Source organism: Vibrio sp. Vb1980 (assembly GCF_033338615.1).
GTDB classification, from domain to species: domain Bacteria; phylum Pseudomonadota; class Gammaproteobacteria; order Enterobacterales; family Vibrionaceae; genus Vibrio; species Vibrio alginolyticus.
Genome location: NZ_JAWOSZ010000010.1, coordinates 1 through 57,671 on the forward strand (window position 1 = coordinate 1; position 57,671 = coordinate 57,671).

A 57,671-nucleotide genomic window follows, 5' to 3' on the forward strand; every position below is an offset into this window, starting at 1 on the left:
TACGGCCAAGAGCAAGAAATCAACATCAGCGCAAAAGCGGGTGACGATATCGAAGAGCTTGCGACTTACATTAACGGCCAAACTGACCTAGTGAAAGCCTCAGTAGACCAAGACGGTAAACTGCAAATCTTCGCTGGCAACAACAAAGTTGAGGGCGAGGTCGAGTTTTCAGGCGGTCTATCTGGTGAACTAGGCTTAGGCGAAGGCAAAAAAGTAACAGTAGATACTATCGACGTAACCTCAGTTGGTGGCGCACAAGAATCTGTTGCTATCATCGATGCGGCACTGAAATACGTAGACAGCCACCGCGCAGAGCTAGGTGCATTCCAGAACCGTTTCAACCACGCAATCAGCAACTTGGACAACATTAACGAGAACGTGAATGCGTCGAAGAGCCGTATCAAAGATACAGATTTCGCGAAAGAAACGACGGCAATGACCAAATCACAAATTCTATCGCAAGCGTCAAGCTCAATCCTTGCGCAAGCGAAACAAGCGCCTAACTCAGCGCTAAGTCTGCTAGGTTAATCAATTTAACAAAGCAAGAAACCAAAGCCAGGCTCATCCCTGGCTTTTTGCTTATTGGCTATAACGATTCAGATGTGTCCTGACAGTATGTTCGATAAGGCATTCATATCGATTAGATGATCTCTTTAAATTCCAATGTTTCTGCGATGGTGGCGCAGAGACACCTGAGTCAAGCAACTGCGCAAAATGTTGAGTCACAACGCAACCTAACTTCGGGGTTTCGAATCAACTCGGCGAGCGATGATGCGGCAGGTTTACAGATATCGAATACTCTCCATGTACAAACGAGAGGGCTTGATGTCGCCTTAAGAAATGCGCACGACGCTTTTTCTGTTGCTCAAACAGCGGAGGGAGCATTGCACGAAAGCAGTGACATATTGCAACGCTTACGCTCTCTGGGGCTTCAAGCAGCAAACGGCAGTTATGACTCAAGTGATCGGCAAAGTATTCAATATGAGGTCGTAGCGCTGCAAGATGAGCTTGATCGTGTCGCGATCACGACAACATTTGCGGATAAAAACCTGTTTGATGGATCTTACGGTTCACAAAGTTTCCATATTGGCGCGAACGCTAATTCAATCTCTTTGACGTTACGTAACATGCGTAGCCATATCCCAGAGATGGGAGGGCAGCATTATGTTGGTGATGCGGTCGATAAAGATTGGCGAGTCACTAAAGATAACCAAACCCTAAAAGTCGAATACCAAGACAGTAAAGGGCAAACCCAAACGGAATCCATTGGACTCAAATTGGGTGACCGTATAGAACAGGTCGCCACTTACATCAATGCTCAACAATCGATAGTGAATGCTTCAGTAACGGAAAACAACGAACTGCAATTCTTCGCTTCTACGATGAAGGCGCCAGAGGGTGTGGTTCTCGATGGGAGTTTAGCGGATGAGCTTGATGTGAGCGCTGGTCAATTAGTCACAATGGATGACATCGATATGTCGACGGCAGGTAAGGCGCAGCTTTCAATTGGGGTGATTGATGCAGCAATTAAGTATGTTGATTCGCACCGGAGTGAAATTGGCAGCTTTCAGAACCGTGTAAACGGCTCGATGGATAACTTAAATACTGTGAATCGGAGTGTTACAGAATCCAAGAGTCGAATAAGAGATACAGACTTCGCAAGAGAATCTACGGAAATGGTGCGTTCTCAAGTGCTCCAAGATGCGACAACTGCATTACTCGCTCAAGCGAAGCAAAGGCCGAGCTCAGCACTAGGCTTGCTCAGTTGAACGTGTTTCAGCGATGCACATCGCTCAGAAAAAAGTCAGATAATAAAAAACGCTGCCATTGGCAGCGTTTTTTTCGTGTTCGATTAAGTAAAAATTACTTAGTTACACGTAGAACTGGAGTTTCACCAACAGTTACAGAACCAGAAAGCTTGTTTAGCTCTTTGATTTCGTCCATGTTAGAGATAACAACTGGAGTTAGCGTTGACTTCGCTTTCTCTTCTAGAAGAGCTAGATCGAATTCAATTACAGTGTCGCCAGCTTTAACAGTTTGACCTTCTTCAGCGATACGCGTGAAGCCTTCGCCTTTTAGTTCAACTGTGTCGATACCGAAGTGAACGAAAAGCTCAACACCGTCGTCAGACTCGATAGAGAACGCATGGTTAGTTTCGAAGATCTTACCGATAGTACCGTTTACAGGAGCTACCATTTTGTTGCCTGCTGGCTTGATAGCAATACCGTCACCAACGATTTTCTCAGCGAAAACAACATCTGGCACGTCTTCGATGTTTACAATCTCACCAGAAAGTGGCGCGATGATTTCGATAGCACCAGCGTCAGCGCTGTCATCAGATACAAGCTTCTTAAGTTTGTCAAACAGACCCATTGTGTCATGCTCCTAAGGTTTGGTTTTATTCTGTCGAATTATAGTATACCAATATAGCTCATTAGACGACTTTTTTCGCCGTCTAATGGCCATTAAGTATTGAATTACTTGGTACTACCGATTACTGAGCTTTCTCAGCAATAAACTTTTCTACCACGGCTTCGATTTCTTCTGCTGTCGGTAGAGAAAGGGCTTCTTCAGCCATTGCTTTCACTTCTGCGAAGTTAGAGTTACGAACTACTTTCTTCACTTTAGGGATAGAGATACCGCTCATTGAGAACTCGTCCAGACCCATACCTAGAAGTAGAAGTGTTGCACGCTCGTCACCTGCAAGTTCACCACACATACCAGTCCATTTACCTTCTGCGTGAGAAGCGTCGATAACTTGCTTGATCACTGTAAGTACAGCTGGTGATAGTGGGTTGTATAGGTGAGAAATCATCTCGTTACCACGGTCAACCGCTAGCGTGTACTGAGTTAGGTCGTTTGTACCGATAGAGAAGAAAGACACTTCCTTCGCTAAGTGGTGTGCGATCGCAGCAGCAGCAGGAGTTTCAACCATAACACCGATTTCGATGTTTTCGTCGAACGCGTGGCCTTCAGCGCGTAGCTCTTCTTTGTACTCTTCGATCGCTTTCTTAAGCTCACGGATTTCTTCGACAGAGATGATCATTGGGAACATGATACGCAGTTTGCCGTGTGCAGAAGCACGTAGAATGCCACGTAGCTGATCACGAAGGATTTCACGACGATCTAGACTGATACGTACAGCGCGCCAGCCTAGGAATGGGTTCATCTCTTTTGGAAGATCCATGTATGGGAGATCTTTATCGCCGCCGATATCCATAGTACGGATGATCACCGCTTGACCGTCCATTGCTTCCGCAACTTCTTTGTACGCTTGGTACTGTTCTTCTTCAGTTGGTAGCGCAGTACGATCCATAAATAGGAATTCAGTACGGTACAGACCAACACCTTCACCGCCGTTACGAAGGATACCGTCACAGTCTTTCACTGTACCGATGTTACCGCAAACTTCTACACGGTGACCGTCAGTCGTTTCTGCGTGTAGGTCTTTCAGTTTCGCTAGCTCTTCTTTTTCAGCTAGGAATGCTGCTTTAACCGCTTTCGCTTCTTCTAGCTCAGCTTCTGATGGGTTAACAACAATCTTGTTGTTCATTGCGTCAAGAATCAGCATGTCGCCATTCTTAACTTTCTTCGTGATGTCGTTAGTACCAACGATAGCTGGAAGCTCAAGTGAGCGAGCCATGATTGAAGTGTGAGATGTACGACCGCCGATGTCACAAGCAAAACCAAGCACGTAGTCTAGGTTAATTTGTGCAGTTTCAGATGGCGTTAGGTCGTAAGCAACAAGAATTACTTCTTCGTTGATATCGCTAAGCGAAACAATGTTGATGCCTAGTGCGTTCTTAACAAAACGAGAACCGATATCGCGGATGTCAGTTGCACGCTCTTTTAAGTATTCGTCGTCTAGAGACTCAAGAGCACATGCTTGCTCTTCGATCACTGAGTGGATAGCGTGATCAGCAGTCATCTTGTCGTTTTTGATAAGTGCTAGGATTTCCTCTTCTAGCTCTTCGTCTTCAAGAAGCATGATGTGACCTTCAAAGATCGCTTCTTTTTCTTCGCCAAACGTTTCAAGCGCTTTTTGCTTGATAGTTTCTAGCTGAGCTGCAGATTTGTTACGAGCGTCAAAGAAACGCTGAACTTCAGCTTCTACTTGATCGTCAGAAATAGTGTTTGTGTTTAGGACAATTTCATCTTCTTGAAGTAGTAGTGCTTTACCGATTGCAATACCAGGAGATGCTAGGATGCCTGAAATCATAGCCTTACCTTAAGTTTGGTCAACTTTATAAAACGGGAGAATAATGGGTGCGCTAACGAATAGTTTTAGCTTAGTTTTGAGCCTATTTCCAACGAAGCCATTTTGCTTTCACAAAATGGCTTCTGGAGTAGGAGACCGGATTAGTGTAGTTGGTCCATTAGAGCAACTAGGTGGTCAACTGCTTGCTGAGCTTGTGGGCCTTCAGCAGAAATAGTAACTTGAGTACCTTTTACTAGGCCTAGTGTTTGTAGTTTGAACAGGCTCTTAGCGCTAGCGCTTTTACCGTTAGAAGTCACAGTGATGTCTGCGTCGAATGCTTTTGCTTCTTTAACAAACTGTGCAGCTGGACGAGTGTGAAGGCCGTTTTCTGCTGTGATTTCTACTTGCTTCTCGTACATGTGATATACCCCAATAAATGTATTTTTTTGTTAGTTTGTGACCAGATTTTAGCTTAACTGCTTTACATCTTGTGCGCTAGCACGGGAAGAGTTCAAAGCGCGTCAGTTCTGATACTAGTCAAAAGTTTGGTAACTACGCAACTGTTTGCGTGCGTAATCACTTTGAAACCTTTTTGTGTTCTGCTTCTTTATTTTGAAGCTAGAAATAAAACACCCTGATATTACCAAAGGTAGGGCAGGGATCAACAAAAAAGCCCCTAAACGGGGCTTTTTTAAACTAAAAATTGATTTGAACACATATTATTGTTGGTTCTCTTTTTCGGTAAAGATACCTGCAAAGAGTGCTGTACTTAGGTAACGCTCACCGGAACTTGGCAAGACAGTTACAATTGTTTTTCCTTCAAATTCAGGTAGTTCCGCAAGTCGGTTCGCTGCAACAACCGCTGCGCCAGATGAGATACCAGCTAGGATACCTTCCTCTTCCATTAGGCGACGAGCCATCTCAATCGCTTCTTCTGAGGTAACTTGCTCAACACGGTCAATAATGTCTAAATCGAGGTTACCAGGGATGAAACCAGCACCGATACCTTGAATTTTGTGTGGGGCAGGTTGGATTTCTTCGCCAGCAAGTGCTTGTGCAATAACCGGAGACTCTGCTGGCTCAACTGCAACAGAAGTGATGGCTTTGCCTTTTTCACCTTTGATGTAACGGCTTGTACCTGTGATAGTACCGCCCGTACCAACACCAGCAACGAATACGTCGATTTCACCGTCTGTCGCTTCCCAAATCTCAGGGCCCGTAGTCTTTTCGTGGATTTCTGGGTTCGCTGGGTTGTCAAATTGTTGAAGAAGTAGGTACTTCTCAGGGTTGCTTGCTACGATTTCTTCTGCTTTAGCAATCGCCCCTTTCATGCCTTTCGCCGCTTCAGTCAGCTCAAGGTTCGCGCCTAGTGCTTTTAGTAGCTTACGGCGTTCTAGGCTCATTGATTCAGGCATGGTCAATGTTAGCTTGTAACCGCGAGCAGCCGCTACGAATGCTAGAGCAACACCTGTGTTACCACTGGTAGGTTCTACAAGCTCTACACCTGGCTTAAGAAGGCCCGCTTTCTCTGCTTCCCAAATCATGTTTGCACCGATACGGCACTTAACACTGAAGCTAGGGTTACGCGCTTCAATTTTCGCGAGAACTTTGCCTTTACTTACTTTGTTTAGACGAACGAGAGGTGTATTACCAATAGTAAGAGAGTTATCTTCGTAGATTTTGCTCATAGTGATGTTCCTTCATTACACGTTGTGTGAATATGGATAGAAGAATATGCGGTATGAAAAAAAGGGAAAAGGATTAAAAAGTTATATCTTATTAGGTTGGCCCAGAACTTGATAAAAGAAAAGGGAAAAGCTGGCGCTGATCCCTTTCCTTAATCTCTAATCGACTATCGTTGGTGCTTAAACTCCGCGACCCACATAGCGGTTGCACCACATATTGCTACAGGCATGACAATGAGGTTCAAAATTGGGATCGTCGTAAATACAGACACCAATACCCCAAAGCCATAGGCCTTACCTTGCTTTTGTTTCAATTTGTAACGCATGTCGTTAAATGGGATTTTGTGGTTATCAAACGGGTAGTCACAATATTGAATCGCGAGCATCCAGGCGGTAAAGATAAACCATAAAAATGGGCCTACTGTTTGTCCAAGGGCAGGGATGAGCAATAACAGGAATAGGCCTATTGCTTTAGGTAAAATGTAAAGGAGCTTTCTCCACTCACGAGCTAAAACGCGAGGAACATCTTTCAGGACGGCAGTGAAACCATCATCATTTACTTTTTGTCCCGTTAAGTACTCTTCCACTTTTTCAGCCAAGAGGCCATTGAATGGCGCGGCGATAAAGTTCGCGAGCGTGCTGAAAAAATAGGAGAAGGTAGCGAGTATCGTTAGAGCGAGTAAAGGCCAAAGAATGTAAGTTAACCAGGATAAAAACTCAGGCAGCTGCCCAATCCAGCCTTCTATCCATATATTAAGGTTTGAAAATAGATAGAAGATGGCACCACCTACAAGCAAGATATTTGCAAGTAGAGGTAAGATGACAAAGCGCCTGATTTTAGGGGCTAGTGCCAATTGTATCCCGTATAGAAAATAACCGAACCCGGTTCTCTGCTGATTGTTTTTCTTCATGTCTATTTTGGCTTCGTGTAAATGAAAACTCATTGTACCTGTGAGGACTTTTCTTTCAAAGCCCTGACAAATGACGTCTTGTTAAGTGGAATCGTGGCAAGAATCACAACAAAAAACGGAACTTCTTGCATTAAGTTGTTCTAAATCTACATATAGTTTTGGTAAAGTAAACGTATCATTCAGATTTATTGCACTTGGGTTGCTGCTCAAGGAACTGCGAGTAGTAAAAACAAGTATATTGAGAGTAAATAATGCAGGAATTGCGATTCGTACTCATTGTTGTTGGCGCATTAGCCATCGCGGCATTACTGTTTCATGGTTTATGGAGCAGTAAAAAAGAAGGCAAAGCAAAGTTTGGTAACAAGCCACTTGGTAAGCTGGATGTTGACCAAGAAGACAAAAATGATCTTGTTGAGAAAGAACGAGACTTCGCTCCCGCTCCTGAAGATGACTTTGAGATCATTCGCAAAGATCGCAAAGAACCAGATTTTGGGATGGCGAGTTCTTTCGACAACAAGTTTGAATCTGACCCGTTATTCGGTGGTCCATCTGAAGTCAAACAGACGCAGCAGGAGCCGGATGACATCCCTTCATTTGTTGCAGAAAAAGATAAAGAAGAGGACGTTGAGCCTGTTGTTCAAGCAACAGTAGCTGAAGAGCCATTCCAGCCTGCTGTGGAAGAAGAAGTTATTCCCGCCGCGTTTGATATTACGGAGAAAGAACAGCAAGTCGAAACGGTTAGTGAGCCTGTCGTTGCAGAGCCTAAGGAAGAGCCAAAGCCAGAACCTGAAATGCAAGTGATTGTATTGAATGTGCACTGTGCTGGTGAAGAGCCATTTGTTGGTACTGCTTTATTTGAAAGTATGCAACAAAACGGTCTAATTTATGGCGAGATGGATATTTTCCATCGTCATGTCGACTTGTCCGGTAACGGCAAAGTGCTGTTTAGCGTCGCTAATATGATGCACCCTGGTACGTTTGAACATGCTGATCCTGCTGAGTTTACAACGAAGGGTATTTCATTCTTCATGACATTGCCTTGTTATGGCGAGGCTGAACAGAACTTCAACTTAATGCTCCGAACTGCGCAGCAAATTGCTGATGACTTAGGTGGTAACGTACTTGATGACCAGCGCAACTTAATGACGCCAGATCGTTTAGCATCTTATCGACGTCAAATAGTTGAGTTTAATGCCGCTAACGCATAATCTTAACAGCAAATAATAATAGGGCTCCGGATGGAGCCCTTTTTCTTGGATTTCCCAACCTCACCGATTGAAAATACACGGGGCTTTACTATGTCTGAATCAGTACTTCAGCGACTAGAAGAACTAAAAGAGTCGTTGCATTACCACGCTGTGCGTTACTACGTGGAAGATAACCCAGAGATCCCTGATGCCGAGTACGACCGTTTAATGCGAGAGTTACTGGATATTGAAGCTGAGAACCCTGACTTAATAACCGTAGACTCGCCAAGCCAACGTGTCGGTGGGCAACCTCTCTCTGCGTTTAGCCAAGTGACACATGAAGTACCGATGCTTTCGCTTGATAACGCGTTTGATGATAGTGAACTCGATAGTTTCCACAAGCGCGCACAAGAGCGCGTGGGCAGCCAGAGTGTGAAAGAATACTGTTGTGAGCCTAAATTGGATGGACTCGCCGTAAGTTTGTTATATGAGAATGGCGTTTTAGTTCAGGCGGCCACTCGAGGCGATGGTACTACGGGTGAAAACATCACAAAGAATGTGCGTACGATTAAAGCTATTCCTTTAAAACTCAGAGGTAATGACTGGCCAAATCGTCTTGAAGTTCGTGGTGAAGTCTTTATGCCGAAAGCTGGGTTTGAAAAGCTCAATGAATTAGCAAGGAAGAAAGGCGAGAAAATCTTTGTTAATCCACGTAACGCTGCGGCAGGTAGCTTACGACAATTGGATTCACGTATTACGGCTTCTCGTCCGCTTAGCTTCTATGCATACAGTGTAGGCGTGGTGCAAGGTGCAGAATTGGCAGCAAGTCATTACGAACGCTTTTTGCAAATCAAATCTTGGGGACTGCCAATGTGTCCGGAAACTAAGCGAGTTGAAAGCTTGGCGGATGTAAAAGCTTACTACCAAGATATATTGCAGCGTCGTGATGCCCTCCCTTATGAGATCGATGGTGTCGTTATTAAAATTGACGATATTGCCGTGCAAGAGCGTCTGGGTTTTGTTGCTCGCGCTCCACGTTGGGCGATTGCCTACAAATTTCCAGCTCAGGAAGAAATGACGACACTGAATGAAGTGGAGTTCCAAGTCGGTCGCACTGGTGCGATTACACCTGTTGCTAAACTAGAGCCTGTATTTGTTGGTGGGGTAACGGTAAGTAATGCGACGCTTCATAACGCAGATGAGATAGAACGTCTGCAAGTCAAGATTGGTGATCACGTTGTGATCCGCCGTGCTGGCGATGTTATTCCGCAAGTCGTTTCTGTCATCAAAGAGCGCCGACCAGAAACAGCTCGAGATATTGTTTTCCCAACTCAGTGTCCTGTTTGTGGTTCGCATGTTGAGCGGATCGAAGGAGAAGCGGTAACACGTTGTATGGGGGGCTTAGTTTGCCAAGCCCAACGCAAACAAGCGCTAAAACACTTTGTTTCTCGTAAAGCGTTAGACGTTGACGGTTTAGGCGATAAAGTGATCGAGCAGCTTGTTGATCGTGAGATGGTGAAAACTCCTGCTGACTTATTTAAGTTATCAGCGGGGATTTTAACCGTACTAGATCGCATGGGGCCAAAGTCTGCGCAGAATATTGTGAATGCGTTAGAAAAATCCAAAGAAACAACTTTACCTCGGTTTTTGTATTCACTGGGGATCCGTGAAGTTGGCGAGGCAACCGCAGCAAACTTAGCAATGCACTTTAAAACGTTGGGAGCGATCCAAAATGCTACCGAAGAGCAGTTGATTGAAGTGCAAGACATCGGTGCTGTGGTTGCTCAACATATTACGACTTTCTTTAGTGAAGAACAGAACCAAGCGGTGGTTAAAGATTTGCTTGAACAAGGAATTCATTGGCCAGAGATTAATACTACTGAGCAGGTGGGGGAATTACCATTAGAAGGTAAAACAGTAGTATTAACGGGAACACTTTCTCAACTGGGGCGTACAGAAGCCAAAGAAGCCCTCCAAGCACTGGGGGCTAAAGTGACGGGTAGTGTTTCTAAGAAAACCGATATTTTGTTTGCTGGTGAAAATGCAGGTTCGAAGCTCGCAAAGGCACAAGAACTGGGTATCGAAATTAAAACAGAACAAGACTTACTCGAATTGATGAATTAAGTCTTCTCAAAAAAGCTAAAAAATAACTAAAAGCCCCGTATGCTAAGCATGCGGGGCTTTTTCTTGTTCATAATTAAGTGTTTTTTTATTGAGTAATTGATGCCTTTGTTCTTTTCAGTGATCAAGATCGAACCTTGGGTTATTGGTTTTTTTGGCTTTTTTAGTCTGCGAGTGACTTCAAGTTGATACTTTCAGGCTAAATTTAAATGTTTGATTTTAAATGATATTTTGTTGATTTGTGTTGGTGTTGTTAAAAATAAGATCTGGATCAATAAGTTATATGGAACTTTGGAGTGGCTCATATTTTTTTAGAAAAAAAATAAGTTCCATTTGGATGTTTTTAGCTGCGAAGTTAGTCTTAATCACGTGGATACACGGTGTGTATGCAGGAACTAAAAAAAGCCAAATTAGAAATAATGAGGTTTGATCAGGAATTTACTTCTCTCCTTCGGCGGCCAACTAAAGGTGAGATAGAAAAATACAGCTATATCCATTTTTAGGAGTTTTTCCATGGACAAATTTTTTAAGGTTTCAGCGTTAACCGCAGCAATGTTTGGTGTTGTTGCTGTCGCTCCAGCTACAGCGTCTACTGAAAGTGCAGCAGGTGGCGAGTACGTAGAGAAAGTGAACGAATTTATGCAAGACTCAAGTCTGAATGCATTATTCATAGTTGATACTCGTTCACGAACTCGTACAACAGGTAAGCCCGGCGGTGAAAATGGTGACCGTTGGAGTCGTCTAAACTACTCTTCTTACAACGCAATTTTAGACTTCACTTCTGGCTACCACGATGGTTGGGTGGGCGCAGATGTTGCGGCTTACTACTCTGGCGATCTTTACAACGATAGTCTTTACAATTCAAACGAAGGCTACCTATGTAACGAAATCTCAACTTGTAACAACCTAGACTGGGGTGCAGGTGATGGTCAGCAGCTTAAAGTTTACAAAGCAGCGCTGAAATTCAAAGCAAACGAAAACTTTAATGCTCGTTTCGGTATGTTACAGGCTGGTGGTAACGGTACAATCGGTAACGTTTGGAGCTTTGTACCTGGTACTTACCGTGGTTTCGAACTAAACGCTAAACTTGGTGATTTCAACCTAAGCTACTTTGGCGCAGACCAATTTACAGCACCTTGGCTGCTTCACGAAGATGATTACGCACCAGCGCTTTGGTCTGACACTTCATGGAGCTACCTACACTCTCTAGGCCTAAACGGTAACCTAACTGACAGCTTGTTTATGCAACTTGGTTTGGGTCAAGCTACTGGCGTTCAATATGCAAATGGTGTTGACTGGGGTGCAGGTCAAGTAACTAGCTACCACAACGAAACTGACAACACTTCTTACAAGGCTTACTTGAAGTACACTGTTAGTGACCGTACAACTCTAGCATTTGATTTCTACGGTGTTGACGATGATGTGAAATACGATGGTCTAGGTTTCCACACTGGTCTATCTTTGAATCAATCTTTCGGCAAGCTAGCTTGGATGTCTGAGTTGCGCTACACAGACACAGATAACCGTGCGGACTTCGTTCCTCGTACTATTCATACATATGGTATGAACAATGGTACTTGGTCTCAGTGGTGGGACGCGCTGTCTGACTGGAACAAAGCGGGTGAGCTAGCATGGTACAACCGTCTATCTTACAACCAAGGTAACGGCTGGAACTACTACCTAGGCTTTGGTTACGGTACTGGCGCTGACTCTGCAGCAAGCGGAGCATCAGGTGACTGGGATTACGAAAGCGAATACGCAGTTAACGCAACAGTATCTTACTCACTACAAAGTGGCGCGCTTAAAGGTTCTACCATTCGTTTACACGGTACAATCCTAGAACGTGATGAGTACGCAGGTGCTGGCGATGCGGATGAAACAGACTTACGTCTACAAGTTCTTATCCCTTACAGCTTCCACTAATACTTAATTAGATAATAAAAGGAGCCGCTAGGCTCCTTTTCTATTTCACTTCTCGGCCGTCGTATATTTTGCAATATAACGGTGGCAACATATGTACATTACCGTTTGGCAACTCACACTTTATCTCTGGGCCTAACGTACGACCACCGGATGCACCATTAGCATGAGTGGTTAACGGAATTATGGCAAAAGATATTACTAATAGACCAGATAAAAATCTCATAATAATCACCTTAATATAAACTTTAAATATCTACGTGCTTGTATAAACCGTGACTACGCAGAAAGGCAAGGTTGAATAGGGCTATTATATCAAACTAAGCTCTTACTTCTTTACTATTCCCATTCCCCACCTCTAAATCGACACATTTCACTTGGAATATTCGTAACGTCGCCACTTGGCATCTTACATTCGACTATAGGTCCCAAATTAGTTGTACCGCCGTTTCCGTTGTTGTAGGCAAAGGAAGAAAAAGAAAAAATACCGCACAACATTAAAAAGAGAAGCTTATTCATAGTACATCCTCTTACTTACCAAATAAAAAGCACTCAACTTAAATGCTTATGCGTTAAGTATGTATCCGAGGATAAAAAGATCAAAAAATAATTCAATAAAGTTTTATTTTTTAAAATAAATTTAGATCGATAATTTACCTAGATATATTTCTATCTTATTGATTGTCGTGTGTTGAATAATTAAATAATAGGAAATGGTAGGTAGGGTATTAATAATATTACTAATACTTATTTTTTTCTCGATTTTAATTAAGGTAATGAAATGAAAGCAGTTGTTTAGATTAAAGTAATGGAGCATGATTTGCCCCATTACTTTGGCATAAATTAATTAGAATCAGGCTCAATGATTAAAATAATACCTTCAACATCGGTGATTCTTACGCGGGTACCGGCTGGAAGTGCTTGATCCGATTGTGCGGACCATGTGGTATCGGCTACCTTGATGCGATTGAGCCCGACGGAAAAGTCTTCTTCAAGGATAAGAGTACGCCCAATTAACTGCTTGTACTTTTGGTTCAGATCTCTTTCTTGGTCTTCTTGCTTGTCTTTAGACCATTGTCGTCGCCACCAAAGCCAGGTGGTGATTAAGCTGAAGCTTGCAAAGCAAAGCCATTGCAATTGCCAGCTCATTGGCAAAACGGTCATGAGTGCTCCAACGATAAGTGCAGACATCCCGAGCCAGAGAAAATACCCTGCGGTACCAAGTAGCTCAACTGCTAAAAGAGCAAAGCCAAACGCTAGCCAATGCCAGAAAGAGATACCTTCCAACAAACTAAAAAAGTCCATAAATTATTCTTTATCTTGCTGTTTAAACATTTCTGCTATCCCTGCAACCGAGCCCATTAGTCCGGTTGCTTCTAATGGAAGCATAATGATTTTACCATTTTCGGCTTGACCAATGCTCTTGATCGCTTCGGTATAACCCTGTGCAATGAAGTAATTGACGGCTTGCATGTCACCTTTTGCAATGGCTTCGGAAACCATGTAAGTCGCTTTTGCTTCTGCTTGCGCGGCACGCTCACGTGCTTCTGCATGGAGAATAGCAGACTGCTTTTCGCCTTCAGCTTTTAATATCTCTGATTGTTTATGACCTTCGGCCTTTAATATCTCAGCTTGGCGAACCCCTTCTGCTTCAAGAATTTCCGCACGCTTATTACGCTCGGCTTTCATTTGCGCATTCATTGCAGCGGTCAGATCGGCTGGTGGCTGGACATCTTTAATCTCAATTCGTGTGACTTTTACGCCCCAAGGGTTTGTTGCTTGGTCAACAATCGCCAACAGCTTAGAGTTGATCATGTCGCGTTGGCTCAGCATTTCGTCCAGTTCCATTGAACCTAAAACGGTACGAATGTTCGTAAGGGTCAAGTTTCTAATAGCGTGTTCTAAGTCGTTGACTTCATAAGCCGCTTTTGCAGCATCGATCACTTGAACAAATCCGACAGCGTCAATAACCACGTTAGCGTTATCTTTTGAAATGACCTCTTGCGCAGGAATATCGAGAACGCGCTCCATCATGTTTACTTTTTGACCAACTTTATCAACGAATGGAATGATCAAGTTTAAACCCGGCTTTAATGTGTGGGTGTAGCGTCCGAAGCGTTCAACTGTCCAGTTGTTTCCTTGCGGAACCGTTTTAATGGCTGAAGATAAGATAACGACAGCAAGAACGACGAAAATACCGATGGTGATCAGTGAATCAATTGGCATGAGTTATTCCCTTAAGTGCATAATATTCGATCCATTTTTACCTATTTATAGACAATAGACAATTGAAGTTCTGAGACCTTTGAGAGGTTATTGGTTTTTTATATGACAAAGGCCGGAAACACCGGCCTTTGTCATTGCATGGTTTTACTCTCGCTATTTTGCGGGGTATTCAATCCAACTTGAACCATCAAGAGAAACATAATATTTCCCTTGTACTTCAATCACAGTAGAGCCTGAGTTCTGCGCGACAACTCGTGTTTCTGGTAGGTTCTCTGTCAATATTGAAGGGCTAAACGTCTTACTTTGATAAATGTTTTTATCCAGGATATTCGAAACGAGCTGCGACAATGCCAGATAGCTAGATGGCTCGCTTACGTGTTCGGTGTCGCCCTGACGCTGAATTCCTTCTCCGAAGATTTTAATTCCTACCGGTGTATGAATGATTGTCGGTGCAGGAATTTCTCGCATACCCGAAATTTGCATGCGGTCTCCTCGCATTCCACCACCATGTTCTGGTACCAAAGCGACAACGATGTTGCGTTTTGAGGACTCTAAGGTTTTAAAGAACGCGTGGAGATCATCAAGCAAATTCTTAAGGCGCATTTTGTAGCTAGCAATAGATGTGCTTGAATTCGCATTGATGATCCTGTTGCCATCATGTAGTGAAATTGAGTTGTAGAGTGCCACGACTTTGTCGTCACTACTGTTAAGTCTTTGCTGCCACCAGTTATCCAATACTTGCTTATCGCGGAAGATCGAAGAGCCATCAAAAGATTTTTGGTAAGGAGTTAAGTCTTCTTGAGACATAAGAGCCGCTTGTAAGTCGCCGTCTTTTTTGATCAATTCAAGGAAGCTATCAAAGACACCATTGTGGTTCATCAGTAAATTTTCTGTGAAGCCTAGCTCTTTCAAACTTTCGAACAAGTAGCACTGCTTTGATGGTGCTGGCTGGAACAGTTGACTGTGTTCCTGTTGACCACAATTGGCTCGTAACAGACGAATGACCGCAGGCCCGCTGTATGACGTTGCAGAGCTAAAGTTGTCGAACATGATGTCAAATTCTTTGAATAGAGGATGATCGGCCAGTCCTGCAATTTCGATGTCATCCCACGCGACCGAGCAAATACTCAAGAACAACAAATCGAAAGGAGCATCCATTGCGCTGTTGGTATCGAATGCCACACGTCGAGAAGCTTCTTTAGAAAAGAAATCTGCAGTTAACGTGTTGAAACTGGCATCATTAATTTCCGTTATTTGAGGTTGTTTGCTAGCAGTAACCTCGGTTGTCGGCTGTTGTTGAGCTACTTCTGCAGCCACTGTTGTCTGAGGTTCAGTCGTCATAGGAATACTTATATAGACCATCGCAATAACCACAAAGACTGAAACTCTAACGAACTTGCTCAAAATAAAGTACGCACCACACAAAGCGAGCAATCCGAGTATTGCTTGGAATGATAAAAATCGTCCCAAAAGCTCGACCAGATAACTCAATTCAAACTGCATTAACTGTCCCGCTTGAGCCCAAAGACGGTCTAGAGGAGGTAGGTAAGAATCGTAATGCAAGAGCCACGCTGCGGCGACAAATACAACGATATGACGTACCGCATTTAGGCTTTTCATCGAGATAGGAAGCAGGATGAAGATCAACAGCGCAAAGTTTTCTATTGGATGGAAATCGATGATTCCTTGAAAATAGAGCGCTGTTTTTGCGATAAAGTAAATATTCCACCAGCCCAATCCTATAGTAGAGGGGGTAGAGTCATGAGAATGCGATATCATTACTTAAGCTTCTTAGTATTAGTGGCTGATGTATCTAGCTCAAAATAGCGCGAGCGTTTTAAGTGCTTGTGGTAAAAGCGTCGGGTAGCGTTTACTAGGTCACGGATAAAGTATCCTAGGAGTAGGCCAATACCTGAGCTGATAATCACGGTCAGTAAAAAATCGTTAATATTCATGAACGCTCCTTGAGCTCGATGGTTTTTTTCACAGCAAACAAAGGAGGAACATCAGTAATGGAGTTAGTGGCGGTATGGAATATTTTCCTCTCTGTCGCCAGAGCTGAAACGTCGTCGGATATGACGGCTTCATCTTGAACGATGAATTTTAACTCTGTTTCGATATCTAATTGAGTATCAAACGTGTGAGTTGAATGAAATAAGTCTCTCACTGGGAACTCAAATATATTGTTGAGTGCAATATCAATATCGCTATGTCGAATAGCACTGAACAAGACATATAGAGCTTTGTTGCAGGCTGTCACAACGTCGCCATCTCTTCGAATATGGCAAAGACGTAAACATTCCTCTGCCGTCATACCTGGTAATAAGTTCAGCTTGATAAGCGCAAAGTTCACATTTGAGTGTGTTGAGTGGGAAATGACGTCAATACAGTATTGGCTAAAGTCCTGGTTTTGTAAGTAGCCTTTGCTACCAAACTTAAGGTCATACTTTAAGAGCGCCTCTAAACTGTCAGGAATTGGGCGTGTAAGCATCTGGCCTTGAATTGCTTCAACCTGAGTCATAAAGCGCATTGGGGGGATTTGCGCGTGAGAAATGAAGTTTGCCCCCGAGCGAAGTAAGAACTTTTCATCTGCATATCTCAGACATTGTTGGGTCTCCCTGACAATAATCTTTAGCTGACGGCCATACGCGGACCTTAAACGGTAGCAATCTAACGCGATCTGTTGAACTTCGCTTTGGTTATCACAGCTGAAAACAATAGTTGAAGAGCGAGGGTTGTCTAGCATCGCTATGAGTCCTTGATTGCTCTCTGCCACACGCATCCCTTTTGGGGCTTTCACGCTTTCTCTGAAAGCTCTTCTGCTGACATAGATTCTATCGCTATCCGATTTGTCTTCTGGCATGACATGAGATTGATGCGTTTCGTAAGACGTTGCTTTTAGTGTTTTATCTTTAGTTTTAGTGAGAATGTATTCGTGTTGGGTAATTACACCGTGTTTATTGGACCAAAAATCCACAAGATAGCAGTAGCGAGCGTCATCTAATGATGTCATGGTCGCCAAACCTGCAATGTGTCTATTATGAGAAATAAGAATGGGCTTTAATAGTGAAGTCGTCAGATGCCCATATATACAAACACTAATAGTGATTTTTTTATTATTTGCCAGCTCATTTAAGCTTTGTAGAAAGACACTTATAAAATCATCATTAGTTGATGATAGTAGCGAGTCTGGAACAACTAATAGACATGTAGAAAACTTCTTTATGTTCGTTTGGTGAATGTCTTTAGCAAGATTTATAGCTTTGGGTGTTTTTTTTGTGAATTTATGACTAAGAAAAAAACACTGTTCAAGGTGGGTTTTAGATAAGTCATTGAATTTCATTAAGGCTTCATCATTCAATGTGGACAAAAAAGTTTCTTTGTCTGTAAAGCTTGTAAGTGAAGTGTTGTCATTTTCCGGTAGTGTACTGAACAAATAATCAATAAGCATCTGTTTATGAGTAAATAAGTTTACATAAACAGAGTTTATCTCTCGTTCGTTTTTAATAGCAGATGATTCAGAGAGTGATGACATAAAGAGCCTTAAATCAATAACTTAATGTGTTTTGTGAAGCTCACAATCCGTTGTATGCTAATCGTTACAATTTTGATTTTCTTAGTGACAAGAAAATGACGCTAAGATATTAAACGAAATTGATCAGAAATTAAAATAGTTATAGCATGTGCTTCACATGATGTTTATGAGTTTAAAATCAATAGTCTCTAAGTCTATGATTCTCATTTAAAATATTTAAATTTCTTATGTGTATTAAATGGATGGTAACAATTCATTATTGTAATCCTTTTTTCTGAAGTTAAATATTATTTAGGCCTTTGTTATTTATATGGGCTATAAATAAACTTATTCACATTCATCATCGTTCTATAAATATGAGACGCATAGGTCGATGCGTCAATTTTTTAACAATGGAATTTATACTGAAAATGATAGTGGCGGGATTGCTGTTATCTCAGTTTAAGCTCCGTTACATTGTGAAAAATTCTATGACTGAGTCTGCAAAAGATATTAATTCGATCTACTCTTCTTATAACTTAACTCAATACACGTATATTGAAACAACAGAAAACGAGTCTTACGTACAAGTTAAAAATAAGTGGCAAGTCTTCAAAGCCAACGGTGCTCGTAATGTTCTATCTTTGGTACGTAATACGCAGAAAAATTCAGAAACGGAAGCGATATGAAGCGCCTTCTATTTGTTAGTTTAAAAGGCGGCTGTGGCTCAACGACCGTCGCTGCGAATTTGGCACAAGCGTTAGTTAAGATAAATAAACAGGTACTGGCCATTGAGGTGGTGCCTAATAGTTTACTGCAAGCTCATCTTGGCTTGCCGAGGGAAGAGCAAGGAGGCTGGGCGAAACAACTTCTTTTAGATAAGCCTTGGACCCAGGCTGGTTATGAAAGCCCACAAGGTGCACTTTTTTTACCGTTTGGCCATCTGAATTCTGAGCAGTTAAAAGCGTTTTTTAATGAGCGTTCTCACTATCTATCAATGTTAGGTGAAACGACGTTGCAAGTGAGCGAAAACCGTGGTGAACAGTGGCTGCTTTTTCACGCCGACTTAGCAGAGCTTACTGATCCTGAAGTGCGATCTTTTGTCGACTCAATGGATATGATAGTGGTGGTGGTAACGGCAGACGCCTTGAGTTATCTCACTCTTCAATCTTGGCTACAACATGAAGAGCTATCGAGATTGCTTCGCTCTGATAAATTACGTTTTTTGGTGAATAAATATCAGCCAGAAACCGAAATTGGTCGTGATTCCATGTTGGTGCTGAAAAAGGAACTTAGCGAATCCTTGATTCCTGTTTCGATTCATCGAGATACGGCATTGCTTGAATGTGTGGCAAACCTGACGACCGTTCAACACTATTCGCCATCGAGCCAAGCCGCAAAAGATTTTCAGTCTTTTGCTTTTTGGTGTGTATCAGCGTTATCAAGCGCTCAGGACCAAAGCTAATTTATGCGAAGTCTTAATCTGATTTTCCAACGTTGGGTAGTGGACCAATTCAGACTGCAGAAGAACGCTTACGAGCAAGCCTGGAATTGTAAAACAAACTGGGTTGGTGAGTGTGCTTTGTCTTTTTGGTTTTCATTGAGTTTTGTATTTTTAAAGCCGGTTATTTCGGGTGTTCCCTCATGGAAACTGCCTTTGGTTTACTATCCAAACGTTAATTTTGCTGCGCCAAGATGGTTTGATCCTGTACGTTTTATTATCCAAAGCGTGTGGTTGCTTTGCTTCAGGCAAAACGTAAATACAGCATGGTCCAAAAAACCAGCAGCTTAGCGATGACTTTAGCCGAGCAAATTCGCAATGCGTTCTACTTGCCATTTGAATTGGTTGCAAAAGGCGTCCGCTGGTTAGAACAGACAGCGAACAACATCAAAGATCCACAAGTTCGAGAGCGTATTAAAGCAAGTAAGTCAGCGATGGCGTTGAACTACACCTTGTTGTTTTTCGTGGTGTTAATCGCTTTGCTTTGTTTTACGGTGCCATTTGGTTATCAGGCTCAGACTGTCTTTGTGCTGTTACTCTGGGCATTAGCGATGATGGTCCGTCGCATGCCGGGTCGTTTTCCTACCATGCTTTTGATCATCTTGTCGGTTACGGCCTCATGTCGATACTTGTGGTGGCGTTATTCGTCTACCCTGAACTGGGACGATCCTGTTGCTTTGTTTCTAGGGGGCGTTTTACTTCTAGCTGAGACGTATTCTTGGATTGTGCTGATGCTTGGCTATTTCCAAAATATCTGGCCATTGAATCGCAAACCAGTATCGATGCCACCGGATCAGTCAACTTGGCCAACCATTGACTTGATGATCCCTACTTACAACGAAGATCTCGATGTTGTGAAAGCGACGGTTTATGCCTCGTTAGGTGTCGATTGGCCGAAAGACAAACTTAACATCCACATTCTGGATGACGGCAAGCGTGATAGCTTCCGAGATTTCGCCAAAAGTGTAGGGGTGAACTACATCCGCCGCCCAACGAATGAACATGCGAAAGCCGGTAACATTAACTATGCGTTGAAGCAGACCAGCGGTGAGTTTGTTGCGATTTTTGACTGTGACCATATTCCTACACGAGCATTTTTTCAGCTCACAATGGGGATGTTCCTGAAAGATCCAAAGTTGGCGCTTATTCAGACGCCGCACCATTTTTTCTCACCGGATCCTTTTGAGCGTAACTTATCGAACTTTCGTAACGTGCCAAACGAAGGCAACTTGTTTTACGGCCTGATTCAAGATGGTAACGACTTGTGGGATGCGACTTTCTTCTGTGGCTCGTGCGCTATTTTACGTCGAGAGCCTTTAGAGGAAGTCGGTGGTATTGCAGTCGAAACCGTGACGGAAGATGCGCACACGTCTCTGCGCATGCACCGTTTAGGCTATCGTTCTGCATATCTTAAGCAGCCGATTTCTGCTGGTTTGGCGACAGAAACATTGTCTGCACATGTTGGGCAACGCATTCGTTGGGCTCGCGGGATGGCGCAGATATTTAGGGTAGATAATCCATTGACTGGAAAGGGGCTTAAGCTCTCTCAACGGCTTTGTTACGTCAATGCCATGCTGCACTTTCTATCTGGTATCCCGAGGATTGTATTCCTGATCGCACCCTTGGCTTATTTGTTGCTGCATTCCTACGTGATTTATGCACCAGCGCTGGCGATCATTTTGTACGTATTACCCCACATGATTCACGCCAGCATGACCAACTCTCGTATGCAGGGTGACTACCGTTATTCGTTTTGGGGTGAGGTATACGAAACCGTGCTTGCTTGGTATATCGCAAGGCCAACAACGGTGGCTTTGTTTGCGCCCCATAAAGGGACATTCAACGTAACGGCAAAAGGCGGTTTGGTTGAAAAGTCTCACTACGATTGGGTGATCTCTCGACCATATTTGGTTTTGGTTGCACTCAACATTTTGGGCTTCGCTGTAGGGATTTACCGAATGGGGTGGGGGCCTCAAAATGAAATCGGTACAGTTATCGTGAATCTCGTATGGACGATGTACAACCTGTTGATTTTAGGTGCTGCCGTTGCGGTTGCAGTAGAAGCTAAACAAGTGCGAAAAGATCACCGAGTAGAGGTGGCGATTCCTGTCGCGGTTAGGCTTAATTCTGGGCATTTAATACAAGCGCAGATGAAGGATTTCTCTTTGGGGGGCGTGCGCATAGAAATTGACGGGGTCGATGAACCAACCTGTGCTTACTTACTCGGTCAAACCTTAGAAGTGATCCTCAATCGAGGTGGCCAAGAATTCGTGTTCCCTATGACGGTTGCCTATGCTCATAAGGGGATATTTGGTTTACAACTCAACGAATTGTCTCATCAACAACGAATCCAATACGTCCAATGTACATTTGCACGTGCAGATACATGGGCGAAATGGCAACAAGGTTATCAATCAGATAAACCTCTATCGAGTATGCAGGCTGTACTGCAAGTCGGCTTTAATGGATACAAACGCTTGCTGCAACATTGTCCTAAGTTTGTTCAGGTCAGTGTGGATGCACTTTTATTTTGTATCGAATTTATTTGGTCACTAAGACCTCGTTATGTCCCAATCAGGACCTCAAGTCATGCTAAATAATAAAAAACTAACAGCGTTGACAACGGCTATCACTCTCATGTGTATGTCGTGCAGTCTCGCGGCACAAGAAGTAAGTCAGCAACAAGCAACGCCTTTGGCACAGCAAGATGCTGAAGATTCGACCGTGTTTAAGCGCGTCATCCCATTTAGTCAATTAGGTTACAGTGGTTCAATTGCTATCCAAGGTAGTGAGGCCAGTGCTTATATTGGTTTCGGTTCGCGACTCGATGAGGTGGTATCTAAAGCAACGTTGCACTTTGATATCACACCTTCGCCAGCGTTGCTCTCTTTGGTTTCTCACGTCAAAGTGTATTTGAACAACGAACTTATGGGAGTAGCGTCAATCATCGATGGCCAGCAAGGCAAAAAGTTGAGCTTATCTATGCCGCTGGACACTCGTTACTTTAGTAATTACAACCAAATTCGCTTTGAGTTAATAGGGAATACTCAGAAAGACTGTGCTAACCCCAATGACTCGAGCATTTGGGCTGAGATTAGCCAAAGTAGTCGAATTGAGATGCTTGCTCAAAAGACAGTGCTGGAAAGTGACTTGAGTTTGTTACCGGCTCCTTTTTTTGATGTCCGTGATTTCAGCCAGTTAAATCTGCCTGTCGTGATGGGTAGCAAATACGATTTAGATGATGTCAAGGCTGCCGGTGTCTTGAGCTCTTACTTTGGTGCTCTTGCGGGTTGGCGTGGTGCTCAATTCCCTTTTAGTGTCGACACGTTACCTAAGCGCAACGCCATTGTCTTTGTTACCAATGACAACAAACCTGAGTTTCTGAGAGATTTTCCAGACACGGATGGCCCTCGTCTTCAAGTCATCACTCATCCAACAGACCCGTACGTGAAGCTTCTTCTGGTGACAGGCCGTGACAGTAAGGATCTTAACATTGCGGTGCAAGGTTTGGCGTTGGGAAACCAACTTCTTACTGGACCAATCGCGAAGATTAATGAAGTCAAACAAATCAAACCACGAGTCCCGTACGATGCGCCAAACTGGGTGAGTACGGCTCGTCCTGTTGCATTGTCTGAGTTAGTCGAACAAAAAAGCATGCTGCAAGTGGAAGGCCGAACGCCTCCACCAATCAACGTAAGTTTGCGTTTACCACCCGATCTCTTTACTTGGCAAAGCCGTGGTATACCGATGGATCTTAACTATCGTTATTCACCGCCTGCTGCGGATCATTCCGGCTCTCGTCTGACTTTGAGTATTAATGACCAATTCATTGAGGCGTTCAACCTAACCACAAAAGGTCAAGGTGGAGAATCTAACCGTATACGTGTTCCTTTGTTAGATGATGGCATTCTAAGTGGTGATACGTTTGTTCGCATTCCGGCTTTTAAGGTGGGTAGTCAAAACCGAATCGAGTTTGAGTTTGGTTTTGCGTCGGTGACTGATGGGCAATGTCAGGTGACGCAGCCAAGTAAGCAATACGCGGTCATTGATGGTGACTCTACGGTTGATTTTAGTGGTTTCCCTCACTACATCGAAATGCCAAATATGCGCGCTTTTGCTACTTCTGGCTTCCCTTACACACGCATGGCCGATTTGTCAGAAACTGCGATTGTTGTTCCAGAGAGAGCTCCAAAAGAAGTGTTGCAGACCTTCTTAAACGTCATGGGCTCGTTAGGAAGTGATTCTGGGTACCCAGGTATTCAGGTGCTTTTGACAGATAAATGGAATGCTGAGCAACTAAAAAATAAAGACATCCTGACGATTGGTGTTGTGGATGCACTAGAACAAGCCGCTAATAACCCTGACCAAGTTAACTTAGTGGTTAAAGAAGGTCAGAGACAAATTCGCCTGCCAAGCAAAAATGAAAAGCAGCTCGGAATGAACTGGATGAGTCCAAGTGATGCTCGTCAAGTGGCCGCGGATTATGTTTCTGTTGAGGCAGAAGGCTCTTTTGCTGCTATTTATGGTGCAGAATCGCCATTTACGAAAAAACGCAGCGTCATTTCTATTATGGCGGCTCACCCGTCAGATTTTGCGTCGGTTGATCGCGCGTTGGCTGACTCCGGTAAAGTGGAGCACATGTTTGGCTCGGTAGTGACGTTGAGAAATAACGAAGTAGCAAGCTACAACGTGGGTTCGCACTACTATGTCGGTAAGCTTCCTGTGTGGCAGCTCGTTTGGTATCACTTCTCTAATCACCCAGTCATCGTTGCGTGCTTTGCCGCCTTGCTAGTGGTGATCGTAACCATTGTGCTTTGGCGCGTATTACGTCAAGTCGCGTCTAGACGTTTAGAAAAAACTGAGGAAGAGGAATAATGAAAAAACTCATCTCGTTCCTTATGTTGTTCGTGTCTCCTTACTTGTGGGCTAACACCTGCGAGTGGCCACAATGGGAAACATTTAAGTCGGTATACATGGAGCAAGGCCGAGTCGTTGATGGCAGTGACGAGCGTATGATTACAACCTCGGAAGGCCAATCTTACGCATTGTTCTTTGCCTTGGTTGCCAATGACCCTAAAACCTTCGATCAGGTTTTAAAATGGACTCAATCACATTTGGCTGGTGGGGATTTGACGGCAAGGCTTCCTGCTTGGTTGTGGGGAAGAAAAGAAAATGGTCAGTTCGGAGTCTTGGATTCTAACCCAGCGTCAGATTCTGATTTGTGGATAGCTTACTCCCTTGTTGAGGCGGGGAGATTATGGAATAACTACTACTATCAGACCCTTGGACATCTGATCGCGAGTCGTATTTTACGTGAAGAAACCGTCAACATAGCGGGAGTTGGAACGGTATTGTTGCCAGCTCCAACGGGCTTTGATGCCGACGGCCAGTACCGTGTGAATCCGAGTTATGTTCCGTTACAACTGATTGCTCGTATGCAGTCGCTGTACCCGCAATACAACTGGGACTCAATGTATAAGGCAAGTGTTCACATGCTAGAGAAAACGATGCCAGCTGGCTTTAGCCCAGACTGGGCAGTATTGAGAAATGGTCGTTATAGCTCAGATGTGGTTACAGGGCCGATGGGCAGTTACAACGCGATCCGCACTTATCTTTGGGCGGGTATGCTAAATGACCAAGTTTCAGAAAAAGCAGTATTAGTACAAAAAATGCAGCCGTTTGTCGCGGCAACCAAAGCCCTTGGTGCGCCAGCGAGAGAAGTAAATACTGAAACGGGTAAATATACCCAAGCAGGAAGCGCAGGTTTTTCTGCTGCGGCTCTTCCGTTACTCGCGGCTTCTGGTGAATCTGCGCTGTTGGAGACGCAGTTTCGTCGTGCTCAAAATGAACTTGTGGTGGACAAAAACGATCATTATTACGACAACGTATTAAGTCTATTTGGGCTTGGTTGGCATGAAGAACGTTACCGTTTTGGTGTGCAAGGTGAATTGCTTCCTGTATGGAGCGAGAGATGTCAGTAACAGGATACGTGTTATGGTGGATTCCACTGGTTGCTTTGGCGGCTGGTGGCGTCGGCACTGTGCATGCAGAAAGCTTTAGCTCAAAACCTCTGACAAAGTCGCAGCTCGCACAGGTCTACAAGCCTATCGAGCTGGTTCAATTTTCCACATCATTAGCACGAGTTGACTCGGTTGAGTGGTTAGTTGAGCAGCTAAAACTAGCAGATGCGATTGGCCGAGATGATATTGTCGAGAGTACTCTAGAGAGGCTGTTCGCGATTGAAGAAAGCAATCCAACGGGGCTTTTCTATCAAGCGAATATGTATCTGAAACGTAAGCAGCCAGAATTAGCAAAACCCGTATTTGAGCGCTTAATCAGGCAGGCGCCTCATTCGCCTCAAGCGAAAAACTTGTCATCGATTATGGCCATTCAGGGAGAGAAAAGAGCGGATTATCAGCGCGCCCAGTTGCTTGCAAAATCTGGTCGTTACGATGAAGCGATTCAAGCTTACAAAGCTCTTTTTCCAAATGGAATGCCATCACCAGCGTTACAACTTGAATTCCTACAGTTGCAAAGTAATTTGCCTGGCAGTTGGAGCTCGGTAAAACAGGGACTGGAACGTTTAAATGCAAATTATCCTAGTGTTCCGTCTTTTCAACTCGCGTTAGCCAACCACATTCGCAAAGAGAATCCTGCTGAACCATGGATTCTCGATACCTATAAAAAGTTAGCGCTTGCTCCTTCGGTTGGAACAAATGCGGCAACGTCGTGGTTGCGTGCATTGGATCAATTGCCTATTTCAGATCAAGTTGTTCAGCAATATGCCATCTTAGCTAGCTACTACCCGTCTGACATGGAGATACAAAGAGCGAATCAAAGCGCGAAAGATCGCTGGAAAAAGGAAAAGGAACTACGCAAAGACCCCACTTATCTCGCCAAGCTCAAAGGGTTAGCGTTGCTCGAGGAAGATAAAACCGACCAAGCAGAAGCTCAGCTGCGTTATGCGTTGACGACTCGTCCGCAAGATCCTGAATTGCTTGGTGCTATGGGTAAGGTTTATCTACGTAGAGGGCAGCAACAAAAAGCGCTCGGATACTTTAAACAGGCTCAGCACTTAGATCATAATCCTGACTCGGCCTCAAAATGGGCAGCGCTAATCGAGACTTCTCAATATTGGGCGTATCTTGATCAAGGTGATGCCTTGGTCGAAAAAGGCCAGTTTAAGCAAGCAGAAAGCGCTTATCAAAAAGCGATTCAAGTAGATAAATCCCAACCTTATGCTTATTCATCATTAGGCTCTTTGTATCTGGTACAAGAAAATTATGCCGCGGCAGAGAAGGTTTTCAAACAAGCTTTGCAACTGGATAGCAGCAATAGCTCTGCATTGCGTGGTCGCTTAGATGTTCGTATTCAGCAGCAAAATTGGTCTGGCGCGGAAGCGCTCGCGCGCAGTTACTCAGCCCCACAGCAGAAAGTGGTCGCTGAAAAAATAGCGAGCATCAAGTCGGAAGTTATTTTGACTCGTCTGCGGATCGCAATCGCTCAAAATGATCAGGCAACGATGAAAGCGTCCGTAGAGGAATTGATTGCGCTACAGCCAACCTCCCCATGGTTAAGGCTTGATATTGCTGACGTGGTTCATTCAATGGGCGACAAAGTACGCGCGGATACGCTGATGTCCGATTGGGCTACATCTAGTAATGACCCTGAAATGAAATTTGCTTACGCGCTTTATCTCGCGCAGGACTTCAACGTGAATGAGGCCATCGCTGAGCTAGAGAGTATCGCACAACATGACATGACAGACGCAATGCAGCGCAATTTAACCCGCTTGAAGCTTGATGCTCAGTTGAGAGACATTCAAACGCGTTACTTAGCTTCTCCCGAATCAGTAATGGCGACTTTACGTGCGCTAGAGTCGGATTATCAAGGTCAAATTCAACCGCTCGCTCGTCTAGTGAGTGCGTGGTTAGACATTGATGAAGTTAAGGAAGCTGAGAGGATTTTCCAAAACATTTCGCTTTCAGAAGATTGGTCAACCGATGACAAACTGGCTTACGGCAGCATGATGGTAAGCTTGAATCACTTTGAAGATTTTGATCGTTGGTACGCGGACTTAGCATTAAATTCCGCAACACAAGATTTAAGTGCTTCGGAAGCATTACAGCTTGATGAACTCAAAACCCTTCGACTGTTGAGTCAAGCGGATCTGATGCTGGTTAATCAACAGCCTAAGCTTGCGTTGGATTTGTATGAACAAGTTTCTTTAAAGCCTGAGCCATTTAAAACTCAAGCAGAAATTGGCATGTTGCAAGCTAGTGCTTTGACTGGATATGAAGCGACGTATCACGACATGCACCTCATTTTGAATAAAAAGCGCGATAGCTTAACTGCGGCACAGTTGATGACAGTGGCCGCGGTGTTTAATCAACAAGGCTATCGGAATGACGCTAATGCGCTAAATCAGTTGTTGGATGCGATGCCTGATGCTGATGCATTAGCGTTTCGCAATAGCATGTCTATAGCAATGATAAATCAACAGTGGGCTTTAGCTGAAACACGCGCCTATCAAGCCTTAAATCGTGACCGAATGGATAAAAATCGTGAACCTGAAGAGGCGAAAAAAGAACCCCTAAGCTTACGCGAGCTATATGATACTGCTGACGACTACTGGTTGACTCGTAACGTCAAATCGGACATCGATAAACTGCATGATCGGAGTGATGGGCATGTCATGATTGGCTGGGATTACAGTGCACGAGATGGCCGTAATACTTCGAATCAAGTGCCCATAGAAGCCCGAATCCCGATAGAGAGCTGGGATGGACACCTGTTGCTAAAAGCTGATTATGTTTCTATCGATTCAGGTCAGTTGGACTATTATGAAAAAACCACCGATTCTGACAGCACTTCGTTCCAAAATGACGCATCAGGTATGGCATTTGGAGTGGGCTGGCAGGCTGAAGATTGGTTGGTCGATATCGGCACGACACCAATTGGTTTCGACCATACCACATGGGTTGGTGGTGTGCGCATCAATGGGGGCCTGGGTGAGTTCGGTTGGACGGCAGAAGCTTCGCGTCGCCCAGAGACCAGTAGCACGCTTTCTTATGCTGGAATGTCTGTCCCTAGCGGCACGACTGACCCTCAAGGGACTAAATGGGGCGGAGTTGCTCGTACTGGTGTGAAGTTGAGCTCAAGTTGGGACATTGGTGGCCCTTACGGTTTTTGGAGTAGCTTGCAGTATCATGTTTTGACTGGTGAAAAGGTTGAAGACAACACTCGTTTAGGCGTGTTAGGTGGGGCGTACTACAAGTTGATTGCAACGGATGACCAGCGTTTAAGTATAGGTACGAACTTAATGTACCTTGATTACGACAAAAACCTGGGTGAGTACACGCTAGGTCACGGTGGCTACTACAGCCCGCAAAGTTACTTCTCGGTGTCTTTACCTATCAACTTTTATGGCCGGTACAACAGTTCTTGGTCATATCAATTGAGTGCATCCGTCTCTAACTCTTGGACTAAGGAAGACGCGCCATACTTATCGACAGTAGCGGAGTCAGACAAAGGTGGTGGTTTTGGTACGTCGTTGCAAGCGGCGGTGGAAAAGCGAGTCAGCAAACGTTGGTACCTTGGGGCGTTAGTCGATGTACAACGTTCTGAGTTTTATACACCAAACCATTTCATGCTTTATGCCAAGTACACCTTTAATGATCGTTGGCAACCAATAGAGTATCCGCCAGCAGCACCAACGCTGTATAGCGACTTCTAACAAAAAACAAAGGCCGGAAATCCCGGCCTTTGTTGTCTTATTCTTAGAAGAATGCGGCGCTTAGTACAAAATTGAGTAAAGCTGGCGACGATATTTGCTTGCTAATGCGTTACCTTGACCTAGCGCACTGAGAATATCCATAAAAGTCTTCTTCACTTCACCGTCTTGGGCGCCCAAGTCTTTTTTAAGAATATTCCACAGCAGTTCCAACGCTTCTTCATCCCGACCAACTTGGTTGTATTGTACCGCCAATTCACAAGCGAGTTCGAAGTTTGCCATGTCTGCTGCGTATGCTTGTTCTAGTCGCTGTAACTCAGGGCTATCTGCAGCCTGCAAATGCAGCTCGAGCTTGGCTATTAGGCTCTTGTAGTAGTTATCTTGATACTCGAGAGGGATAGCGTTCAGTAGTTCTTGGGCAATATCAAATTGTTTGGTTTCTAGCAAACAATCAGCCATCGCGAGTTTCACATCACCACGCTCTTGCAGCTCTGGCGGCAAAGTGTGGATGATGCTCAAAGCCTGAGCATGCTCACCTTGCTGAAGAAGTTCACTGACTTGTTTTAATAGTTGTTCATCTGGGCTTGGCAAATGCTTTTGTAGCATGGTAGCAATGGCATCAATTGGCTGGGGGCCTCCCAGACCATCGACGGCTTGACCATTTATAAACAGCGCGATAGTTGGCAATACTTGCACGCCAAATTGAGACGCTAAAGCGGGCTGATCTTCACAATTTAGTAGAGCAAGCGTAAATGCACCGTTGTACTGTTGAGCAAGAGATTGCAACTCAGGGAGTATCTGTGCGCTTTCTGGCTGAGCGTTGGCCCAAAAGTGGATCAAAACGGGCGTGTTCATTGAACCTTCAAGCGTTTCGCGAAAGTTCTGTTCTGTTATCTCAACGATAAATGGGGATTGCATCAGAGTATCCTTGCCTTGTGTCTTGTCGTTGATATTAGATATGGAGTTGATTTAGGTGAAATTCAAGCGACATTCACCATCAACAATGAATCATTCTATTTTGAGAAAACGTGAGGTAACAGAGTGAGGTTATTGCTGCTCAGGTGTTAGATAAAAAGAAAACGCTGCCGAAGCAGCGCAATTCTAATGCTATTTGTTAGTGCGGTATCAAAATAGGATGAACATGGTCAACACTACACCCACACTAAGCCAGTTAAGCTGATTTAATGTCATTGTTGCCTCGCAGTAGTATAAACATTGCTACAAAACGTAATGGGTGGCGATACCAAATCTAAGCAACTCAATCACTTTGGGCGAAAGAATCCCCGCTGAATTGCGTAGAAATTGATTCGTTTAGTTGAGGTTTTTTTAACCTACATGTTCATAATGACATCACATTGTTACGATGAAATTACATTTCGACAAAACTTTTTTATGCAGCCTGTCGCAAAATTTTATCAAGTGCACGGGTTGGTAATAGTCTTTTCAAGACTGCGAATAATTTAGTCGGTGTAGTAATTCGATAACGAATTTTCGGTGAAACGCTAGTTAATGCATGAAGAACTGGTGCGATGCAAGACTCTGCAGGTAAAACAAATCGATTATTAGACTTGTCGTTGTTGAGTCGCTCTCTTTGTCCTTCATAAGCATGACGATGGGGGCTAGATTCAATATCAACCCACTTCTCAAAGGCTCGTAATGCATTGTTTCTAAATTGAGTTTCGATCGGCCCTGGTTCTATCAATGCCACTTTGATATTCGTATCCGCAAGCTCTAGCCTGAGCGTATCTGTCCAGCCTTCTAAGGCAAATTTTGATGCATTATAGGCACCACGGTATTTCATTGCGGCAAAACCAAGAACAGAGCTGTTTTGTATGATGCGTCCTTCGCCTTGCTGGCGCATATGAGGAAGCACCTCTCTGACCAACTGGTGCCAACCAAAAAAGTTGGTCTGAAATTGATCTTGAAGAGCCTCGGTGGGTAAGTCTTCCAGTGCTCCGGGCTGACCATAGGCACCATTATTGAACACTGCGTAAAGCTTACCTTCTGCTAACTCTAGCGCTTGCTTCACGCCCGAAGAAATGCTTTCTGGGCTATTTAGGTCTAGATTGATGCAGGTTAGCCCTTCATTAATTAGGCGCTGGACATCTTGTTCTTTCCTACAAGATGCAATGACATTAAATCCCTTGTTTTGTAGGGCGTGAGCGCACACGTAACCGATGCCGGTTGAACAACCCGTAATAAGAATCGACTTTTTCATAATTTAATTTAAGACTCAGAAACCTTGATTAGAGCCATCATTCATCAGCTCCGGTCATGAAACAAGTGCTTGAGTGCTGGCTCTATTCTGGAGTAGCTAAATTTAAAGCCCAGTTCGGTGAGTTTTTTGGGTTTGGCTCTCATGCTATCAAACAATAAGCAGGAAGATTCTCCCATTAGGAGTTCCATCGCCCATTTAGGCGTGAACAAGATATGCGGACGTTTTAGCGTTTTAGCTAGTGTGCCGCTGAATATACGATTAGTCACAGGATGGGGGGCGCACATATTGAATGCACCGTGGGCATGTGGTGTTTCAAGCAAGTACATGATGGCGCGGACCATATCTAGGATGTGAATCCAAGGCATGTACTGATTACCGTTCCCGAGTGGGCCGCCTACGCCAAGCTTGTAAGGTAATAGCATTTTTGCCAACGCACCACCATTAAGGCCGAGTACCACGCCAGTTCTCAGTAGACAAACCCGTGTTTGTTCCGACTCTGCGCGCTTGGCTATTTGCTCCCACTTTGCACAAACCTCGTGAGGAAAGTCGTCGCTATTAACATGTAAGCACTCATCAAACGGATGGTCTTGTTGATCACCATAGTAGCCAACTGCCGAGCCACTAATAAAAACAGAAGGAGGTTCGGTACTAGCGTGGATCAGCTCAACAATTTGCTCGGTAATTTTCCAACGACTTTTGCAGATTTTTTCTTTTTGCTCGCTGGTCCACCTTTTATCCGCAATAGGCTCACCTGCAAGATTAATGACGGCATCAACGTGATTGAGATCGGCGAACGACTCGAGCGAGTCAAGGTATTCGATATTACCCAGATCAGCATGCTGTAGGCGTTGTTTTGCTCGCTCTGGAGAGCGTGTAAGTAGCATAACCTGGTGAGTTGATAGCAGCTTGAGCAACTCCGAGCCAATAAACCCAGTGCCACCTGTGAGTAATATCTTCATGTTATCTCTTTGAATGTACACGTATTAGAACATTATAGTCGTTTTGTGCTTAGCTTGATCATCTCAACACCATTATTTCTGGGATAGTGACAAGCTGGCAGAGATACTATTAACTTCACATATTAGAAAATATGTAACTAAATGTTATAGATGGCGCTAGTGCATTCACGGTAGAAGAGTGAAATCTATGCCAGACTAGAAGTTATCGCTCATTGGAATGGCGTAATCAGTTTGCACAATCAAGGAGGATAGGCATGGAAGCATTTGTTGCGCTTTTTCGAGCGCTCCTCAATAGTGCTCGTGATTTATTACCCATCATCATTGTTATCACTTTTTTCCAATTAGTCGTTTTGCAAGAGCCGCTGCCCAACCTGGTCTCCATTCTTTTTGGCTTGTTGCTTGTCGTTTTAGGATTAACCTTTTTTATCTTTGGCCTAGAACTTGGTCTTTTTCCTATCGGAGAGAGTATGGCTCAAGCCTTTGCAAAAAAAGGCAGCGTGTTTTGGTTATTAGTCTTTGCGTTTTGTCTAGGCTTTGGCACCACGATCGCCGAGCCTGCATTAACGGCCGTAGCAGAAGAAGCATCAGAAGTTGCGGCAGAAGGAGGGATGATCACAAACTCAGAGCAATCCATGCAGGATTATGGACAAGGGCTACGAGTAACGGTGGCACTTTCTGTGGGGATCGCTATCGTTATTGGCGTTCTGCGCATCTTAAAAGGGTGGCCAATTCATTACATGATCATCGGCGGCTACGTCGGCGTTGTAATACTGACGTGGTTTGCACCTGAAGCCATTATTGGCGTTGCTTACGATTCCGGAGGTGTAACCACGTCCACCATAACAGTACCTTTGGTCACTGCACTGGGTGTCGGTTTAGCGTCTTCTATTAAAGGGCGTAACCCTATGGTGGATGGCTTTGGTTTAATCGCTTTTGCCTCGCTGTTACCGATGATGTTTGTGATGGTTTACGGAATGGTCGTAACATGATTTCAATTGATCATTTCCTAGACACTTTGTTATCGACCGTTCGAGACGTCGTTCCCATCGCCAGCATTATTTTTGGTTTTCAGTTAGCGGTGTTAAGGCGTCCTGTTAGCAACCTTAAGAAAGTTTTGCTTGGGTTCGTTTATGTGATTTTCGGGTTAGCTCTTTTTTTACTTGGATTAGAAATGGCGTTGTTTCCACTTGGGGAGACGATGGCTGTGCAATTAACGGCGCCGGAGTTTTTACAAGAGTTCAAAGTATCGGTAGGGAAAGCCTTAATGTGGGTCGACTATTATTGGGTTTACACCTTCGCCTTTTTTATAGGCTTTAGTACCACGATTGCAGAGCCTTCTTTAATCGCTGTAGCGATAAAAGCAAACCAAGTCTCTGGAGGCAGTATCAGTATTAACGGCTTGCGCGTAGCCGTTGCGTTTGGGGTGGCAATTGGTATTGCATTAGGGAGTTACCGGATTGTCGTGGGCGATCCCATTCATTATTACATCATCGCGGGTTACATCGTCGTTGTGATTCAAACGTTTTACGCTCCTAAGCTTATTGTTCCACTCGCCTACGATTCTGGAGGCGTAACAACTTCTACCGTCACTGTCCCACTTGTAACTGCATTAGGGTTAGGGCTTGCTTCGACCGTCCCTGGAAGAAACCCAATGATTGATGGCTTTGGCTTGATCGCGTTTGCCAGTCTATTTCCTATGATCTCTGTGATGGGCTATGCGCAAATAACCCAGTGGCTGAATAAAAACGTCTCGGAGGAAGAAGAAAATGCGCTTTAAATTGATACTTGCGTTTGTTGAAGACAGCAAAACAGACAAGGTGTTGGACGCTGCACGCGATGCTGGTGCGACCGGTGCAACAGTGATTAACAATGCTCGCGGGCAAGGTTTAAATCAAAAGCGAACGTTTTTTGGTTTAACGCTAGAAGTGCAAAAAGATGTGCTGCTGTTTGTGGTCGAGGAACATCTATCTCGACACATATTAGAGACCATTAATGAGGTTGGTGAATTTGACAGAGAGTCGGGACAGGGGATTGCTGTTCAGATCGATATTGAAGATGCAGTCGGTGTCGCGCATCAAGTCGAGACATTGACCAAAGTAGTCGAGGATGAATTATGAGTGATCAAACGATAATTAGAGTTCGAGATGTTATGGCGGCAACGTATGTAATGGTTGATGGACTGATGACCGTATACGAAGGCATAACGCTAGCGAAAAAATACCAAGTCAAAGCGCTGGTGGTGAAAAAGCGAGATGATAATGATGAATATGGCATCGTGTTGATGAATGATATCGCCAAAAAGGTGCTGGCGAATAATCGTTCTCCTCAGCGCACAAATATTTATGAAATCATGACCAAGCCTGCTTTGTGTGTCGAACCAGATATGAACGTAAAATATTGTGCACGTTTGTTTGAGCGATTTGGCATAAGCAGAGCGCCGGTCATTGAAAGTGGCGAGGTCATTGGGATGGTGAGTTATAACAATATTGTCATCAACGGTATGGTGCGAGAAGAAGTGTAATAGGTTGATATAAATGAAAAATCAACGAATTTTTTCTCAAGTCAGCGACTGTTACAAAGAACTAAAATATTTAATATATGTTAGGTTGCATATGTGTTAATTCACCATTATTCTTTGCGCCCTAAGCCTAATGTCGAGGAATCTGTATCATGCCTTTAGTCTCTTGCCCCGTGTGTGAGAAACAAATCTCAAAACGCGCTCATGCATGTCCAGGATGCGGAGAGCCCGATCCGCTGCACCATCTAGCCAAATCAAAATTTATGTCGATGGTGTTTTGGATACTGGTGTTGGTTGGAACAGCGTATGCAGCATGGTTCTATGTTTTGCCTATGGTCATTGAATCATTGCGCTATCAGTAGTATTCAAACCGTCGTAGGTTGAGCTGCTAAAAAAATGCCGTAGAATGACCTCATACTTTTTGAGGAGACAATGTCGTGAAACTATTTTTTGCCTCAGACCTGCATGGCTCTTTGCCAGCAACTAAAGAAACCATTGAGCTATTTCTGGCCTCTGGTGCGCACCACCTGATTTTGCTAGGAGATACGCTAAACCATGGGCCGCGAAACCCTATTCCGGAAGGCTACAACCCTCCACAGGTAGCAGACTTATTGAACCAATACAGTGATCAAATTATTTCTGTACGTGGCAACTGTGATAGTGAAGTGGACCAAATGCTATTGAAGTTTCCAATGATGATGGATTACTCATGGGTGCTACTTGAATCTGGCAAGAGAATCTTTTTGACTCATGGTCACTTGTACAACTCTGAAAAACGGCCGCCACTGCGCGAAGGTGATATCATCGCCCACGGGCATACACATGTTCCCGTCGCAGAGATGCAAGATGGAGCCATTATATTCAACCCAGGCTCGATGACATTCCCACGTAATGGCTTACCGAGAAGCTTTGGTACTCTAGAAGACAATAAGCTAACGGTAAAAACGCCAGAAGGCGAAGTATTAGCACAAACCATGATTTAACGGTTTTACTAAGTAAAAAAATAGGGAGCGAATTGCTCCCTATTTTGTGTCTGAATGTCCTAAATCGCGTTCTGGGTCGATAATGTCTCTAACGCGCTGTTTTAGCACCTTGGCTTCAGGAAAGCCGCTGTCTTTTTTCCGTTCCCAAATTTGCTGGCCATTACAGAAAATTTCGAAGCGACCACCTGTGTCTGGGTGTAAGCTGATTGTTTCTATTTCTTCACTAAAAGTATGCAGTAATTCTTGCGATAGCCAAGTTGAACGCAACATCCAGTTGCACTGGCGGCAGTAATAAATATCAATGATTGCTTTATCCATGAAACTTTCCTTTTAATCTTTTTAAACCAGCAACTTGATGCCCACCGCAAACGTGAGAATTTCGAATGCAACTTTAATCACTCTGTTGCTGTATCGAGTCGCGGCCCATGCGCCTAAACTGCCGCCTAGAAAAGAGCTTAACAATAAAACAGGTAACCAAGCCCAGTGAATAGGCGCCCCTGCCTGTACGACGGCAATGCCTCCAATGCCATTCCAAAACAGGCCGACACAAATCATGGTGTAAGCAACGGCTTGTTTGTAGTCGTAACCAAACCAGCGCACCAAAAATAGTGTCACGAGCAAACCAGAACCTGCGGTAAGAGATCCGTTAATGATGCCGATAAACAGTAAGCCAATTCCACCAATAACCCAACCGATAGGATGACGGTTACGTATTACTTCAGCTTGGCCTAGCGATGTCTTAAATCGCGAGTAGATACCTAGCGCTAGGATCATCGTGCCGAGCATCTTTTCCGCGATACCATCAGGGATCTGTACAATTAAGTTAGCCCCTAAAATCACGCCAATACTACCGGACAAGATAAGGTAGAGCGCGATTTTCCATTTAATAGTGCCTGATCTTAAATGCGTGCTTGCTGCGCCTAAGCCTAAAGCAACCGAAGCCACCTTATGTGTGCCTAGCGCAACGGAGAACGGTAAGCCGAGAAAGATGAGTAAAGGGAATTGAAGCAAGCCTGCTCCGCCACCAGAAAGTGAAGCCATCGTGTTGGCGATTAGTGAACCGAAAAAGAGAGTAGTGGTATCTAGCCAATCCATAAGCAAAACAAAGGGGGCGTCTTGCCCCCTTATCATCCAATCAAAATTAGTTTTTAAACAGTACCGAAGAACCGTGGTTCAAGCTAGTGAGCAATAGTGTTTTTTCGTTCACGACGTCAATACGACGACTTTGCTCCGCATCTAGCTTAAAAATTTGAGTAATTAAACGTAGCTGTGCTTCGGAAAAGTCTTTTGATTGAGAAGATGAAATATCTTTAAACTCCGAAGGCGAGACCAACAAATAGTTGTCACTTACTTCCCAGCGGCCTTTTTCCGAGATATTTATCGTTGATTCTGCGGTTGAACCTTGAGCGAATAGTTTTATATTTGCTACGCGAATATAGTCACCATTAGGGAGATATTTCACGTTTGATTCAACATTAACTCGGCGTAGTGGGCCGACAGTATCGTCAGGCAAGCTGTCTGTAATGACTGTCACCATGGTCGACTGCCATTCGTTTGCTGTGAGGAGCTGTTCCACTTTTAGGTCACTTCCCCAATACAACCAACTACTGAAAAGAACGGATACGGCCAAAACCGCAGATGCTAATTTAATCTTCATATTGGCCTCCTTTATTTGCAGATGTCTGTTGGATCGTTTTGACCTGCGAAAATACGCAGTGTTACGTTCTCGTAAGAGTGGTTACTGTCATGAATGTAGTTCAGAATCAGCTGGTTATTTTGTCCGCCAGTGGCAATCACTTCCACTGGCAACGAGTCTTCTGCATGGTGCTTCACGTAGCGCTCAATGCATTGCTCTATTGAGGGCAACCAGTTGTTGATTTGAGGGTGATTTACAGGTGTCATCACCGGTACATTTTGATACTCACCAATCTGACGGAATTGGGATTCCGCTGGGTTCGTGAATAACAATACGCAAACAGGAAGCAGCAGAGATAAAAAGATAATGACACGCGGTAGCCAGTTAATCGTGTTAGATGCTGGCTTCGGCTGAGTTTTAGTCGGCTCTACTTGAGGCTCAAGATCAGCAGTAGTATCGGTCACTATCTCTGTTGGTGGTGTATCGCTCGCTTCTAACTCCACTGCTGGCGCTTCGTGTTCAGAAGCGCTTTCTTCAACGTCAGTGTTAGAGTCAGTAGAAAATGGGCTCAAGCGTTCCACTGAACAAATGAGTTGGTAGCCACGTTTAGGTACCGTTTTAACAAACTCTGGAGATTTTGTTGAATCCTTCAACATCTTACGCAGAGTAGAAATCGCTTGAGTCAGGCTTGAGTCATCCACCTCAAAACCTTGCTCACGCCAAACAAACTCGTGAAGCTCGTTACGGGTTAAAACTTCGTTTGGTCTCTCTGCCAACATCAGAAGTATACGGCTTTCGTTGCTTCCTAATCGTACAACGTCGTTGCCGTTTTGTTGGTCAGCGAGCGAATTACTATTTGGATCAAAGGTGAACCTTTGAGCAAGTAGAAATTTGGTGCCAATGTTAGTCATTTAGTTCTTCTTAGATGGATGATGTTGTAATTATGGTGATTTATGTCACAAAATTACCGGGGCGCTTGGAGTGCGCACGACATTTTAGATGCTTTTAGACGGGTAGGATAATTAAAATTTTCTAAAAAAACACCGTTTTTAGCAATATTGACCTTGAATTTACATTTGTCAGCCACATGTTAAATGACATCTCGGTAAGGTGATTTCAAGGGGAAAGTCACAAACTTGTCCCTATGAAAAAGCCAATTAGTTTAGATGTTATGGAGCACACATGAGCGAAACCGTATCTCAAAATAAAGAAACTCGTGGTTTTCAATCAGAAGTAAAACAACTACTGCATTTAATGATCCATTCTCTTTATTCAAATAAAGAGATCTTTTTGCGCGAGCTGATCTCTAACGCATCAGATGCATCAGACAAACTGCGCTTTCAGGCGTTATCTAACCCAGATCTATACGAAGGTAATGCAGATCTTTGCGTGAAACTGTCGTTTGATGAAAGCGCAAATACCTTAACCATTTCTGATAACGGTATCGGTATGAGCCGTGATGATGTGATTGAGCACTTAGGAACAATCGCAAAATCTGGAACAGCCGAATTTTTCTCAAAGCTATCTGAAGAGCAGAGCAAAGACTCTCAGCTTATTGGTCAGTTTGGTGTTGGTTTCTACTCGGCATTTATCGTTGCTGACGCCGTTACCGTGCGCACTCGCGCTGCGGGTCTAGCCGCTGATGAAGCGGTACAATGGCACTCAGCGGGTGAAGGTGAGTACACCATCGAAAACATTACCAAAGAGTCACGTGGTACCGACATCATTCTTCATATGCGTGAAGAGGGTAAAGAGTTTTTGAATGAGTGGCGTCTACGTGACGTTATCAGTAAGTACTCTGATCACATCGGCATTCCTGTTTCAATCCAAACTGTCGTTCGTGATGACGAAGGCAAGGAAACAGATGAGAAAAAGTGGGAGCAAATCAACAAAGCCCAAGCACTGTGGACGCGTAACAAATCTGATATTTCAGAAGAAGAGTATCAAGAGTTCTACAAGCACGTATCACATGACTTTGCCGATCCCTTGGTCTGGAGTCATAACCGTGTAGAAGGTAAAAACGACTACACGAGCTTACTATACATCCCATCGAAAGCACCTTGGGATATGATGAACCGCGACCACAAATCAGGCTTGAAACTGTACGTACAGCGCGTATTCATTATGGACGATGCAGAGCAATTTATGCCGTCATACTTACGCTTCGTACGTGGTTTAATAGACTCAAACGATTTACCGCTAAACGTATCGCGTGAGATCTTACAAGACAATAAAGTGACTCAGTCTCTACGTAATGCTTGTACTAAGCGCGTGCTAACGATGCTCGAGCGTATGGCCAAGAATGACGAAGAGAAATACCAATCATTCTGGAAAGAGTTTGGTCTTGTGATGAAAGAGGGCCCTGCGGAGGACTTTGCAAACAAAGAGAAAGTTGCAGGTTTATTGCGCTTTGCTTCAACTGAAGTGGACTCTTCTGAGCAAACTGTGGGCTTGGCGTCTTACGTTGAGCGCATGAAAGAAGGTCAAGATAAGATCTACTACTTGACGGCAGACAGCTATGCAGCTGCGAAAAACAGCCCTCACTTAGAACAGTTCAAAGCGAAAGGCATTGAAGTTATCTTGATGTACGACCGCATTGATGAGTGGCTGATGAACTACTTAACTGAGTTTGATGGTAAACAGTTCCAGTCAATCACTAAAGCTGGGCTTGATCTAAGTCAGTTTGAAGATGAAGCAGAAAAAGAGAAGCAAAAAGAAACCGAAGAAGAGTTCAAGTCGGTTGTAGAGCGCACGAAGTCTTACCTAGGCGATCGTGTGAAAGAAGTTCGTACGACCTTCAAACTCGCATCTACGCCTGCTGTTGTGGTAACGGACGATTACGAAATGGGCACTCAAATGGCGAAGCTTCTTGCGGCAGCTGGTCAAGCTGTGCCGGAAGTGAAATACATCTTTGAGCTAAACCCTGAGCACAAATTGGTTAAGCGTATGGCTGACGAAGCCGATGAAGAAGCGTTTGGTCGCTGGGTTGAAGTTCTGCTTGGTCAGGCAATGCTAGCGGAGCGAGGCTCTATTGAGGATCCAACAGAGTTCTTAGGAGCCGTTAATCAACTTTTGACTAAGGTGTAATAACCTCTGCAAATCAAAAAGCTCGCATTTCGCGAGCTTTTTGTTTGTTGTCGCAAAATTTTGCATCTCAAGTGCTGAGTTAATAATCAATAGGGCGTGAAAGAGGGTACTGTTAACATTCTTTAGTCTTAATACACTCTTTGCTCAGAGAACCTGTGATAGAATCTGCGACTTGAATGTGAGTAATAAGGCGTGTATTTTTGCTCGCCTATATACGTTATACCGAAACTTATCGTTGCAGGTGCTTCTCAGGTTTGATGTCTAAGAGGTCAGCTATTGTGAGCTTCGGTATAAATCTTAAATATTAAAGAGGATAAATCATGCGCATCATTCTTCTAGGTGCTCCAGGTGCAGGTAAAGGCACACAAGCAAACTTCATCATGGAAAAATACGGTATTCCACAAATCTCTACTGGTGATATGCTTCGTGCTGCTATCAAAGCAGGTACAGAGCTTGGTAAACAAGCTAAAGCTGTTATTGACGCTGGTCAGCTAGTTTCTGATGAAATCATCCTTGGTCTTATCAAAGAGCGTATCGCTCAAGAAGACTGTGCAAACGGTTTCCTACTAGATGGTTTCCCACGTACTATCCCTCAAGCTGACGGCCTAAAAGAAATGGGCGTAGACGTAGACTACGTTATCGAATTTGACGTTGCAGACGATGTGATTGTTGAGCGTATGGCTGGTCGTCGTGCTCACCTTCCTTCTGGTCGTACTTACCACGTGGTTTACAACCCGCCTAAAGTGGAAGGTAAAGATGATGTAACTGGTGAAGATCTTGTTGTTCGTGATGACGACAAAGAAGAAACAGTACGTGCTCGTCTAGGTGTTTACCACGAGCAAACTGCACCGCTAATCAACTACTACGGCAAAGAAGCTGAAGCAGGCAAGACTAAGTACCTTAAGTTTGATGGTACTAAGCAAGTAGCTGAAGTTAGTGCGGATATCGAGAAAGCACTATCTTAATTTGCTGAAGTCAAAAATTTAATATTTTGATATATTGAAAGCGGCCCAAGTGGTCGCTTTTTTTAGTTTACTCGTAAACATATATCTAATTAACTTCAGCTCGGCTATTCGTTACTTCGAGGTTACTTAAATATATGAACCAAGCCGTTTACCATGAATAGGATGTTATGAAAGAGAATAATAAACAGGGTGTACTCCTAGTTAACCTGGGAACTCCTGACGCACCAACCGCTCCTGCCGTAAAGCGCTTTTTAAGTCAGTTTCTTCATGATCACCGAGTGGTAGACATGACTCGATGGCTTTGGTGTCCACTATTGCACGGCGTTATCCTTCCTATCCGAGCTCCTAAAGTTGCCAAACTCTATCAATCAGTATGGATGGAAGAGGGCTCGCCGTTGATGGTGTACTCTAAACGCCAAACTGAAAAGTTAGCACAAAAGCTTGATATACCTGTAGAGCTTGGTATGACGTATGGTAACCCAAGTTTACAATCAGGCTTTGAAGCCCTATTGGCGCAAGGCGTTGATGAAGTCATTGTTTTACCTTTGTATCCGCAATACTCGGGCACAACAACGGCAGCGGTTTCTGACGGAATCACTAAAGCATTTAAAAACCTGCCTGTGATGCCGGGCTTTAGCTTTATTCGTGATTATTACAATCACCCGAAATATATTGAAGCGTTAGCGCATTCAGTTCGTGAACATTGGCAAAAGAATGGCCAGGGAGATTACCTGCTGTGTTCTTATCATGGTATTCCAAAACGCTATGCTGACAATGGTGATGTTTACCCACAGCATTGTGAAGAGACGACTCGCTTGCTTGGGGAAGCGTTAGGTTTAAGCGAACAACAAATTGGCATGACGTATCAGTCCCGATTTGGGAGAGAAGAGTGGCTTCAACCTTATACCGATAAGACCCTAGAAGCACTTCCTGCAAAGGGTGTGAAAAATATTAATGTTGTGACCCCTGCATTTTCGTCAGATTGTTTAGAGACGTTGGAAGAGATCTCGGAAGAGTGTAAAGAGATTTTCCTTGAAGCTGGTGGCGAAAACTTTACCTACATCCCTTGTTTGAACGATAGTGAACTTCATATCGAGATGATGGTTGAGTTAGTTCAATCTAAACTTTAGATACAAAAAAGGGTCGCAATAGCGACCCTTTCTACGTTTAGTTGAGCGATCAAGCAACTTGTACTTGCTGCTCTTCTACTTGCTCTGCCGTGCTGTGCGTATTTTCAGCGCCATGCATCCAGCGAACGAGTGTATTAGAGAATAGGAGCAAAATTACGCCACTTACGGTTGCGCTGACCGCAATACCACTAAAGATAGCCATAGCGCCTAACTCGCCTACGTGAGAACCCACATAGCCCGCAACATAGTTAGCAATCGCATTACAGCCAAACCATGCACCCATCATAAGTGAAGCTAAGCGAAGCGGTGCTAATTTAGTCACCAATGAAAGACCAATTGGAGATAAACACAGCTCGCCTAATGTGTGGAAGAAGAAAGCGCCGACCAACCATAACATCGATGTTTTTACTGTTGTATCTCCACCTTGTTCTAGCACTGCGCCAACCATACAAAGGAAACCAATCGCCAAGAAAAATAGTGCCATCGCAAATTTCACTGGCGAAGTAGGTTCACGTTTACCCAATTTTACCCAAAGGACAGCCAGAACTGGCGCTAGAGTAATAATGAAAAATGGGTTTAGTGATTGGAACCACGCAGCAGGAACTTCGAAACCACCAATCATGCGATCAGTATATTGTTGAGTGTAGATGTTCATCAGACCACCAGCTTGTTCAAAGCCTGCCCAGAAGACAATAGTGAATAAGCTCATGACCAGAATTACTTTTAGTCGATTCACTTCTTCTTTGGTGAGTGGCTGCTTCGTGGTGGCGTTTTTGTTGTTTAGATCTCGTTTCGCCGCTGGTTCGCGACCAATATCACCAAGCCATGATTGAGCCAGTACCATTTGCATCACTAGGCTAACCAGCATACCCACACCAGCGGCAACAAAGCCAGCTTTCCAACCGTAAGAGGTTGTCACAGAGCCAGAAACGACGCCGGCAAGTAATGCACCTAAGTTGATACCCATATAAAAGATAGTGAATGCGCCGTCACGACGGTTGTCACCTTCTTGATAAAGGTCGCCAACCATGGTTGAGATATTTGGCTTAAAGAGACCGTTACCAGTGATAAGTAGGCCAAGACCTAAATAGAAACTATGTAGCGAACCAATACCTAAAGCATCAGCAGGAAGTGCAAGAGTAAACTGGCCGATGGCCATTAACGCGCCACCAAGCAAAATTGAGCGACGTTGACCTAAATAGTTATCTGCTAGGTAACCACCGATAAGAGGCGTGATATACACAAGCCCTGTGTATATGCCGTATAGGTCTAATGCGTCTTTGGTTGACCAGCCAAGGCCGCCATTCATTGTTGTATCAGTAAGGTAAAGCACGAGAATGGCACGCATTGCGTAGTAAGAAAAGCGTTCCCACAGTTCTGTACCGAACAATAAGAACAGGCCACGTGGATGACCAAAATATTGATGTTGGTTTGACATAAGCTCTTCTAATAATAGTTATTACATTTTTTAACGACTTCTACGTATACAATGCAATTCAACGAGTGACAAATAATAAAATTTTGCCATTCAACTATTTTTGTTTGTTAAGTGGCTGTTTTTGATTAGATTTGCAGATTATATGATGGTGTATTGGTTGTGTCACAAACTTAATTTCCATTTTTGCCTATGGACTTCTTTATCGTAAGTTGCTGAAAAATGTCGTTAATGCGAGCGATGTATAATCATACTTTTATAGATAAACTGAATATCAATGACTCAACTTTGGCTTAATGCTAGGATAAAAACAAAATAGAATTGGCTAGTAAAAAGATGAAACGTTGGTATCTACTTTATTGTAAACGTGGGGAGCAGGTTAGGGCGAAACAACACCTTGAAAACCAAGGTGTAGAATGCTTTTATCCAACTGTAGAAGTTGAGAAGATTTTGCGCGGTAAAAGACAAAAAGTCGAGGAACCGCTGTTTCCTTGTTACGTATTCGCTTACTTTGATTATGAGCAAGGGCCAAACTTCACCTCAGTCCGCTCTACTCGAGGTGTTGTTGACTTTGTGCGTTTTGGTGCTCAACCGAAAGAAGTTCAAGGTGACTTGGTCTTCGAATTGATGCAGCTAGAAAAGTGTTGTAATGACAATACCGTTTCTGAATGCATGCCAAAACCAGGCGATCAAATTAGAGTTAAAAGCGGTCAATTTGCGGGCATAGATGCCATCTTCCAAGAACAAGATGGTGAGAAACGCTCAATTATGCTAGTTCAGATGATCACCAAGCGTGTGCCTGTCAGCATAGACAATAGTGATTTAGATTTAAAATAGCCTAATTCCATCAAACATAAAAAGAGGTGCAAAAGCACCTCTTTTTGATCGTATCTAATTTTTTGTCTGTTTTAAAAGGGTTGGACGAACCAACCCTTATCTTTATCGTAGAGAATTAGTATGAGTCGTTGTGAACGGTCTGTACTGCACGACCTGATGGGTCAACACAGTTTTGGAACGATTCATCCCATTCAATCGCCTTCGCTGAAGAACACGCTACTGAAGGGCCTCCTGGTACACACTCTGCTGCTGATGGAAGTGGGAATAACTCTTCAAAGATTTCACGGTACACGTAGCCTTCTTTTGTCGTTGGCGTGTTGTATGGGAATCGATATTGAGCTGTTTCCATCTGCTGGTCTGTCACTTTCTGTTCTGCTACTTCTTTCAGCGTATCGATCCAGCTGTAGCCAACGCCATCAGAGAACTGCTCTTTTTGACGCCATGCGATCGATTCTGGCAGGTAGTGCTCGAAGCACTCACGAAGGATGTGTTTCTCCATTTTACCGTTGCCACACATCTTGTCTGCTGGGTTCAAGCGCATTGCTACATCAATGAACTCTTTATCTAGGAAAGGTACGCGTCCTTCAACTCCCCATGCTGCCAGCGACTTGTTAGCACGAGCACAGTCGAACATGTTCAGAGCAAGCAGTTTACGCACAGTCTCCTCGTGGAACTCTTTCGCGTTTGGCGCTTTGTGGAAGTAAAGGTAGCCACCAAAGATTTCGTCAGCGCCCTCACCAGACAATACCATCTTGATACCCATCGCTTTGATCTTACGACCCATTAAGAACATAGGTGTTGATGCGCGGATAGTCGTCACGTCATACGTTTCAATGTGGTAAATCACGTCACGAATCGCGTCCAAACCTTCTTGAATCGTGTACGTCATTTCGTGGTGAACGGTACCAATTTGGTCGGCAACTTCGCGAGCTGCTTTCAGGTCAGGCGCGCCTTCTAGGCCAACAGCAAAAGAGTGCAGTTGAGGCCACCAAGCTTCAGACTTTTCATCATCTTCAATACGCATCGCTGCAAAGCGTTTTGCTACCGCAGATGTAATAGAAGAATCTAGACCACCTGAAAGAAGCACACCGTAAGGCACGTCAGTCATTAGTTGGCGTTTAACAGCCGCTTCTAGCGCTTCCGTCAATTCTTCTTTGCTAGTGCTGTTACCTTGTACTGCTGCGTACTCGTTCCAGTCACGAACATAGTAACGTGTTGGCTGAGTATCTTTAGAGCTGTAGTAGCTACCAGGAGGGAATTCACTTACTGTTTTACATACTGGAACAAGAGCCTTCATCTCTGATGCCACATAGTAGTTACCATGTTCATCGTGACCTTGATAAAGAGGGATAATACCAATATGGTCACGGCCGACTAAATACTCATCTTTTTCTTCGTCGTAGAGCACAAAAGCGAAAATACCGTTTAGTTCTTCAAGGAGATCTGCACCCATATCTTGGTAAAGTGCAAGAATGACTTCACAGTCTGAATCGGTTTGAAATTCGTACTTTCCTTCGTAACGAGCACGAATTTCTTTATGGTTGTAGATTTCACCATTGACGGCAAGGATGAGCTTCTTATCAGGGCTGTATAGCGGCTGTGCACCACTATTTAGACCAACAATCGCCAAGCGCTCGTGCGCTAAAATAGCACGCTCTGAAGAGTAAATCCCAGACCAGTCTGGGCCACGGTGACGAAGTTTTTTCGACATCTCTAATGCGATAGGGCGCAATGCGGCTGCATCGCTTTTAATGTCTAAAATGCCAAATACTGAACACATACTACATCCTTACTAAACTAAACAATTTCTAATCGGTATGGTTTAAATTTGCCATTACTAATAAAAAAAGCAACGTTTTGTGATTAAAAAAATGATAAAAGGCCTTGTTGTATGGAAAATATTTAACTCAACCGTTGTTTTGGTGAATGAGATCAAGGTTTGGTATAAAAACTATACAAAAAAGGCTTTCTATCAATAGAAAGCCTTTCAAAAAATATCAGTGCTGTTGCTTATTTAATTGGTGTGAATTTAGGCTGAAGTTGTTTACAGACGTGTCGAGCAAAACCGCTACCAGCTTCACTATATATATTGAATGCTGCGTCAACGCCATTTTCAAGTAAGCCTTGCAATTGATCTGGGTATTCGGCGATAGCGGCAATTTGCCCCTTATATTTTCTGCGTTTAAGCTGCTCAAGTGCTGTTTGGTTACCTTGATGATGTGGCATTGCAAGCAGAACCAGTTTTACATGACCTGTATCTAAAATTCGCTCCCAGAAATCCGGGTCGGTGGCATCACCAGAAATCACATTTCTTCCTTCTGAACGATGATGATGTGCAGCGTCTTCACGAATTTCTATACCCAATGAAATTTTGCCATAGCGTGAGCGTAGCTCATCATAAGCGCCCGTTCCAATACGCCCCATACCTAAGATCAATACTTGGGCATGACCTGGGTTGATGAGTTGGTCGCGTTGATTGAGCTTTTCTACCGCTGTCTCTTGCAGCCACTTACCTGAATGTTGATAAATTTTATGGCTAAGGCGGTTAAGTGGCGCGGAAATTACAAAGGATACCGACACCGCAACCGCAATCGCAGCAAGCATATCACTTGGCATCCAGCCCATTTTATAGGCCAACCCTGCAACAATAAGACCAAACTCACTGTAGTTAAATAGTGATAAAGAGGCGAGCAAAGAGGTACGTACTCGAAACTTAAAATGATTAATAGTGACGAAGTACAAGAGTCCTTTGATTGGTAGCAGTAAGATAAATAGCAGGGCGAGAACGACGCCATTCACGCTCAATGAGGCGGATAAACCAATGTTTAAAAAGAAGCAGACTAAAAAGAGCTCCTTCATATTGAATAATGACTTGGATAGTTCTGAGGCTTTTGGGTGACCTGCGAGTAGCATGCCTAAAATTAGCGCGCCCAAGTCTGGTTTCATCCCGACCAACTCGAATAGCCCAGCACCGACAACAAGCGCGAAGAAAATACCGAATAGCACCAGCATTTCGCCGTGGCCAACTTTATCGAGCAGCTTATAGAATAGGGGACGAAGGAAAGGCAGTGCGAACAAACCGATGGCATACCATTCTGGGACTTTTCCGGTTGAAGCAGTCAGGAATACTACGGCAAAAATATCTTGCATAACCAAGATACCGATCGCGAGTGTGCCGTAGGTCGCGTTCATTTCGCCTTTTTCTTGCAATGCTTTTACGGCAAAAACGGTACTAGAGAACGATAGTGCAAAAGCTAAAAGCAGGATTTGGCTGCCGTCCATACTGGCTAGCGAAGTCAAGCCCAGTAGTTTTAAGCCGGATAACGCTAGGGCAAAAAAAGCGGTAGAGAGTATGTTGTGGGCGGTTGCCCCTCCCCATATTTCTTTGGACAGCAGGGTTTTTACATCGAGTTTGAGTCCAATAGTAAACAGAAGAAGAGTAACACCAAGATCTGCGAGAGTGACAATAACGTCATTGCTTTGGTAACCAAATGCATGCAAGCCAAATCCAGCTAGTAGAAAACCAACGAGGGGAGGGAGGCTGCATTTAAGCGCAATAAAACCAGCTAAAAAAGCGGCTGTAATTAGAATAATTTCCATACTGTTGAGCTGTATTCCTGATATACAAAAACGGGCTGTGAAAACACAGCCCGAGATTGTAACTCAATTGGTTGTATAAACTTAGTCTTCCAGTAACTTTTGTAACAAAACTCCGTTTAGCATAGCGCGTTTAATCATCGCAAATGCGCCCATCGTTGGCTGCTTATCAATGTGAGAAGCCACGATAGGGAGGTCGTTATGGAAAGTTCTAAGAGATTGATTCTCTACGTTGCGTTGAATTGCAGGGAAAACAATATCTTGTGCTGCAGTAATATCGCCAGCAATTACAATTTTCTGTGGATTAAATAAGTTAACCGTAATCGCAATCGCTTTACCTAGCTGGTTGCCCACTCGCACTAAACTCTGTTTCGCAAGTTCATCACCATTCATTGCGTGCTGACATACCGCTTCAATTGTGATGTTTTCAAGGTCGGTTAAGCTTGATTCGTATCCTTGAGTAATCAGTTGCTTCACTCGTTGAATAATCGCTGGGTTTGCAGCTACGGTTTCTAAACAGCCAAAGTTTCCACATTGGCATTGCTCACCAAGCGGGTCAATTTGGATATGACCAATTTCACCGACGTTGCGGTTAAAACCAAGAAAAACCTGGCCGTTAACGATAATACCTGCGCCAGTACCGCGGTGGACGCTAACCAAAATAGAATCCTGGCAGTCTTGGCTTGCTCCAAAGTAGTGCTCAGCCAACGCCATGCCACGTACGTCGTTGCCAACAAAGCATGCTGTATTAAACTTCTCTCCAACAATTTCACCGAGAGCAAGATTATCGATATCGGTATTAGGCATGTATTCGACCACGCCAGTTGTTGGGTTAACAAGGCCCGGTAAAGTGATGCCGATAGCGATGAGTTGATCAATTTTGTCTTCGCAACGGTTTACGAAATCTTTTAATAAATCGATAAGTCCTGCGATTAAGTCTGCTTGGTTAGTGTAGTGCAGTTCATGCTGATCTTCTGCCAGCGCGGTACCACCTAAATCGTATAAACTGAACTGTACGTAATCTCGACCTAAGCGAACGGCAATCGAATGAAAAGGTTTGACTTCAGTAGTCAAAGAGATCGCACGACGACCACCAGTTGAAGCTTGTTGGGCGACCTCCTTAATAAGGCCGCGCTCTAAAAGTTGGCGGGTTATTTTGGTAACACTAGCAGGCGCGAGCTGACTCACGTCCGCGACTTGAATACGGGAGATAGGACCTTGCTGATCAATCAGCCTATATACCGCAGCGCTGTTAAGCTGTTTTACTAAATCTACATTACCAATCTGTCCGCCATTCATGCTTAATTTTGCTCGTATTGTCCGTTAACAACCGTCGCTTTTACTTTAAAGTCACGATCGAAAATAGTCAGGTTTGCAACCATCCCTTTTCGAACTCGGCCAAGGCGATCCTCAACACCAATTGCTGTTGCTGGGTATAACGTGGCCATTCGTAGAGCTTCGTCTAAAGCGATCCCCGCGTGCTCAACTGAATTCTGAACTGCTTCAATCATTGTCAAAGCTGAGCCGCCTAGCGTGCCATTTTCATCAACACACTTACCATCTCGGTAATATACTTTCTTACCGACAAAAATAAAGTGATCAATGTTAGCACCTGCTGGAGCTGTGGCATCCGTCACCAAAACAAGCTTTTCACCTTTGATTTTATGAGCAATTCGGATGTTTGCGTAGTCGACGTGAAAACCATCAGCAATAATGCCAGCATATACGTCAGGAGTATCGTAAATTGCACCAACAACTCCTGGTTCACGACCAACCATTGGTGTCATTGCATTAAAGAGGTGTGTAGCAAAAGTAATGCCTGCTTCAAAGCTTTTACGTGCTTCGGCGTAGGTTGCATTTGTGTGGCCAATTGAAACTACGATGCCAGCAGCCTTTAATCGCGCAATATGCTCTGGGTCGTTATGCTCAGGTGCTAGTGTTACTTTCGCTACGATATCGGCGTTTGTGCAGATAAGGTCGATCATGCTTTCGTCTGATGGGCGAATAAAATCTACGTTATGGATGCCTTTTTTCGCGACGTTAAGGTAAGGACCTTCGAGGTGTAAACCAAGCGATTGATTTTGATACTTGTTGTGGTACTCACGAGCTGCGGCAATTGCAGTTCGCATATCTTCATCAGATGACGTAATGAGTGTTGGCAGGAAGCTAGTACAGCCAGATTTGAGGTTTGCCTGGTGCATGATTTGCATGGTTTCAGGGGTAATTGCATCGTTTAGCATTACACCGCCACAACCGTTCAACTGCAGATCGATAAAGCCTGGACTTAGATTAGCGCCTGCAAGGTCTTTTAGTTCGATGCTTTGAGGTAGCTCAGAAACCGGCACAATAGATTGAATAAGATCGTTTTCGATGATGACCGCATGATCGGTAAGAACATCACTACCGGTATAAATTTTACAGTTACTTAGCGCGTACATAGTCAGCTAGTCCTTATAGATGAGAATTCAATTTCTATATCGTTATCTAAGTAGAGACTGCTTCAGTCATATGGGTACTTAGTTTGTATCACTGAATTAGATAACGAGTCACATACAGCAAGTCGCGTTTTATCGATGTTATTGTCATAGTAACTAACTGAAAAGTAATAATTGTATGGTTTTTTATGATTCTTTTTCAGAGCAAAGTTACAGTGATTTACCCGCCTAGATACCAAAATAACACTGATTCTGCCTTGCATAAAGTGCGAGAATATTATCTTTAAAACGCCATTTTTTCGTATAATAAAATAAGTTTTATGATCTCGCTAGCAAAAACCTTCCGAAAGGGCAAATTGTGGTGATTATGATCACAAACGGTGAGCTTTTAATTTGCGGAGCAAAATTAATATCATAAACTTAGGATGACTAAATTGGACGGCTGAAATAAGTCATTCAACATAACATCTAATCCTATAGGGGGAACTTAAGGTGAACATTCTCGGATACTTCCAGAAGGTGGGTAAGGCGCTTATGGTGCCGGTTGCCACACTTCCTGCAGCAGCAATACTCATGGGTATTGGCTACTGGATCGACCCAAATGGCTGGGGCGCAAACAGTGCACTTGCTGCATTTCTTATTAAAGCTGGTGCAGCGATCATTGACAACATGTCAGTATTGTTCGCTGTTGGTGTTGCTTACGGAATGTCTAAAGACAAAGATGGCGCCGCTGCACTTTCAGGCTTCGTGGGCTTCTTAGTTGTCACAACGCTTTTGGCCCCTGGTGCAGTATCACAAATTCAAGGCATTGACCCAAGTGAAGTACCTGCTGCATTTGGTAAAATCAATAACCAGTTCGTAGGTATCTTGGTTGGTATTGTTTCTGCTGAGTTGTACAACCGTTTTTCTCACGTAGAGCTGCACAAAGCACTGGCGTTTTTCTCTGGTAAGCGTCTTGTACCTATCCTAACGTCTTTTGCTGGTATCGTTATTGCGTTCATCCTGATGTACGTTTGGCCATCAGTTTACGGCGGTCTGGTCAGTTTTGGAGAAAGCATTCAAGGTATGGGTGAAGCAGGTGCAGGTGTTTATGCATTCTTCAACCGTCTTCTAATTCCTGTTGGTCTGCACCATGCACTAAACTCAGTGTTCTGGTTTGATGTTGCTGGTATTAATGACATTCCAAACTTCCTTGGCGGTGCGAAATCATTAGCTGAAGGCACGGCAACGGTAGGTGTTACAGGGATGTACCAAGCGGGCTTCTTCCCAATCATGATGTTTGGTTTACCAGGCGCTGCTCTAGCGATGTACCATACTGCGAAATCAAAGAATAAAGAGAAAGTGGCATCTATCATGATTGCGGCTGCGTTTGCTTCATTCTTTACAGGTGTAACAGAACCACTTGAATTTGCATTCATGTTCCTTGCTCCAGGACTGTACGTTCTTCACGCAGCGCTGACTGGTCTATCAGTTTATATCGCGGCATCAATGCAGTGGATTGCAGGTTTCGGTTTCTCTGCTGGTTTAGTCGACTTAGTATTGTCGACTCGTAACCCGCTAGCGGTAAACTGGTACATGCTCATTGTACAAGGTCTTGGTTTCTTTGCGGTTTACTACTTCGTGTTCCGTACCGTGATTGTTAAGTTTGGCCTTAAAACACCGGGACGTGAAGATGATGAAGAAGCTTCATCTAACGTGGCTGGATCAAGCAATTCTTCAGAGCTTGCTCGTCAGTACTTGAAAGCACTTGGCGGTCATGACAACCTAAGTTCTATCGATGCCTGTATTACTCGTTTGCGCCTTTCTGTGAAAGATATGAGCGTTATCAATGAGAAAACTCTGAAAGATCTTGGAGCTATGGGAGTTGTGAAGCTAGGTACAAACAACCTACAAGTTATCCTTGGTCCACTAGCAGAGATTGTTGCTGGTGAGATGAAGAATGTATCTAAAGATGAAGACTTAAGTGGTGTTCAGTTACCAGCTTAACTGTTTAATAGTGGTGCGATTGTTTGTTATTGGTATTGCAAACAATTGATACTACAACATCGCAAAAGGCCTCCGCAGGAGGCCTTTTTTCGTTTAGGCCCTTTGAATCTGCTTTGCTTTCACGCCAACTCAATAAATATTGTCGTTTTAGAGCGAGTTCTTGTTGTCTAATTGCTTAGAATTGTGGATCATTAGGAACAATGTACTCTGTGAAACCATACTTGGATACAGGGTTCCGTTTTCTCTGACAATACTAATATTTTTGAGGTGCTATAGATGAGTGAAGCTGATGCTCGTCCATCAAACTTTATTCGCCAGATCATTGATAAAGATCTAGCGGATGGTAAACACACTAGCGTGCATACTCGATTCCCGCCGGAGCCAAATGGCTACCTGCATATCGGTCATGCTAAGTCTATCTGTTTGAACTTCGGTATTGCTCAGGACTACCAGGGTCAATGTAATCTGCGTTTCGACGATACAAACCCTGAAAAAGAAGACATCGAATACGTTGAGTCTATCAAGAAAGATGTAAACTGGTTGGGCTTTGAGTGGAGTGGTGAAGTATGTTACTCATCAAACTACTTCGATAAGCTTTACGAATATGCAATTGAATTGATTAACAAAGGCTTAGCGTACGTAGATGAGCTAAGTCCAGAGCAAATTCGTGAATACCGCGGCACACTAAAGGCGCCAGGTAAACCAAGTCCATACCGTGACCGTTCTGTTGAAGAGAACTTGGCGTTGTTTGAAAAAATGCGCGCTGGTGAATTTGAAGAAGGTAAAGCGTGTCTTCGTGCTAAAATCGACATGGGTTCTTCATTCATGGTCATGCGCGATCCAGTTTTATACCGTGTGCGTTTTGCTACGCACCACCAAACTGGTGATAAGTGGTGCATTTACCCAATGTACGACTTTACGCACTGTATTTCTGATGCATTAGAAGGCATTACGCACTCTATTTGTACGCTTGAATTCATGGATAACCGTCGTCTGTACGATTGGGTTCTAGACAACATCACGATCGAAAGCCGTCCACATCAATACGAGTTCAGTCGTTTAAACCTTGAATACACAGTGATGTCTAAGCGTAAGCTTAACCAGCTAGTTACTGAAAAACTGGTTAATGGTTGGGATGATCCACGTATGCCGACTGTCTCAGGTCTGCGTCGTCGTGGCTTCACACCTGCATCTATTCGTGAGTTTTGTAAGCGTATTGGTGTAACGAAGCAAGAAAATATGATCGAGTTTAGTTCATTAGAATCTTGTATTCGTGATGACCTAAACGAGAACGCTCCGCGTGCAATGGCTGTACTGGATCCTGTTAAAGTTGTTATCGAAAACTTTGAAGCAGGCGCAGTAGAAAACTTGACAGTTGCCAACCACCCAAATAAACCTGAAATGGGCGTGCGTGAAGTGCCATTCACGCGTGAATTGTGGATTGAGCGTGAAGACTTCCGTGAAGAAGCGAACAAAAAGTACAAGCGTTTAGTGCTAGGTAAAGAAGTTCGTTTACGTGGTGCTTACGTGATCAAAGCTGAGCGCATTGAAAAAGATGCCGAAGGCAACATCACAACGATCTTCTGTTCTTACGATGCAGATACGCTAGGTAAAAACCCAGCAGATGGTCGTAAAGTGAAAGGCGTTATTCATTGGGTGTCAGCTGATAAAGCTCTTCCAGCGGAAATTCGTCTGTACGATCGTTTATTTACGGTGCCAAACCCAGGCGCAGCGGAAGATTTTGCTTCTACTATCAACCCTGAATCATTAGTTGTGATCAATGGCTTCGTCGAGCCTAGCCTAGCTTCTGCAGAAGCAGAAAAAGGTTACCAGTTTGAACGTATGGGTTACTTCTGTGCAGACTCTAAAGACTCTTCAGCAGATAATCTAGTATTCAACCGCACGGTTGGTCTACGTGATACCTGGGCAAAAATTGAGAATCAATAATCTCAATTAATGCTGAGAACGATGAAAAAATGCCAGCAAACGCTGGCATTTTTTATACCTAATCCCACAGAGTGCTATATAGATGTGCAAAACTGTGGAGAAAAAAGATGGGTGTTTAGTAGCTTTTGTTCTGTAACCAAAGTACTGACGTCTAAGGTACTGACTTCTAGAAACAAAAAACGCCAGCATGTGCTGACGTTTACTTTTTAAATTAACAAACCCTTATTTTTTCGGTTTGTGTGCATCTGGATTGTCTTTACAACCACCATCGCTACACTTGCCGTACAAGTATAAGCTGTGGTTTGTTAGTGTGACATTGTACTTAGCTGCAATCTCTTTTTGACGTTCTTCAATAAGATCGTCAGAAAATTCAATTACCTCACCACAGTCTAGGCACACTAGGTGGTCGTGGTGATGTTGAGTCGATAATTCGAAGACTGACTTTCCACCTTCAAAGTGGTGACGAGTTACAATACCAGCATCGTCGAACTGGTTTAGAACTCGGTAAACAGTTGCTAGGCCAATTTCTTCACCTAGATCAATCAACTTTTTGTACAAATCTTCAGCACTGATGTGCTGGCAGTCTGGCTGCTGAAGTACTTCTAGAATTTTTAGCCTCGGAAGGGTTACTTTTAAACCCGCATCCTTCAGCGCCTGATTATTATCTGACATATACTTTCCCGTTGGATCATCTGCAGCGATTTAACAGAATTCAATCTTCCTACCATTATAGGATAAGCGTTCGGAACATTAAACCACGAACTTCAAAGGGTTAATAGAATCTTTTTGTAAATTAGAAACAGGTCCATTATATTACAGCTCTGACCAGTTACAATTGTGTAACATTAAGCTTGGAGAGGGCAGGGATAGCGATGAATAGGCGACTAGCGAAGATATACAAACCAGGAATTGTAAAGTTCGCACTCAATATTTGGCCTCCTTTTTGGGGGGCGGGTATTAAAATCTTACATATTTCTCAAGACTTCCGTACTGTAAAGGTACGTTTAAAGCTTCGCTGGTGGAATAAAAATGCCAATCGCACCCAATATGGCGGCAGTATTTTCTCTTTAACTGATCCTATTTACTCGTTGATGCTGATGGGGATTCTACGAGAGGAATATTATGTGTGGGATAAAGAGGCAAGCATTAACTTTATTAAGCCGGGGCAAAGTGATTTGTTTGCAGAATTTGAGGTCACTGAAGGGATGCTGGAAAACATTTATCAAATGACACGGAATGGAGAAAAGTGCTTTCCTGAGTTTATTACTCATGTAAAAGATAAACAGGGGAATGTGGTTTCAGAGGTTCAACGCAAGCTTTATGTAAGAAAGAAACCTCAGTATCGCGAAGAGGAAGTACTTACCGATGCTGTGTGACAATACATACAAAAAGACCTCCAAGTGGAGGTCTTTGCATCATTCAATTTGATTAGCCTTCTAGCTCAGCTAAACACATCTCTTCATAGATCTGTTTAACCCAGCTTTCAACACGCTCGTCAGTCAATTCTGGTTGGCGGTCTTCATCAATACATAGACCTACGAATTGGCTTTCGTCACCTTCAACAAGTGCTTTAGACGCTTCAAATTCGTAGCCTTCTGTCGAGGTATGGCCAAGAATTGTGCCGCCTTTAGATTCAACGATATCACGGACTGTGCCCATCGCGTCACAGAAGTATTCTGCGTAGTCTTCTTGGTCGCCACAGCCAAAGATAGCCACTAGCTTAGTAGAGAAGTCGATTTGCTCAAGTTCAGGGAAGAAGTCATCCCAATCACATTGTGCTTCGCCGTAGTACCAAGTTGGGATACCTAGAAGAAGAAGATCGAAGTTATCAATGTCTTCTTTGCTGCTTTTCGCGATGTCTTGAACGTGAACTAGATGTTTACCTAGTTGCTTTTGAATCATCTTTGCAACGGCTTCAGTATTACCTGTGTCGCTACCGAAGAAGATACCTACACTTGCCATAGAGTCTATACCTTTACATTGTTTGTTATTGGCGATACTACTAAGGGTTTAACCTAACCCTGAGCCTTCCCAAGTTAGCTGAATTACACCTTTTGCAATAAAGCCAGCACAGCCTAGGAAAAGGACTAACCACACAATACGACGACCAAAAACAGGTACATTGCCTTGCTTTAGCACATCTTTTATCGCCATCCCGATGAAAAAAAAGATAGCAGCAAAAAGAAGATCGAGCCCAATAGACTCGAGCATATCCATATAGTCGTAAAGCATTTTAGCCCTTCATGCCGAAAAATCTTGGGCGCACTATACCACTGTTAAACGGTAAAGTTAATGCACTACAAGAAGGGTTATTTCAATAATCTAGTGTTGCTTTTCGAATTTGTTAACTCGAAATGTATTTTCGAATGACTCTCATTACTTCTGTCGGTTTCTCGGCGTGTAACCAGTGACCAGTGCCAGCGATAATGTGTGCTTTAGCATGGTTAAATTGTCGCTTCACTGCCGGCTGATGTTCTGGCATTAAGTAGTCAGAGTCGCCGCCTTTGATAAATAAAGTTGGGATATCTGTTGGTGTGATTTCTTGCCAGCCAATAATTTGGTCATAATTCTCAAAAAGGCTCGGTACGTTAAACCGCCAATCCATCTTATCGCCATTTTTGTACAGTGATTTAGAGAGAAATTGTCTTACACCATCGAGTTCAATATGTTGAGCTAGGATATCCATGGCTTGCTGTCGATTTGCTGGTTTTTCATTAATAACAGCATGTAAGCCGTTAAAAACATTATCGTGACGGTTCGTAGTGTAGGCTACAGGCGCCATGTCGAGAACGACTAACTGCTTGACTACATTTGGAGCAATGTCCACAAGAGCCATCGCGACTTTTCCGCCCATGGAGTGACCAATAACAATAGATGGCTCAACGTTTAAGTGCTGAAGGAGCTGAGCCACATCTTTTGCCATATCGGTATAGTTATGGACT

At 43.8% G+C, this 57,671-nt stretch carries 50 protein-coding genes and 1 pseudogene (1 of these 51 running past the window's edge); 24 read left to right on the plus strand and 27 right to left on the minus strand.

The genetic code is table 11. From position 1 onward, the window contains the following. Both R7F64_RS15305 and R7F64_RS15310 read left to right on the plus strand, forming a co-directional pair. The coding region (locus tag R7F64_RS15305) for a flagellin (RefSeq protein WP_206946719.1) at nucleotides 1-528 on the plus strand (528 nt) is incomplete at its 5' end. Between the two features lie 116 nt (nucleotides 529-644). Further along, nucleotides 645-1,769, plus strand: coding sequence for a flagellin (locus R7F64_RS15310; RefSeq protein WP_025767004.1), 1,125 nt, complete (start codon nucleotides 645-647; stop codon nucleotides 1,767-1,769). A gap of 94 nt (nucleotides 1,770-1,863) precedes the next feature. Here the strand turns inward: R7F64_RS15310 and crr are convergent, their stop codons facing one another. The 5 genes from crr to cysZ form a co-directional block, all read right to left on the minus strand. After that, the gene (crr, locus tag R7F64_RS15315; RefSeq protein WP_005382041.1) at nucleotides 1,864-2,373 is read right to left on the minus strand and encodes a PTS glucose transporter subunit IIA; all 510 of its coding nucleotides are present in this window, start codon (nucleotides 2,371-2,373) and stop codon (nucleotides 1,864-1,866) included. Nucleotides 2,374-2,494: 121 nt separating this feature from the next. Next, a complete protein-coding gene (gene ptsI, locus R7F64_RS15320) occupies nucleotides 2,495-4,219 on the minus strand; it encodes a phosphoenolpyruvate-protein phosphotransferase PtsI (RefSeq protein ID WP_033906926.1) in 1,725 nt (574 codons plus the stop codon). A 140-nt stretch (nucleotides 4,220-4,359) separates the two neighbouring features. After that, the gene (locus R7F64_RS15325; RefSeq protein WP_005382043.1) at nucleotides 4,360-4,617 is read right to left on the minus strand and encodes an HPr family phosphocarrier protein; all 258 of its coding nucleotides are present in this window, start codon (nucleotides 4,615-4,617) and stop codon (nucleotides 4,360-4,362) included. 300 nt (nucleotides 4,618-4,917) lie between these two features. Beyond that, nucleotides 4,918-5,886 (minus strand): cysteine synthase A, encoded by a 969-nt coding sequence (gene cysK, locus R7F64_RS15330; RefSeq protein ID WP_005382045.1) that lies wholly within the window; start codon nucleotides 5,884-5,886, stop codon nucleotides 4,918-4,920. A 164-nt stretch (nucleotides 5,887-6,050) separates the two neighbouring features. Beyond that, the gene (gene cysZ, locus R7F64_RS15335) at nucleotides 6,051-6,794 is read right to left on the minus strand and encodes a sulfate transporter CysZ (protein WP_025767003.1); all 744 of its coding nucleotides are present in this window, start codon (nucleotides 6,792-6,794) and stop codon (nucleotides 6,051-6,053) included. Nucleotides 6,795-7,045: 251 nt separating this feature from the next. Between cysZ and zipA the strand changes: the two genes are divergently transcribed. From zipA to R7F64_RS15350, 3 genes are all read left to right on the plus strand, one after another. Continuing rightward, on the plus strand, nucleotides 7,046-8,002 hold the full coding sequence (gene zipA, locus R7F64_RS15340; protein ID WP_017819969.1) for a cell division protein ZipA: 957 nt from the start codon (nucleotides 7,046-7,048) through the stop codon (nucleotides 8,000-8,002). 90 nt (nucleotides 8,003-8,092) lie between these two features. Continuing rightward, nucleotides 8,093-10,105 (plus strand): NAD-dependent DNA ligase LigA, encoded by a 2,013-nt coding sequence (gene ligA / locus R7F64_RS15345; protein WP_318071872.1) that lies wholly within the window; start codon nucleotides 8,093-8,095, stop codon nucleotides 10,103-10,105. A gap of 510 nt (nucleotides 10,106-10,615) precedes the next feature. Continuing rightward, a complete protein-coding gene (locus R7F64_RS15350; RefSeq protein ID WP_005382055.1) occupies nucleotides 10,616-12,025 on the plus strand; it encodes a hypothetical protein in 1,410 nt (469 codons plus the stop codon). A 40-nt stretch (nucleotides 12,026-12,065) separates the two neighbouring features. Here the strand turns inward: R7F64_RS15350 and R7F64_RS15355 are convergent, their stop codons facing one another. From R7F64_RS15355 to bcsE, 6 genes are all read right to left on the minus strand, one after another. Beyond that, nucleotides 12,066-12,248 carry a hypothetical protein gene (locus R7F64_RS15355; RefSeq protein WP_021707681.1) on the minus strand — a complete coding sequence of 61 codons (183 nt, stop codon included), beginning with the start codon at nucleotides 12,246-12,248 and terminating at the stop codon, nucleotides 12,066-12,068. Nucleotides 12,249-12,865: 617 nt separating this feature from the next. Then, nucleotides 12,866-13,327: an NfeD family protein gene (locus tag R7F64_RS15360; protein ID WP_017634826.1), complete on the minus strand. Its 462-nt coding sequence runs from the start codon at nucleotides 13,325-13,327 to the stop codon at nucleotides 12,866-12,868. Nucleotides 13,328-13,330: 3 nt separating this feature from the next. Further along, on the minus strand, nucleotides 13,331-14,248 hold the full coding sequence (locus R7F64_RS15365; protein WP_005382060.1) for an SPFH domain-containing protein: 918 nt from the start codon (nucleotides 14,246-14,248) through the stop codon (nucleotides 13,331-13,333). Between the two features lie 153 nt (nucleotides 14,249-14,401). Then, nucleotides 14,402-16,027, minus strand: a complete 1,626-nt coding sequence (gene bcsG / locus R7F64_RS15370; protein ID WP_025767002.1) for a cellulose biosynthesis protein BcsG — start codon at nucleotides 16,025-16,027, stop codon at nucleotides 14,402-14,404. Then, entirely contained in the window at nucleotides 16,027-16,203 is a 177-nt protein-coding gene (locus R7F64_RS15375; RefSeq protein ID WP_017819966.1) for a hypothetical protein, read from the minus strand. Before R7F64_RS15375 ends, bcsG begins: the two co-directional genes overlap by 1 nt. After that, a complete protein-coding gene (gene bcsE, locus R7F64_RS15380; RefSeq protein ID WP_053303303.1) occupies nucleotides 16,200-17,783 on the minus strand; it encodes a cellulose biosynthesis protein BcsE in 1,584 nt (527 codons plus the stop codon). The genes R7F64_RS15375 and bcsE overlap by 4 nt, the downstream gene beginning before the upstream one ends. Before the next feature lie 470 nt (nucleotides 17,784-18,253). Here bcsE and R7F64_RS15385 point away from each other — a divergent pair, with 470 nt between their 5' ends. From R7F64_RS15385 to R7F64_RS15410, 6 genes and pseudogenes are all read left to right on the plus strand, one after another. Beyond that, nucleotides 18,254-18,451, plus strand: a complete 198-nt coding sequence (locus R7F64_RS15385; protein WP_021034149.1) for a hypothetical protein — start codon at nucleotides 18,254-18,256, stop codon at nucleotides 18,449-18,451. Then, nucleotides 18,448-19,227: a cellulose biosynthesis protein BcsQ gene (gene bcsQ, locus R7F64_RS15390; RefSeq protein ID WP_318071873.1), complete on the plus strand. Its 780-nt coding sequence runs from the start codon at nucleotides 18,448-18,450 to the stop codon at nucleotides 19,225-19,227. The genes R7F64_RS15385 and bcsQ overlap by 4 nt, the downstream gene beginning before the upstream one ends. Before the next feature lie 3 nt (nucleotides 19,228-19,230). Further along, nucleotides 19,231-21,863, plus strand: a pseudogene (gene bcsA / locus R7F64_RS15395) (UDP-forming cellulose synthase catalytic subunit). Further along, the gene (gene bcsB, locus R7F64_RS15400; RefSeq protein WP_318071874.1) at nucleotides 21,853-24,138 is read left to right on the plus strand and encodes a cellulose biosynthesis cyclic di-GMP-binding regulatory protein BcsB; all 2,286 of its coding nucleotides are present in this window, start codon (nucleotides 21,853-21,855) and stop codon (nucleotides 24,136-24,138) included. Before bcsA ends, bcsB begins: the two are co-directional and overlap by 11 nt. Next, complete coding sequence (gene bcsZ, locus R7F64_RS15405; protein WP_054575226.1) at nucleotides 24,138-25,244, plus strand: cellulose synthase complex periplasmic endoglucanase BcsZ; 1,107 nt, start codon at nucleotides 24,138-24,140, stop codon at nucleotides 25,242-25,244. The genes bcsB and bcsZ overlap by 1 nt, the downstream gene beginning before the upstream one ends. Beyond that, nucleotides 25,235-28,999, plus strand: a complete 3,765-nt coding sequence (locus R7F64_RS15410) for a cellulose synthase subunit BcsC-related outer membrane protein (protein ID WP_318071875.1) — start codon at nucleotides 25,235-25,237, stop codon at nucleotides 28,997-28,999. Before bcsZ ends, R7F64_RS15410 begins: the two co-directional genes overlap by 10 nt. A 60-nt stretch (nucleotides 29,000-29,059) precedes the next feature. Here the strand turns inward: R7F64_RS15410 and R7F64_RS15415 are convergent, their stop codons facing one another. The 3 genes from R7F64_RS15415 to R7F64_RS15425 all read right to left on the minus strand — a co-directional run bounded on the left by R7F64_RS15415 (nucleotide 29,060) and on the right by R7F64_RS15425 (nucleotide 32,173). Then, entirely contained in the window at nucleotides 29,060-29,914 is an 855-nt protein-coding gene (locus R7F64_RS15415; protein WP_054578026.1) for a co-chaperone YbbN, read from the minus strand. A gap of 472 nt (nucleotides 29,915-30,386) precedes the next feature. Then, nucleotides 30,387-31,214, minus strand: a complete 828-nt coding sequence (locus R7F64_RS15420; protein ID WP_017634824.1) for an SDR family oxidoreductase — start codon at nucleotides 31,212-31,214, stop codon at nucleotides 30,387-30,389. 44 nt (nucleotides 31,215-31,258) lie between these two features. After that, nucleotides 31,259-32,173: a TIGR01777 family oxidoreductase gene (locus R7F64_RS15425; protein ID WP_318071876.1), complete on the minus strand. Its 915-nt coding sequence runs from the start codon at nucleotides 32,171-32,173 to the stop codon at nucleotides 31,259-31,261. 254 nt (nucleotides 32,174-32,427) lie between these two features. Between R7F64_RS15425 and R7F64_RS15430 the strand changes: the two genes are divergently transcribed. From R7F64_RS15430 to yfcE, 6 genes are all read left to right on the plus strand, one after another. Further along, on the plus strand, nucleotides 32,428-33,162 hold the full coding sequence (locus R7F64_RS15430; protein ID WP_017634823.1) for a DUF1538 domain-containing protein: 735 nt from the start codon (nucleotides 32,428-32,430) through the stop codon (nucleotides 33,160-33,162). Beyond that, nucleotides 33,159-33,950 (plus strand): DUF1538 domain-containing protein, encoded by a 792-nt coding sequence (locus R7F64_RS15435; protein ID WP_005382078.1) that lies wholly within the window; start codon nucleotides 33,159-33,161, stop codon nucleotides 33,948-33,950. Before R7F64_RS15430 ends, R7F64_RS15435 begins: the two co-directional genes overlap by 4 nt. Continuing rightward, complete coding sequence (locus tag R7F64_RS15440) at nucleotides 33,940-34,290, plus strand: P-II family nitrogen regulator (protein WP_054578025.1); 351 nt, start codon at nucleotides 33,940-33,942, stop codon at nucleotides 34,288-34,290. Before R7F64_RS15435 ends, R7F64_RS15440 begins: the two co-directional genes overlap by 11 nt. Then, nucleotides 34,287-34,694, plus strand: coding sequence for a CBS domain-containing protein (locus tag R7F64_RS15445; protein ID WP_005382085.1), 408 nt, complete (start codon nucleotides 34,287-34,289; stop codon nucleotides 34,692-34,694). Before R7F64_RS15440 ends, R7F64_RS15445 begins: the two co-directional genes overlap by 4 nt. Before the next feature lie 149 nt (nucleotides 34,695-34,843). Further along, nucleotides 34,844-35,053: a hypothetical protein gene (locus R7F64_RS15450; protein WP_005382086.1), complete on the plus strand. Its 210-nt coding sequence runs from the start codon at nucleotides 34,844-34,846 to the stop codon at nucleotides 35,051-35,053. A 75-nt stretch (nucleotides 35,054-35,128) separates the two neighbouring features. Next, nucleotides 35,129-35,674: a phosphodiesterase gene (gene yfcE, locus R7F64_RS15455; protein ID WP_017634822.1), complete on the plus strand. Its 546-nt coding sequence runs from the start codon at nucleotides 35,129-35,131 to the stop codon at nucleotides 35,672-35,674. 39 nt (nucleotides 35,675-35,713) lie between these two features. On the opposite strand, the gene R7F64_RS15460 is transcribed toward yfcE, so the two are convergent. From R7F64_RS15460 to R7F64_RS15475, 4 genes are read right to left on the minus strand one after another with little or no spacing between them, the layout of a single operon-like run. After that, a complete protein-coding gene (locus R7F64_RS15460; RefSeq protein ID WP_005382088.1) occupies nucleotides 35,714-35,992 on the minus strand; it encodes a SelT/SelW/SelH family protein in 279 nt (92 codons plus the stop codon). Nucleotides 35,993-36,013: 21 nt separating this feature from the next. Continuing rightward, nucleotides 36,014-36,769: a sulfite exporter TauE/SafE family protein gene (locus tag R7F64_RS15465; RefSeq protein ID WP_017634821.1), complete on the minus strand. Its 756-nt coding sequence runs from the start codon at nucleotides 36,767-36,769 to the stop codon at nucleotides 36,014-36,016. Nucleotides 36,770-36,815: 46 nt separating this feature from the next. After that, on the minus strand, nucleotides 36,816-37,331 hold the full coding sequence (toxS, locus tag R7F64_RS15470; protein WP_005382091.1) for a transmembrane regulator ToxS: 516 nt from the start codon (nucleotides 37,329-37,331) through the stop codon (nucleotides 36,816-36,818). A gap of 11 nt (nucleotides 37,332-37,342) precedes the next feature. After that, nucleotides 37,343-38,221, minus strand: coding sequence for a transcriptional regulator (locus R7F64_RS15475; RefSeq protein ID WP_017634819.1), 879 nt, complete (start codon nucleotides 38,219-38,221; stop codon nucleotides 37,343-37,345). A gap of 271 nt (nucleotides 38,222-38,492) precedes the next feature. Here R7F64_RS15475 and htpG point away from each other — a divergent pair, with 271 nt between their 5' ends. From htpG to hemH, 3 genes are all read left to right on the plus strand, one after another. Continuing rightward, on the plus strand, nucleotides 38,493-40,397 hold the full coding sequence (gene htpG / locus R7F64_RS15480) for a molecular chaperone HtpG (protein WP_053303298.1): 1,905 nt from the start codon (nucleotides 38,493-38,495) through the stop codon (nucleotides 40,395-40,397). A 320-nt stretch (nucleotides 40,398-40,717) separates the two neighbouring features. Continuing rightward, nucleotides 40,718-41,362, plus strand: coding sequence for an adenylate kinase (gene adk / locus R7F64_RS15485; RefSeq protein WP_005382094.1), 645 nt, complete (start codon nucleotides 40,718-40,720; stop codon nucleotides 41,360-41,362). Between the two features lie 167 nt (nucleotides 41,363-41,529). Further along, the gene (hemH, locus tag R7F64_RS15490) at nucleotides 41,530-42,492 is read left to right on the plus strand and encodes a ferrochelatase (RefSeq protein WP_017819956.1); all 963 of its coding nucleotides are present in this window, start codon (nucleotides 41,530-41,532) and stop codon (nucleotides 42,490-42,492) included. A gap of 49 nt (nucleotides 42,493-42,541) precedes the next feature. Here hemH and R7F64_RS15495 read toward each other — a convergent pair whose 3' ends face one another. After that, complete coding sequence (locus R7F64_RS15495; protein ID WP_005382097.1) at nucleotides 42,542-43,930, minus strand: peptide MFS transporter; 1,389 nt, start codon at nucleotides 43,928-43,930, stop codon at nucleotides 42,542-42,544. Nucleotides 43,931-44,263: 333 nt separating this feature from the next. Between R7F64_RS15495 and rfaH the strand changes: the two genes are divergently transcribed. Then, on the plus strand, nucleotides 44,264-44,764 hold the full coding sequence (gene rfaH / locus R7F64_RS15500; RefSeq protein ID WP_005382098.1) for a transcription/translation regulatory transformer protein RfaH: 501 nt from the start codon (nucleotides 44,264-44,266) through the stop codon (nucleotides 44,762-44,764). A 115-nt stretch (nucleotides 44,765-44,879) separates the two neighbouring features. On the opposite strand, the gene asnB is transcribed toward rfaH, so the two are convergent. The 4 genes from asnB to nagA all read right to left on the minus strand — a co-directional run bounded on the left by asnB (nucleotide 44,880) and on the right by nagA (nucleotide 50,799). After that, nucleotides 44,880-46,544 carry an asparagine synthase B gene (gene asnB, locus R7F64_RS15505; protein WP_005382100.1) on the minus strand — a complete coding sequence of 555 codons (1,665 nt, stop codon included), beginning with the start codon at nucleotides 46,542-46,544 and terminating at the stop codon, nucleotides 44,880-44,882. A gap of 230 nt (nucleotides 46,545-46,774) precedes the next feature. Continuing rightward, complete coding sequence (locus R7F64_RS15510; protein WP_025766989.1) at nucleotides 46,775-48,364, minus strand: cation:proton antiporter family protein; 1,590 nt, start codon at nucleotides 48,362-48,364, stop codon at nucleotides 46,775-46,777. Between the two features lie 81 nt (nucleotides 48,365-48,445). Further along, nucleotides 48,446-49,660 (minus strand): DNA-binding transcriptional regulator NagC, encoded by a 1,215-nt coding sequence (gene nagC, locus R7F64_RS15515; RefSeq protein WP_318071877.1) that lies wholly within the window; start codon nucleotides 49,658-49,660, stop codon nucleotides 48,446-48,448. Between the two features lie 2 nt (nucleotides 49,661-49,662). Continuing rightward, nucleotides 49,663-50,799 carry an N-acetylglucosamine-6-phosphate deacetylase gene (gene nagA, locus R7F64_RS15520; RefSeq protein WP_025766987.1) on the minus strand — a complete coding sequence of 379 codons (1,137 nt, stop codon included), beginning with the start codon at nucleotides 50,797-50,799 and terminating at the stop codon, nucleotides 49,663-49,665. A 489-nt stretch (nucleotides 50,800-51,288) separates the two neighbouring features. On the opposite strand from nagA, the gene nagE reads away from it, so the two are divergent. Next, the gene (gene nagE, locus R7F64_RS15525; RefSeq protein ID WP_005384985.1) at nucleotides 51,289-52,782 is read left to right on the plus strand and encodes an N-acetylglucosamine-specific PTS transporter subunit IIBC; all 1,494 of its coding nucleotides are present in this window, start codon (nucleotides 51,289-51,291) and stop codon (nucleotides 52,780-52,782) included. Nucleotides 52,783-53,058: 276 nt separating this feature from the next. Then, nucleotides 53,059-54,729 (plus strand): glutamine--tRNA ligase, encoded by a 1,671-nt coding sequence (gene glnS / locus R7F64_RS15530; RefSeq protein WP_318071878.1) that lies wholly within the window; start codon nucleotides 53,059-53,061, stop codon nucleotides 54,727-54,729. 222 nt (nucleotides 54,730-54,951) lie between these two features. On the opposite strand, the gene fcrX is transcribed toward glnS, so the two are convergent. Next, nucleotides 54,952-55,401 carry a ferric iron uptake transcriptional regulator FcrX gene (gene fcrX, locus R7F64_RS15535; protein WP_005382141.1) on the minus strand — a complete coding sequence of 150 codons (450 nt, stop codon included), beginning with the start codon at nucleotides 55,399-55,401 and terminating at the stop codon, nucleotides 54,952-54,954. Between the two features lie 200 nt (nucleotides 55,402-55,601). Here fcrX and R7F64_RS15540 point away from each other — a divergent pair, with 200 nt between their 5' ends. Next, entirely contained in the window at nucleotides 55,602-56,105 is a 504-nt protein-coding gene (locus R7F64_RS15540) for a DUF4442 domain-containing protein (RefSeq protein WP_005382144.1), read from the plus strand. Between the two features lie 52 nt (nucleotides 56,106-56,157). On the opposite strand, the gene fldA is transcribed toward R7F64_RS15540, so the two are convergent. The 3 genes from fldA to R7F64_RS15555 form a co-directional block, all read right to left on the minus strand. Continuing rightward, nucleotides 56,158-56,691, minus strand: coding sequence for a flavodoxin FldA (gene fldA, locus R7F64_RS15545; RefSeq protein WP_005382146.1), 534 nt, complete (start codon nucleotides 56,689-56,691; stop codon nucleotides 56,158-56,160). A 48-nt stretch (nucleotides 56,692-56,739) separates the two neighbouring features. Continuing rightward, nucleotides 56,740-56,961, minus strand: coding sequence for a DUF2788 domain-containing protein (locus tag R7F64_RS15550; RefSeq protein WP_005393038.1), 222 nt, complete (start codon nucleotides 56,959-56,961; stop codon nucleotides 56,740-56,742). Nucleotides 56,962-57,073: 112 nt separating this feature from the next. Further along, nucleotides 57,074-57,671 carry the 3' portion of an alpha/beta fold hydrolase gene (locus tag R7F64_RS15555; RefSeq protein WP_017819953.1) on the minus strand. The gene runs 170 nt beyond the window's last position, so only the last 598 of its 768 coding nucleotides appear in the window; its start codon lies beyond the right edge, outside the window; its stop codon occupies nucleotides 57,074-57,076.

Bases quoted from the DNA above. Each gene is read 5' to 3' on its own strand.
- R7F64_RS15310 (WP_025767004.1), top strand. From the start codon at position 645: ATGATCTCTTTAAATTCCAATGTTTCTGCGATGGTGGCGCAGAGACAC.
- crr (WP_005382041.1), bottom strand. From the start codon at position 2,373: ATGGGTCTGTTTGACAAACTTAAGAAGCTTGTATCTGATGACAGCGCT.
- ptsI (WP_033906926.1), bottom strand. From the start codon at position 4,219: ATGATTTCAGGCATCCTAGCATCTCCTGGTATTGCAATCGGTAAAGCA.
- R7F64_RS15325 (WP_005382043.1), bottom strand. From the start codon at position 4,617: ATGTACGAGAAGCAAGTAGAAATCACAGCAGAAAACGGCCTTCACACT.
- cysK (WP_005382045.1), bottom strand. From the start codon at position 5,886: ATGAGCAAAATCTACGAAGATAACTCTCTTACTATTGGTAATACACCT.
- cysZ (WP_025767003.1), bottom strand. From the start codon at position 6,794: ATGAAGAAAAACAATCAGCAGAGAACCGGGTTCGGTTATTTTCTATAC.
- zipA (WP_017819969.1), top strand. From the start codon at position 7,046: ATGCAGGAATTGCGATTCGTACTCATTGTTGTTGGCGCATTAGCCATC.
- ligA (WP_318071872.1), top strand. From the start codon at position 8,093: ATGTCTGAATCAGTACTTCAGCGACTAGAAGAACTAAAAGAGTCGTTG.
- R7F64_RS15350 (WP_005382055.1), top strand. From the start codon at position 10,616: ATGGACAAATTTTTTAAGGTTTCAGCGTTAACCGCAGCAATGTTTGGT.
- R7F64_RS15355 (WP_021707681.1), bottom strand. From the start codon at position 12,248: ATGAGATTTTTATCTGGTCTATTAGTAATATCTTTTGCCATAATTCCG.
- R7F64_RS15360 (WP_017634826.1), bottom strand. From the start codon at position 13,327: ATGGACTTTTTTAGTTTGTTGGAAGGTATCTCTTTCTGGCATTGGCTA.
- R7F64_RS15365 (WP_005382060.1), bottom strand. From the start codon at position 14,248: ATGCCAATTGATTCACTGATCACCATCGGTATTTTCGTCGTTCTTGCT.
- bcsG (WP_025767002.1), bottom strand. From the start codon at position 16,027: ATGATATCGCATTCTCATGACTCTACCCCCTCTACTATAGGATTGGGC.
- R7F64_RS15375 (WP_017819966.1), bottom strand. From the start codon at position 16,203: ATGAATATTAACGATTTTTTACTGACCGTGATTATCAGCTCAGGTATT.
- bcsE (WP_053303303.1), bottom strand. From the start codon at position 17,783: ATGTCATCACTCTCTGAATCATCTGCTATTAAAAACGAACGAGAGATA.
- R7F64_RS15385 (WP_021034149.1), top strand. From the start codon at position 18,254: ATGACTGAGTCTGCAAAAGATATTAATTCGATCTACTCTTCTTATAAC.
- bcsQ (WP_318071873.1), top strand. From the start codon at position 18,448: ATGAAGCGCCTTCTATTTGTTAGTTTAAAAGGCGGCTGTGGCTCAACG.
- bcsB (WP_318071874.1), top strand. From the start codon at position 21,853: ATGCTAAATAATAAAAAACTAACAGCGTTGACAACGGCTATCACTCTC.
- bcsZ (WP_054575226.1), top strand. From the start codon at position 24,138: ATGAAAAAACTCATCTCGTTCCTTATGTTGTTCGTGTCTCCTTACTTG.
- R7F64_RS15410 (WP_318071875.1), top strand. From the start codon at position 25,235: ATGTCAGTAACAGGATACGTGTTATGGTGGATTCCACTGGTTGCTTTG.
- R7F64_RS15415 (WP_054578026.1), bottom strand. From the start codon at position 29,914: ATGCAATCCCCATTTATCGTTGAGATAACAGAACAGAACTTTCGCGAA.
- R7F64_RS15420 (WP_017634824.1), bottom strand. From the start codon at position 31,214: ATGAAAAAGTCGATTCTTATTACGGGTTGTTCAACCGGCATCGGTTAC.
- R7F64_RS15425 (WP_318071876.1), bottom strand. From the start codon at position 32,173: ATGAAGATATTACTCACAGGTGGCACTGGGTTTATTGGCTCGGAGTTG.
- R7F64_RS15430 (WP_017634823.1), top strand. From the start codon at position 32,428: ATGGAAGCATTTGTTGCGCTTTTTCGAGCGCTCCTCAATAGTGCTCGT.
- R7F64_RS15435 (WP_005382078.1), top strand. From the start codon at position 33,159: ATGATTTCAATTGATCATTTCCTAGACACTTTGTTATCGACCGTTCGA.
- R7F64_RS15440 (WP_054578025.1), top strand. From the start codon at position 33,940: ATGCGCTTTAAATTGATACTTGCGTTTGTTGAAGACAGCAAAACAGAC.
- R7F64_RS15445 (WP_005382085.1), top strand. From the start codon at position 34,287: ATGAGTGATCAAACGATAATTAGAGTTCGAGATGTTATGGCGGCAACG.
- R7F64_RS15450 (WP_005382086.1), top strand. From the start codon at position 34,844: ATGCCTTTAGTCTCTTGCCCCGTGTGTGAGAAACAAATCTCAAAACGC.
- R7F64_RS15460 (WP_005382088.1), bottom strand. From the start codon at position 35,992: ATGGATAAAGCAATCATTGATATTTATTACTGCCGCCAGTGCAACTGG.
- R7F64_RS15465 (WP_017634821.1), bottom strand. From the start codon at position 36,769: ATGGATTGGCTAGATACCACTACTCTCTTTTTCGGTTCACTAATCGCC.
- toxS (WP_005382091.1), bottom strand. From the start codon at position 37,331: ATGAAGATTAAATTAGCATCTGCGGTTTTGGCCGTATCCGTTCTTTTC.
- R7F64_RS15475 (WP_017634819.1), bottom strand. From the start codon at position 38,221: ATGACTAACATTGGCACCAAATTTCTACTTGCTCAAAGGTTCACCTTT.
- htpG (WP_053303298.1), top strand. From the start codon at position 38,493: ATGAGCGAAACCGTATCTCAAAATAAAGAAACTCGTGGTTTTCAATCA.
- adk (WP_005382094.1), top strand. From the start codon at position 40,718: ATGCGCATCATTCTTCTAGGTGCTCCAGGTGCAGGTAAAGGCACACAA.
- hemH (WP_017819956.1), top strand. From the start codon at position 41,530: ATGAAAGAGAATAATAAACAGGGTGTACTCCTAGTTAACCTGGGAACT.
- R7F64_RS15495 (WP_005382097.1), bottom strand. From the start codon at position 43,930: ATGTCAAACCAACATCAATATTTTGGTCATCCACGTGGCCTGTTCTTA.
- rfaH (WP_005382098.1), top strand. From the start codon at position 44,264: ATGAAACGTTGGTATCTACTTTATTGTAAACGTGGGGAGCAGGTTAGG.
- asnB (WP_005382100.1), bottom strand. From the start codon at position 46,544: ATGTGTTCAGTATTTGGCATTTTAGACATTAAAAGCGATGCAGCCGCA.
- R7F64_RS15510 (WP_025766989.1), bottom strand. From the start codon at position 48,364: ATGGAAATTATTCTAATTACAGCCGCTTTTTTAGCTGGTTTTATTGCG.
- nagC (WP_318071877.1), bottom strand. From the start codon at position 49,660: ATGAATGGCGGACAGATTGGTAATGTAGATTTAGTAAAACAGCTTAAC.
- nagA (WP_025766987.1), bottom strand. From the start codon at position 50,799: ATGTACGCGCTAAGTAACTGTAAAATTTATACCGGTAGTGATGTTCTT.
- glnS (WP_318071878.1), top strand. From the start codon at position 53,059: ATGAGTGAAGCTGATGCTCGTCCATCAAACTTTATTCGCCAGATCATT.
- fcrX (WP_005382141.1), bottom strand. From the start codon at position 55,401: ATGTCAGATAATAATCAGGCGCTGAAGGATGCGGGTTTAAAAGTAACC.
- R7F64_RS15540 (WP_005382144.1), top strand. From the start codon at position 55,602: ATGAATAGGCGACTAGCGAAGATATACAAACCAGGAATTGTAAAGTTC.
- fldA (WP_005382146.1), bottom strand. From the start codon at position 56,691: ATGGCAAGTGTAGGTATCTTCTTCGGTAGCGACACAGGTAATACTGAA.
- R7F64_RS15550 (WP_005393038.1), bottom strand. From the start codon at position 56,961: ATGCTTTACGACTATATGGATATGCTCGAGTCTATTGGGCTCGATCTT.